Annotated in this window: 45 protein-coding genes, 1 tRNA gene and 1 pseudogene (1 of these 47 only partly in view); 26 read left to right on the forward strand and 21 right to left on the reverse strand. The window is 59.0% G+C overall.

Going from position 1 to position 45,286, the window contains the following annotated elements; translation table 11 throughout:
• The 12 genes from AC1DIG_RS21555 to AC1DIG_RS21610 form a co-directional block, all read left to right on the forward strand.
• Nucleotides 1-535: the 3' portion of an ABC transporter permease gene (locus tag AC1DIG_RS21555; protein ID WP_477768924.1), read on the forward strand. 317 nt of this gene lie to the left of the window's left edge; 535 of the gene's 852 nt are visible here — the last part of the coding sequence; its start codon lies off the left edge, out of view; the stop codon is at nt 533-535.
• A 12-nt stretch (nt 536-547) separates the two neighbouring features.
• A complete protein-coding gene (locus AC1DIG_RS21560; protein ID WP_477768925.1) occupies nt 548-1,546 on the forward strand; it encodes a 4-hydroxyproline epimerase in 999 nt (332 codons plus the stop codon).
• Nucleotides 1,547-1,652: 106 nt separating this feature from the next.
• Entirely contained in the window at nt 1,653-2,666 is a 1,014-nt protein-coding gene (locus AC1DIG_RS21565; protein WP_477768926.1) for a GlxA family transcriptional regulator, read from the forward strand.
• A gap of 165 nt (nt 2,667-2,831) precedes the next feature.
• Nucleotides 2,832-3,485: a peroxiredoxin gene (locus AC1DIG_RS21570; protein ID WP_103317300.1), complete on the forward strand. Its 654-nt coding sequence runs from the start codon at nt 2,832-2,834 to the stop codon at nt 3,483-3,485.
• Between the two features lie 191 nt (nt 3,486-3,676).
• Nucleotides 3,677-3,751 (forward strand) — tRNA-Gln (locus tag AC1DIG_RS21575).
• 56 nt (nt 3,752-3,807) lie between these two features.
• Entirely contained in the window at nt 3,808-3,993 is a 186-nt protein-coding gene (locus AC1DIG_RS21580; RefSeq protein ID WP_477768962.1) for a hypothetical protein, read from the forward strand.
• Between the two features lie 255 nt (nt 3,994-4,248).
• Nucleotides 4,249-6,252, forward strand: coding sequence for an aminotransferase class I/II-fold pyridoxal phosphate-dependent enzyme (locus AC1DIG_RS21585; protein WP_477768927.1), 2,004 nt, complete (start codon nt 4,249-4,251; stop codon nt 6,250-6,252).
• 26 nt (nt 6,253-6,278) lie between these two features.
• Nucleotides 6,279-7,061, forward strand: a complete 783-nt coding sequence (locus AC1DIG_RS21590; RefSeq protein WP_477768928.1) for a transporter substrate-binding domain-containing protein — start codon at nt 6,279-6,281, stop codon at nt 7,059-7,061.
• A 148-nt stretch (nt 7,062-7,209) separates the two neighbouring features.
• Nucleotides 7,210-7,923, forward strand: a complete 714-nt coding sequence (locus tag AC1DIG_RS21595; RefSeq protein ID WP_019689753.1) for an ABC transporter permease — start codon at nt 7,210-7,212, stop codon at nt 7,921-7,923.
• Nucleotides 7,924-7,928: 5 nt separating this feature from the next.
• On the forward strand, nt 7,929-8,627 hold the full coding sequence (locus tag AC1DIG_RS21600) for an ABC transporter permease (protein WP_477768958.1): 699 nt from the start codon (nt 7,929-7,931) through the stop codon (nt 8,625-8,627).
• Nucleotides 8,627-9,634 (forward strand): DMT family transporter, encoded by a 1,008-nt coding sequence (locus AC1DIG_RS21605; protein ID WP_477768929.1) that lies wholly within the window; start codon nt 8,627-8,629, stop codon nt 9,632-9,634. Before AC1DIG_RS21600 ends, AC1DIG_RS21605 begins: the two co-directional genes overlap by 1 nt.
• Nucleotides 9,635-9,655: 21 nt before the next feature.
• Nucleotides 9,656-10,672: a M14 family metallopeptidase gene (locus AC1DIG_RS21610; protein ID WP_477768930.1), complete on the forward strand. Its 1,017-nt coding sequence runs from the start codon at nt 9,656-9,658 to the stop codon at nt 10,670-10,672.
• A gap of 225 nt (nt 10,673-10,897) precedes the next feature.
• On the opposite strand, the gene AC1DIG_RS21615 is transcribed toward AC1DIG_RS21610, so the two are convergent.
• The 3 genes from AC1DIG_RS21615 to AC1DIG_RS21625 form a co-directional block, all read right to left on the reverse strand.
• Nucleotides 10,898-11,812 carry a LysR family transcriptional regulator gene (locus tag AC1DIG_RS21615; RefSeq protein WP_477768931.1) on the reverse strand — a complete coding sequence of 305 codons (915 nt, stop codon included), beginning with the start codon at nt 11,810-11,812 and terminating at the stop codon, nt 10,898-10,900.
• A gap of 91 nt (nt 11,813-11,903) precedes the next feature.
• Nucleotides 11,904-12,428: a G/U mismatch-specific DNA glycosylase gene (mug, locus tag AC1DIG_RS21620; RefSeq protein ID WP_477768932.1), complete on the reverse strand. Its 525-nt coding sequence runs from the start codon at nt 12,426-12,428 to the stop codon at nt 11,904-11,906.
• A 1-nt stretch (nt 12,429) separates the two neighbouring features.
• The gene (locus AC1DIG_RS21625) at nt 12,430-13,062 is read right to left on the reverse strand and encodes a TetR/AcrR family transcriptional regulator (protein ID WP_477768933.1); all 633 of its coding nucleotides are present in this window, start codon (nt 13,060-13,062) and stop codon (nt 12,430-12,432) included.
• Between the two features lie 258 nt (nt 13,063-13,320).
• On the opposite strand from AC1DIG_RS21625, the gene AC1DIG_RS21630 reads away from it, so the two are divergent.
• The 5 genes from AC1DIG_RS21630 (at nt 13,321) to AC1DIG_RS21650 (ending at nt 19,551) form a co-directional block, all read left to right on the forward strand.
• Nucleotides 13,321-14,460, forward strand: coding sequence for an HlyD family secretion protein (locus AC1DIG_RS21630; RefSeq protein ID WP_477768959.1), 1,140 nt, complete (start codon nt 13,321-13,323; stop codon nt 14,458-14,460).
• Nucleotides 14,457-15,956: a DHA2 family efflux MFS transporter permease subunit gene (locus AC1DIG_RS21635; RefSeq protein WP_477768934.1), complete on the forward strand. Its 1,500-nt coding sequence runs from the start codon at nt 14,457-14,459 to the stop codon at nt 15,954-15,956. The genes AC1DIG_RS21630 and AC1DIG_RS21635 overlap by 4 nt, the downstream gene beginning before the upstream one ends.
• Nucleotides 15,957-15,975: 19 nt before the next feature.
• Nucleotides 15,976-17,466, forward strand: a complete 1,491-nt coding sequence (locus tag AC1DIG_RS21640; RefSeq protein ID WP_477768960.1) for an efflux transporter outer membrane subunit — start codon at nt 15,976-15,978, stop codon at nt 17,464-17,466.
• Between the two features lie 65 nt (nt 17,467-17,531).
• Nucleotides 17,532-18,482, forward strand: coding sequence for an aldo/keto reductase (locus AC1DIG_RS21645; protein WP_477768935.1), 951 nt, complete (start codon nt 17,532-17,534; stop codon nt 18,480-18,482).
• Nucleotides 18,483-18,594: 112 nt separating this feature from the next.
• Nucleotides 18,595-19,551: a LysR family transcriptional regulator gene (locus tag AC1DIG_RS21650; protein ID WP_477768936.1), complete on the forward strand. Its 957-nt coding sequence runs from the start codon at nt 18,595-18,597 to the stop codon at nt 19,549-19,551.
• 44 nt (nt 19,552-19,595) lie between these two features.
• On the opposite strand, the gene AC1DIG_RS21655 is transcribed toward AC1DIG_RS21650, so the two are convergent.
• Nucleotides 19,596-19,868: a DUF2790 domain-containing protein gene (locus AC1DIG_RS21655; RefSeq protein WP_477768937.1), complete on the reverse strand. Its 273-nt coding sequence runs from the start codon at nt 19,866-19,868 to the stop codon at nt 19,596-19,598.
• 199 nt (nt 19,869-20,067) lie between these two features.
• The gene (locus AC1DIG_RS21660) at nt 20,068-20,826 is read right to left on the reverse strand and encodes a sulfite exporter TauE/SafE family protein (RefSeq protein ID WP_477768938.1); all 759 of its coding nucleotides are present in this window, start codon (nt 20,824-20,826) and stop codon (nt 20,068-20,070) included.
• A 124-nt stretch (nt 20,827-20,950) separates the two neighbouring features.
• Between AC1DIG_RS21660 and AC1DIG_RS21665 the strand changes: the two genes are divergently transcribed.
• Both AC1DIG_RS21665 and AC1DIG_RS21670 read left to right on the forward strand, forming a co-directional pair.
• Entirely contained in the window at nt 20,951-21,907 is a 957-nt protein-coding gene (locus AC1DIG_RS21665; protein WP_477768939.1) for a LysR family transcriptional regulator, read from the forward strand.
• Between the two features lie 278 nt (nt 21,908-22,185).
• Nucleotides 22,186-23,046, forward strand: a complete 861-nt coding sequence (locus tag AC1DIG_RS21670) for a CAP domain-containing protein (RefSeq protein ID WP_477768940.1) — start codon at nt 22,186-22,188, stop codon at nt 23,044-23,046.
• A 471-nt stretch (nt 23,047-23,517) separates the two neighbouring features.
• On the opposite strand, the gene AC1DIG_RS21675 is transcribed toward AC1DIG_RS21670, so the two are convergent.
• Both AC1DIG_RS21675 and AC1DIG_RS21680 read right to left on the reverse strand, forming a co-directional pair.
• Nucleotides 23,518-23,826, reverse strand: a complete 309-nt coding sequence (locus AC1DIG_RS21675; RefSeq protein WP_477768941.1) for a hypothetical protein — start codon at nt 23,824-23,826, stop codon at nt 23,518-23,520.
• Nucleotides 23,827-24,086: 260 nt separating this feature from the next.
• Nucleotides 24,087-24,230 (reverse strand): annotated as a pseudogene (locus tag AC1DIG_RS21680) (IS5/IS1182 family transposase); the annotation flags it as partial.
• An 84-nt stretch (nt 24,231-24,314) separates the two neighbouring features.
• On the opposite strand from AC1DIG_RS21680, the gene AC1DIG_RS21685 reads away from it, so the two are divergent.
• Nucleotides 24,315-24,605 carry a hypothetical protein gene (locus tag AC1DIG_RS21685; RefSeq protein WP_477768961.1) on the forward strand — a complete coding sequence of 97 codons (291 nt, stop codon included), beginning with the start codon at nt 24,315-24,317 and terminating at the stop codon, nt 24,603-24,605.
• Nucleotides 24,606-24,897: 292 nt separating this feature from the next.
• Here the strand turns inward: AC1DIG_RS21685 and ahr are convergent, their stop codons facing one another.
• Both ahr and AC1DIG_RS21695 read right to left on the reverse strand, forming a co-directional pair.
• Nucleotides 24,898-25,929: an NADPH-dependent aldehyde reductase Ahr gene (ahr, locus tag AC1DIG_RS21690; RefSeq protein ID WP_477768942.1), complete on the reverse strand. Its 1,032-nt coding sequence runs from the start codon at nt 25,927-25,929 to the stop codon at nt 24,898-24,900.
• 149 nt (nt 25,930-26,078) lie between these two features.
• Nucleotides 26,079-26,771 (reverse strand): hypothetical protein, encoded by a 693-nt coding sequence (locus AC1DIG_RS21695; protein ID WP_477768943.1) that lies wholly within the window; start codon nt 26,769-26,771, stop codon nt 26,079-26,081.
• Between the two features lie 358 nt (nt 26,772-27,129).
• Here AC1DIG_RS21695 and katG point away from each other — a divergent pair, with 358 nt between their 5' ends.
• Nucleotides 27,130-29,364: a catalase/peroxidase HPI gene (gene katG / locus AC1DIG_RS21700; RefSeq protein ID WP_477768944.1), complete on the forward strand. Its 2,235-nt coding sequence runs from the start codon at nt 27,130-27,132 to the stop codon at nt 29,362-29,364.
• Nucleotides 29,365-29,452: 88 nt separating this feature from the next.
• Here the strand turns inward: katG and AC1DIG_RS21705 are convergent, their stop codons facing one another.
• Together AC1DIG_RS21705 and pcsA are read right to left on the reverse strand one after the other, a co-directional pair.
• Nucleotides 29,453-29,854, reverse strand: a complete 402-nt coding sequence (locus tag AC1DIG_RS21705) for a DUF488 domain-containing protein (protein WP_477768945.1) — start codon at nt 29,852-29,854, stop codon at nt 29,453-29,455.
• Nucleotides 29,855-29,865: 11 nt separating this feature from the next.
• Nucleotides 29,866-30,567, reverse strand: a complete 702-nt coding sequence (gene pcsA, locus AC1DIG_RS21710; RefSeq protein WP_477768946.1) for a phosphatidylcholine synthase — start codon at nt 30,565-30,567, stop codon at nt 29,866-29,868.
• Nucleotides 30,568-30,886: 319 nt separating this feature from the next.
• Here pcsA and AC1DIG_RS21715 point away from each other — a divergent pair, with 319 nt between their 5' ends.
• Both AC1DIG_RS21715 and AC1DIG_RS21720 read left to right on the forward strand, forming a co-directional pair.
• Nucleotides 30,887-31,585 (forward strand): AzlC family ABC transporter permease, encoded by a 699-nt coding sequence (locus tag AC1DIG_RS21715; protein WP_103317265.1) that lies wholly within the window; start codon nt 30,887-30,889, stop codon nt 31,583-31,585.
• A complete protein-coding gene (locus AC1DIG_RS21720; RefSeq protein WP_162491294.1) occupies nt 31,585-31,896 on the forward strand; it encodes an AzlD domain-containing protein in 312 nt (103 codons plus the stop codon). Before AC1DIG_RS21715 ends, AC1DIG_RS21720 begins: the two co-directional genes overlap by 1 nt.
• 9 nt (nt 31,897-31,905) lie before the next feature.
• Here the strand turns inward: AC1DIG_RS21720 and AC1DIG_RS21725 are convergent, their stop codons facing one another.
• The 6 genes from AC1DIG_RS21725 to AC1DIG_RS21750 all read right to left on the reverse strand — a co-directional run bounded on the left by AC1DIG_RS21725 (nt 31,906) and on the right by AC1DIG_RS21750 (nt 37,190).
• Nucleotides 31,906-32,814, reverse strand: coding sequence for a MurR/RpiR family transcriptional regulator (locus AC1DIG_RS21725; RefSeq protein WP_019689776.1), 909 nt, complete (start codon nt 32,812-32,814; stop codon nt 31,906-31,908).
• A 120-nt stretch (nt 32,815-32,934) separates the two neighbouring features.
• The gene (locus AC1DIG_RS21730) at nt 32,935-33,699 is read right to left on the reverse strand and encodes an ABC transporter ATP-binding protein (protein WP_123583652.1); all 765 of its coding nucleotides are present in this window, start codon (nt 33,697-33,699) and stop codon (nt 32,935-32,937) included.
• Between the two features lie 18 nt (nt 33,700-33,717).
• A complete protein-coding gene (locus tag AC1DIG_RS21735; RefSeq protein WP_477768947.1) occupies nt 33,718-34,830 on the reverse strand; it encodes a succinylglutamate desuccinylase/aspartoacylase family protein in 1,113 nt (370 codons plus the stop codon).
• A gap of 9 nt (nt 34,831-34,839) precedes the next feature.
• Nucleotides 34,840-35,535 (reverse strand): ABC transporter permease, encoded by a 696-nt coding sequence (locus AC1DIG_RS21740; protein ID WP_054597892.1) that lies wholly within the window; start codon nt 35,533-35,535, stop codon nt 34,840-34,842.
• Nucleotides 35,536-35,552: 17 nt separating this feature from the next.
• Nucleotides 35,553-36,242 (reverse strand): ABC transporter permease, encoded by a 690-nt coding sequence (locus tag AC1DIG_RS21745; RefSeq protein ID WP_477768948.1) that lies wholly within the window; start codon nt 36,240-36,242, stop codon nt 35,553-35,555.
• A gap of 171 nt (nt 36,243-36,413) precedes the next feature.
• On the reverse strand, nt 36,414-37,190 hold the full coding sequence (locus AC1DIG_RS21750; protein WP_477768949.1) for an ABC transporter substrate-binding protein: 777 nt from the start codon (nt 37,188-37,190) through the stop codon (nt 36,414-36,416).
• Nucleotides 37,191-37,526: 336 nt separating this feature from the next.
• Between AC1DIG_RS21750 and AC1DIG_RS21755 the strand changes: the two genes are divergently transcribed.
• The gene (locus AC1DIG_RS21755) at nt 37,527-38,312 is read left to right on the forward strand and encodes a sulfite exporter TauE/SafE family protein (RefSeq protein ID WP_103317255.1); all 786 of its coding nucleotides are present in this window, start codon (nt 37,527-37,529) and stop codon (nt 38,310-38,312) included.
• Nucleotides 38,313-38,366: 54 nt separating this feature from the next.
• Here the strand turns inward: AC1DIG_RS21755 and AC1DIG_RS21760 are convergent, their stop codons facing one another.
• Nucleotides 38,367-39,413 carry a class I SAM-dependent methyltransferase gene (locus AC1DIG_RS21760; RefSeq protein ID WP_477768950.1) on the reverse strand — a complete coding sequence of 349 codons (1,047 nt, stop codon included), beginning with the start codon at nt 39,411-39,413 and terminating at the stop codon, nt 38,367-38,369.
• A 543-nt stretch (nt 39,414-39,956) separates the two neighbouring features.
• On the opposite strand from AC1DIG_RS21760, the gene AC1DIG_RS21765 reads away from it, so the two are divergent.
• Entirely contained in the window at nt 39,957-40,493 is a 537-nt protein-coding gene (locus AC1DIG_RS21765) for a DUF4174 domain-containing protein (RefSeq protein WP_477768951.1), read from the forward strand.
• A gap of 422 nt (nt 40,494-40,915) precedes the next feature.
• On the opposite strand, the gene AC1DIG_RS21770 is transcribed toward AC1DIG_RS21765, so the two are convergent.
• Genes AC1DIG_RS21770 through AC1DIG_RS21780 form a run of 3 tightly spaced genes read right to left on the reverse strand, consistent with a single transcriptional unit; the run spans nt 40,916 to nt 43,515 of the window.
• Nucleotides 40,916-42,097, reverse strand: coding sequence for an acetyl-CoA C-acetyltransferase (locus AC1DIG_RS21770; protein WP_477768952.1), 1,182 nt, complete (start codon nt 42,095-42,097; stop codon nt 40,916-40,918).
• 23 nt (nt 42,098-42,120) lie between these two features.
• Nucleotides 42,121-42,780, reverse strand: coding sequence for a CoA transferase subunit B (locus AC1DIG_RS21775; protein WP_019689786.1), 660 nt, complete (start codon nt 42,778-42,780; stop codon nt 42,121-42,123).
• Nucleotides 42,781-42,816: 36 nt separating this feature from the next.
• Nucleotides 42,817-43,515 carry a CoA transferase subunit A gene (locus tag AC1DIG_RS21780; protein ID WP_054597884.1) on the reverse strand — a complete coding sequence of 233 codons (699 nt, stop codon included), beginning with the start codon at nt 43,513-43,515 and terminating at the stop codon, nt 42,817-42,819.
• Nucleotides 43,516-43,663: 148 nt separating this feature from the next.
• On the opposite strand from AC1DIG_RS21780, the gene AC1DIG_RS21785 reads away from it, so the two are divergent.
• Complete coding sequence (locus AC1DIG_RS21785; protein ID WP_477768953.1) at nt 43,664-44,545, forward strand: LysR family transcriptional regulator; 882 nt, start codon at nt 43,664-43,666, stop codon at nt 44,543-44,545.
• The last annotated feature ends 741 nt before the right edge of the window (nt 44,546-45,286 follow it).

Consider the following 45,286-nt stretch of genomic DNA (forward strand, 5'->3'; position numbering starts at 1 on the left):
AGCCATAGCGTTTCCTCTGGGTGTCCTGGCAGCCCGTGTGAAGCGGGTGGATGAAGCGTTCCTGCCGATCCTCAACATCATGCAGACAGTGCCGCCATGGGTTTACCTGATTCCCGCGGTAATTCTGTTCAGCCTGGGGCGGGTGCCAGCCATTATCGCAACCATCGTTTACGGCATTCCGCCGATGCTCAGGCTGACTACCTTGGCGTTCAAACAGTTGCCAAAAGAGTTTCTTGAACTGGGGCAGGCATCCGGTGCTTCGCCAAAGGATATTTTGTTCAAGATCGAACTGCCGACGGCCGCGCCAACGCTGTTGGTAGGGCTGAACCAATGCATCCTCATGTCGCTGGCGATGGTGGTGTTGGCAGGCCTGGTCGGCGCTGGCGGTCTTGGAGCCGAGGTGACCCGAGGCCTCTCAAGGATGGAGATGGGACTGGGGCTTCGTGCCGGCCTGGCGATTGTTGCTGTGGCACTGCTGCTGGATCGACTGTCACGTGGCGCCTTGCAGCGTCATTCACCCAGCAGCCACCTTTGAAAGGGTTCCGGTATGAGACGCAGTTTTTTTTGCATTGACTCACATGCGTGCGGTAACCCGGTTCGGGTGGTGGCAGGTGGCGGGCCGCTGTTGCCGTCGGTGTCGATGGCCGAGCGTCGAGATATTTTCGTTCGCGATCATGACTGGGTGCGAACCGCGTTGATGTTCGAGCCCAGAGGGCACGACATCATGTCTGGCGTCATCATCTATCCGTCCTCTCGTGAGGATTGCGACTTTGGGGCCTTGTTTATCGAAGTCAGTGGCTGCCTGCCGATGTGCGGCGCGGGCACCATCGGCCTGTCGACCGTCGTTATCGAGGAAGGCCTGATCACCCCTCGAGAACCTGGCACGCTGGCCATCGAGACACCTGCCGGGCGAGTCGATGTCGACTACACCGTGAGCGGTGAATATGTTGACTCTATTCGCCTGTTCAACGTGGCCAGTTATCTGCATAGCGCCGATGTGGTGGTTGATGTGCCTGGCGTCGGTGAGTTGGTTGTGGACATCGCTTACGGCGGTAATTTCTATGCGGTAGTCGAGCCGCAGGAAAATTGGGCCGGCCTGCAAGGGTTGACCACGGCAGACATCGTCAACCTGAGCCAGAAACTGCGCTCAGCGCTGGCAGAAGTCAGTAACCCGGTGCATCCCGAGAACGGCAGAATCAGCGGCGTTCACCATGTCATCTGGTGCGACGACGAACACAGTGCAGCCGCCGATGGACGCGGTGCGGTGTTTTATGGCGATAAGGCCATTGATCGCTCACCCGGTGGCACCGGTACTTCTGCGCGGATGGCTCAACTGTTTGGCAAGGGACGCTTGAAAGTAGGGGATACGTTTCGCAATGAAAGCTTGATAGGGACGATCTTCGAAGGGAAAGTCGAGTCGGCCGTCAAAGTCGGAACGTTCGACGGTATCAGGCCAAGTATCTGTGGCTGGGCGCAGATAACCGGACACAACACCATTTTTGTCGATGATAAAGACCCGCTTCGCCACGGCTTTCAGCTTGCCTGATCAGTTGCATAATGGTGCTGGTGGTGTTGAAACTTCTGCGGTTAGCATTGCGCCTTACCGACGCACCAAATGACAGGTGGGTTAACGCAACCGAGTAGGTCGAACATTGATCGAACGACGCCAATTTAGCGGAGGCATGAAGGGGAAAAACCTTCGCTATCTGAATGAAAATCCCAGTGAGACTGCTCAAATGACTCGGGCAGGATTTCTGCTGCTCGAGCATTTCTCGCTGCCCGCGTTCACCCAGGCGCTGGATACGATTGTCACCGCGAATCTGCTACGCCCCGGATTGTTCGCTTCCCGAACGTTCGGCTTGAATGACGGAGAGGTCATCAGTGATCTCGGCCTGGTGATTCGTCCGGATGCGCGTTTCGATTCTTCAGCCATTCAAAACCTGGACCTGTTGGTCATTTGTGGCGGCTACCGGACAGAACTGAAGGCGACGGATGAGTTGATCAACCTGTTGCGAGCAGCGGCAGACCGGGGCGTGAGTCTGGCCGGGTTGTGGAATGGCGCCTGGTTCCTCGGCAGCGCTGGCCTGCTGGATGGATATCGATGCGCCATTCACCCGGAACATCGCCCCGCACTCGCGGAAATCTCCAAGGCGACGCATGTCACCAGCGAAGCCTATGTCATCGATCGAGACCGGCTCACCGCTTCCAGTCCTGCGGGGGCATTCCATATGGCGCTGGACTGGATCAAGGAGCTACACGATAAAGCACTGGTCGAGGGTATCGAGGACATTCTGGCTTTCGAAGAGTCTCGTTATCGGCGCATCAAACCGGCGGAAAACATCTGTGTGAGCGCGCCATTGCGCGAGGTGGTCAAGCTGATGGATGCCAACCTCGAAGAGCCGCTGGAGCTGGAGCAACTGGCGGTTTATGCCGGCCGTTCTCGTCGACAGCTCGAACGGTTGTTCAAGGAGCAACTGGGCACGACGCCGCAGCGGTATTACATGGAACTGCGTATCACCGAGGCGCGGCGACTGCTGCAACACACCGAGCTTTCCCAGGTCGATGTGCTGGTGGCCTGCGGTTTTGTTTCACCCAGCCATTTCAGCAAATGTTATAGCTCGTACTTTGGATACAGACCTTCCAAGGAAACGCGACTGGTCAAATGAAAACGACGCCACTGCGAGGCCGGGCCAAGCGATTGTCACGGCTGTCTTGATACGTCTCCTATACTGATTCGCGTTGCCAGGCTCAGCGCTCTGGCACCCAACGCCGTCGGGCCCGCCGACAGGGTTTTGACAGCTTCCCTATCAGTCACTGTAAGGAGAATGAACATGGCAATTCGCATTGGCGATGAAGCACCGGACTTTACTGCCGAAAGTACTGAAGGCCCGATCCACTTCCACGAGTGGATTGGCGACAAGTGGGCGATCCTGTTCTCGCATCCGAAGGACTTCACGCCTGTCTGTACCACTGAACTCGGTTATATGGCCGGACTCAAGCCCGAGTTCGACAAGCGCAACACCAAGATAGTCGGGCTCAGCGTCGACCCGGTCAGTGACCACCGGGCCTGGCTCGGTGACATCGCAGAAACCCAGGGGCATGCGGTCAACTATCCGATGATCGGCGACGAGAACCTGGTCGTGGCCAAGCTCTACGACATGATTCACCCGAATGCCAGCGGCGGCTCACGCACCGCCGCGGACAACGCCACGGTGCGCTCCGTGTTCATCGTCGGCCCGGACAAGAAAGTCAAGGCGATGCTGATCTACCCAATGAGTGCCGGACGCAACTTCGATGAAGTGTTGCGCCTGCTCGACTCGCTGCAATTAAACGCCAAGCACACGGTCGCCACCCCGGTGAACTGGCGTCCGGGTGAGGACGTGATCATTCCCACGTCGGTGTCCGACGAAGAAGCCAGGAAGAAGTACCCGCAGGGCTTCAAGACGTTGAAACCCTATTTGCGCACCGTGGCGCAACCGAAGTAATTCACTCGGCGTCCCTCCCTTGCAACGATTGCCTCAGGCTCGGGCAGGGGAGGGTTGTTTAATTCGATCAAAAGCAAGTGGCTGTTTTAAAACCAATTTATGTGCTTTGGGGGCTTCCCAGACGAAACAAAAGTTGATAAATTTCCGCGCGTTTTTGCAGAGGCCCTCACGGGGCTTTCAGCAACCGCTACAGGGGCGTCGCCAAGCGGTAAGGCAGCAGGTTTTGATCCTGCCATGCGTTGGTTCAAATCCAGCCGCCCCTGCCATTTTCCCATGTTCATCCAGGTGTTCCCTCAACCGGCAGGTTTTGCGCGAATTCAGGATGATCGTCTATATCGACAACCGCACTCTCTTTCTTGGCTTTTCCGGCGTGTCGAATGCCGGTGGCTGCGCAGTCGTGAGCTTGCGCGGCGAAGGCCTCAGCGGTCGCCTGATCGAAACCCGACTGTTACCAGCGAAAACCCAACGGTTTATCGAGTTTCCGCGTGAGCATCTCGAGAGCGCCTGACGCCGCTCCTTGGGAAAGGGGCCAAGCTATCGCGGCATTGCCCAACGCACCAGCAGCGCCATCGCAAACCTCATTCCTACCTGTCCTTCGAATACTGGAAAGTGCCTCGACTGTCGTAAAAACGACCTGTTTACGCTGAACGCGAACCCCCATGAGTTTTCTGTTGAACGAGTGTTCAGCTTGGACTATGTTCGTCCCACCTTCTCCCCGGCTGGTTGCGGGCTTGCGTTTCTTCTTCCCGAACGAGGCACTGGCATGCGGTTTTCACCCTTTGTTGAGCGGATCTCGGGCCAGGGCGTTGCCGCCTGGGATATTCACCATGCGGCGTTTGACGCCCAGCGTCGTGGCGAGGATGTCATCATCCTCAGCGTCGGAGACCCGGATTTCCCCACTCCAGACTTCATTACCGATGCCGCGGTTGATGCGCTGCGTGAGGGCGACACTCACTACACCGAAATCGCCGGTCGCCTGGCCTTGCGCGAAGCCATCGCCGCGCGATACAGCCAACTGTTCGACCGTGAGCTGCAAGCGTCAAACATCATCAATGTGGCGGGGGCGCAGAACGCACTGTTCATCACCTCGCTGTGCCTGCTGTCTGCCGGCGACGAAGTGCTTGCCCTGGACCCGATGTACGTGACCTACGAGGCGACGCTCAAGGCCTCCGGTGCGACGCTGGTGCGGGTGCCTTGCGCGGCGGATTCCGGTTTCCGGCTCGATGCCGCGGTGCTGGCCAAGGCCATCACTCCGCGCACCCGGGCGATTTTCCTCTCCAATCCGAACAACCCCACCGGCGTGGTGCTCAATCGCGAAGAGCTGCAAGCCATCGCCGACCTCGCCATCACCCATGACCTGTGGGTCGTGGTGGACGAGGTCTATGAGAGCTTGGCGTTCGAACGCGAACACCTCAGTCTGGCGGCTTTGCCGGGCATGGCCGAGCGTTGCGTGGTCATCGGCAGCCTGTCGAAATCCCATGCCATGACCGGCTGGCGGATCGGCTGGATCGTCGCCGATGAAACCCTGGTGGCGCATGCCGAAACCCTGATGCTGAGCATGCTCTACGGCTTGCCGGGGTTTGTCATGGAGGCCGCGCTCAAGGCTGTGCAGGCCCATGAGGAGGTGACCCACGGCATGCGCGAAATCTATCGCCGTCGTCGCGATCTGGTGGTGAAAGGCTTGTCCGATTGCCCGGGAATTTCAGTGCTCACGCCCGATGCCGGCATGTTCGTGCTGGTGGACGTGCGGGGCACTGGCCTGAGTTCTCTGGAGTTCGCCTGGCGTCTGTTGCGCGAGGCGCGGGTATCGGTCCTCGATGCGGCTGCTTTCGGCGAACCGGCACAAGGCTTTGTGCGGCTCTCGTTCACGCTGGGTGAAGAACGGCTGGCCCAGGCCTGCCAGCGTATTCGCGATTTTGTCCGGGTGTTGAAAGGCGAAGCGCCGCGACCGGTGGTCACCGGTGTGACCAGCCAAGAGACCGCTGAGCCGGTCGCGGCCAAGACCATGATCGAGGTCGATGGCCTGCACAAACGCTTCGGCAATATCGAGGTCCTCAAAGGCGTCTCCCTGACGGCCCGCGAAGGCGATGTGATCTCCCTGATCGGCGCCAGCGGCTCGGGCAAAAGCACCTTGCTGCGCTGCATCAACATGCTCGAAGTGCCGGACCAGGGGCGCATTCTGGTGGACGGCGAAAGCATTCACCTGAACTTCGACCGTCCCGGCGCGCCGCTGGTGTCCGACGCCAAACAGCTGGTGCGGATCCGTTCGAGCCTGGGCATGGTGTTCCAGAACTTCAACCTCTGGCCCCATCGCACGGTGCTGGAAAACCTCATCGAAGCGCCGACTCAGGTCCTGCGTGAAAGTCGTGCGGAGGCCACTGAACGGGCCGAAGCCTTGCTTGAACGCGTCGGGCTTGCGGCCAAGCGCAACGAGTACCCGGCGTTTCTCTCCGGGGGACAGCAACAACGGGTGGCCATCGCCCGGGCCCTGGCCATGCGGCCCAAGGTCATGCTGTTCGATGAACCCACCTCGGCACTCGACCCGGAACTGGTCGGCGAAGTGCTGCGGGTGATCCGCTCTCTCGCCGAAGAAGGCCGGACCATGATCCTGGTGACCCATGAGATGGCCTTCGCACGCGATGTTTCTTCCAAAGTCGCCTACTTGCATCAAGGGTTGATCGAGGAATCCGGTTCGCCGGACGAAGTGTTCGTACACCCACGCAGCGAACGTTGCCGACAATTCGTCAACGCTCATCAGACTCGCTAATAACATAAAAAAAACGGGGAACAATCATGGGAAATCGACGTTTGGCAAACTGGTTGACCGGCGTGGCCTGCGTAATGCTGGCCGGCATGAGCGCGGCACAGGCGCAGCCGATCAGGTTCGCGGTCGCCGCCGAACCGTATCCGCCGTACACCGAGAAGCAGGCCAACGGTGAATGGAAAGGCTTTGAAGTCGACCTGATCCACAAGCTGTGCAGCGAAATGAAAGCCGAGTGCGAGATCAAGGAAGTGGCGTGGGACGGGATCATCCCGTCGCTGCTGGCGAAGAAGATCGACGTGATTTTCTCGTCCATGTCGGTGACCGAAGAGCGCGAAAAACAGATCGCGTTCAGCAAGGCCTACTACGACTCGGCGATCGCGGTTGTCGGACCCAAGGGCACTGCGGTGAACAAGTACCCGGATGATCTCAAGGGCAAGATCATCGCGGTGCAGAACTCGACGGTGAGCGCCAGCTACCTGAAGGCTTACTACGAGAAAATTGCTGATGTGAAGTATTACGACACCCAGGACTCGGCCAACGCCGACCTGATTGCCGGTCGTGTCGACCTGATGATGGCGGACGGCACGGCCATGGCAGCATTCGTCAAGACGCCGGATGCCAAGGACCTAGCCTACCTGGGCACGGTACCTTATGACCCGATCTTCGGCAAAGGCGTGGGCGCCGGTCTGCGCAAGGATGACACCGAGCTCAAGGCCAATCTCGACAAGGCGATCAAGACCCTGCTGGCGAGCAAGGACTATGACGACCTCTCCCAAAGCTACTTCGGGACCAGCGTGAAGCCTGCTTTCTGATCTGAACACAGATCCTGTGGGAGCGGGCTTGCTCGCGAATGCGGTCGACCATTCAGCAATGATGTCGACTGACACACCGCTTTCGCGAGCAAGCCCGCTCCCACAGGGGATGTGGGGTGTTTTCAAGGCCCGTAACCGGAGAGTAGAAATGCCAGCAATGTTCGAGTTGATCGATTTCAGCGAGCAAGGATGGGGCAGTGCGCTGTTGAAGGGGCTCTGGATGACCCTGCAGATATCGGCCGGGGCCTTTGTGGTCGGGCTGTTCATTGGCCTGGTGGTGGCCTGTCTCAAGTTGAGCGCGCCCAAACCGATTGCGGCACTGATGCGTGGCTACACCACATTGTTCCGGGCGGTTCCGGAGTTGTTGCTGATCCTGTTGCTGTACTACGTCGGCTCGATGCTCCTCAATTCGCTGATGGCCCGGATGGGTTACGGCGCGATGGATGTCAGCGGTCCTCTGGCGGCAATCCTGGTACTGGGGTTGGTGCAGGGCGCCTACGCTTCGGAGATTTTTCGGGCAGCGATCCAGGCGATTCCCTTTGGTCAGATCGAAGCGGCGAGGGCGTTCGGCCAGAGCGGGTTCGGGTTGTTCCGACGCGTCACGCTGCCGATCATGGCGCCTTATGCGATGGCCGGGATGGCCAACCTGTGGATCAACCTGATCAAGGACAGTGCATTGATCAGCGTGGTCGGCACCAACGAGCTGTTGTACACCGCCAAGCAAGGGGCGGGTTCGACGCGTCATTACCTGTTGTTCTACCTCACGGCCGCGGCGATGTACTACGTGGTGACGTTGGTGTCCAACTACCTGTCGGGACGGCTTGAGCGACGCACTCGTCGCTGGATGCCCTTGGCTGAGTGAATGAAATGATTCCAGCGTGGATAGTTGAATACGCGGCGCTGTTGGGCCGAGGGCTGCAAACGAGCATTACCCTTCTGATGTTTGCCAGTGCGTTCGGTTTTGTGCTCGCGGTGCTGGTGGCGCTGGCCCGGATCTCGAAGAATAAAGTCATCGCCAAGGCCAGCCTGTTCTACACCAGCGTGTTTCGCGGGACACCGTTGCTGATCCAGATCTACATCTTCTATTACGGGCTTGGCAGTCTGTTTGCGCAGTTTCCGCTGATTCGCAGCAGTTTTCTCTGGCCTTATCTGCGTGACGGCTACTGGTACATCGTGTTCGCCCTGGTGCTGTCGGTGGGGGCCTATGTGGGCGAAGTGATTCGCGGCGGCCTGCTGGCGGTGCCAAAAGGTGAAATGGAAGCTGCCTCGGCGTTTGGCATGACCCCGCGCCAGTCGCTGCTGCGGGTGCGCTTGCCGCGGGCCATGCGGTTGCTGTTGCCGACATTGGCCGGGGAGACCGTGATGTTGCTGAAGTCCACGGCGCTGGCCTCGACCATCGCGGTCATCGATCTGCTGGGCGCCGCCAACGTGGTCCGTGCCCAGACCCTGCAAGTCTATCAACCGTTGCTTCTGGTGGCCGGGGTGTATGTCTGCCTGACGTTCCTGATCGAGGCGCTGTTCGCTTTTGCCGAACGGCGCGGGACGCCGCTGCGCAGGGCGGTGTAATGAGCGCGCCACGGGTTGACCGGTCGTTGCAGGGCATTGGCCTGTGCACCTTGGGTTACGCATTCCTGGCCTTGCAGGACGCGAGTATCAAGTGGCTGGTGGCCGACTATTCGGTGGTCAGCATCCTGTTCTGGCGCAGCCTCGTGGTGGTGCTCGCCTGTCTGCTGGCCGGACGCCTGCAGCTGGTTCAACGGGCCTGGCGCTCACCGAGCCGGCGCTTGCTGGTGGTGCGCGGGTTGCTGTCGCTTGTTGCCTGGCTGCTGTATTACACGGCAGCCCGGGACCTGACTCTGGCAGAGATGACCACGCTGTATTTTTCGGCACCGATCATGGTCACGGTGCTGGCGGTCGTCATCCTCAAGGAACGTGCCAGCGGCTGGCAGTGGTTCACCCTGATCATCGGCTTTGTCGGCGTGATCATTGCCTGTCGCCCCAGCGATATGGCCGAGCCCTTGCCGATCGTGCTGACGTTGTTGGCGGCGATGTGCTGGGCCTTCACCTACATCCAGTTGCGGCAGGTGGATGACCAGACCTCAGTGCTGGAGCAGATGCTGATCACCAATGGGGTGTTTGTCATTTGCATGCTGCTGGCGTTGCCTTGGACCCACACCCCATCGCCGACCCCGGCCTGGTTGGGGATGCTGGGTGCCGGGCTGGTGGGTGGTATCGGGCAGTTCCTGCTGTTCGCCAGTTTTCAGCGGGCCACGGCGATTTTGCTGGCGCCGTTCGAGTACACCGGGTTGGTCTGGGCGTTCCTGCTGTCGAACCTGGTCTGGGGCACGCTGATGGATGAGTCGCTGATGATCGGTGCCGGATTGATCGCGGTCAGCGGCACCCTGGCCATGATTGTTGGCCGTCACCCGTCACAGGACATCGTCGGCGCTGAATGCTCCGTGACGCAACCCCTTTATCCCGCAACAACCGACAGCGAGCTCGTTGGCGGAGCTGAAGGTTTCGGGGCTCAGGCATCCCTCGATCCAGAGTCCGTCGAGCGTCGGGGTCAATAGTCGTGATGAGAGGACACGCTTATGGCGCAGGACATTTCGTTCGCTGTTCGGAACAATAACGGCGACGCGGTACGGGTCGGCGTGTGGCGATTCGAAGGCAATGGCGGCGGGCCGAAGGTGCACTTGCAGGCGGGGGTGCACGCCGATGAAATCGCCGGGATGCTGGTCCTGCATCTGTTGATGCAGCGACTCCAGGTTGTCGAAGCCGAGGGCCGCCTCAAGGGCAGTGTGACAGTGGTGCCGCAGGCCAATCCCCTGGGCATCGGGCAGTTTCGTCAAGGACGAATACTCGGTCGGTTTCACGACGCCACGGGCCATAATTTCAACCGTTCATTCGACCAGTCGACAGCGATGGCCCGACCTTCGACTCCTGTCCAGGCCTGGCAAAAAAGCCTGGTACAACTGGCGGCTACGGCGGACTTAATGCTCGATCTGCACACCGATGACGAGGCAATGCCGTACCTCTATGTTCACCGCAGTTTCTGGCCACGTGGCCGTGAACTGGCGGCGGCGATGAAGATGGCGGTGGCGATCATCTGGGATGACGGTGGCGATGGCTCCTTCGAGGAAACCATCATTGCGCCCTGGCTGCGCGATGGCGTCACCGATCAGCATCTGGCGGCGACCCTGGAATTGCGCGGGCAGGGCGATGTCAGCGACCGCTTTGCCGAGCAGGATGCTGCGGGGCTGTACGCCTGGCTTTGCGCGTGCGGGGTGATCGATGAGCCGCTGTCGCCAGGCGATTGGCCTGTCGAGGCGATAGAGATGAGCCACATGGAGACCATTCTTGCGCCGCAGCCCGGGGTGCTGATCTTTGAAAAGGAGCTGGGCGATTTCGTCGAAGAAGGGCAGCGGTTTGCGCGGATTCTGGGGCGCCCGGGTGATCCATCTTCCGAAGTGCTGCTGTTTGCCGAGCAAGCGGGGCGGATGGTGACACGTTATCGGGATCGGCTTGTGCAACAGGGCATGGTGGTGGCGAAGTTCACCGGAGCCCGGGTGTCGCGCAACTGGAGTGGAGGATTGCTGGACCCGAACTAGAAGGGGTAAGCGGCTAATGCCTGTCAGTTAAGGCGCAAACCTGTGGGAGCGAGCCTGCTCGCGATGACGGCATAACATTCAACATCAATGTTGACTGACCCACCGCTATCGCGAGCAGGCTCGCTCCCACATGGATTGCGCTTAACTGACAGGCATTGGGGTAAGCGGCAGCCTTTCGAATCGGCATGTATTCAACCCCCAGAGAAGGCGCATCTGACCTGGCAATCAATGAACTGACTCAGGGTCCGTCAAGAAATCAATCAGCGCTCTGACTTTCATCGGCAGATAGCGGGCATGGGGATACAGCAGCATGAAGGGGCGGGTGGCGCCACCAAACTCCCCGAGTACCTCGACCAGTTCACCGCTTTCGATTTGCGCCTGAACGGTAAACCGGTACGCCTGCACGATCCCGGCGCCGTGTCTGGCCATCGTGATCGTTGCCAGATAATCCTCAAGGCAGGTGGTATTTCCAGAGGTGTTCACGCTCACCGACCGCTGATCGACGATGAAGGTCCACGGCACATTCCTTCCGCTGCTGGGCAGTTCAAACTGAATGCAATCGTGTAATTCCAGGTCCGACAGTGCCTGTGGAACGCCATGTTGCCGAAGGTACTCGGGAGAGGCTACGACCACCAGCTCCGCATTCTCGAGTGTGCGCGCAATCAGCGCCGAGTCATCGGGCGCTCGACCGCGGATAGCCAGATCGTAACCTTCCTCAGCGAAATCGATGTTCCGGTTACTGACGTGCACGACTACCTTGACCAGTGGATAGCGTCGACGAAACTCGGCAAGGCGTGGTAACAGTCGAAAATGCGCATAGGGCGTCGGTGCGCTGATTCGCAACTCCCCTGAGGGCGCCTGCTGCTGGCCCGTCACTTTACGCTCCGCGTCAACCAGTTGAGTCAGCGCTTGCCGGCATTGCTCGTAATAGACCCGACCTGCCTCGGTCAGGCGTATCTGCCGGGTGGTGCGGACAAACAAGCGCACCGCCAAACGCTCTTCCAGGCGTGACACCGACCGGCTCACGGCGGCAGGCGTCACTCCGGCGGCCTGTGCAGCGGCAGTGAAACTTTCAAACTCGACTGCCAAACAGAACAGTTCAATACTGCCGAGTTGCACATCGTCAAAATGCCGGGGCATCGTATCTCTCGATTGATTACATCAGGTATCAAGTCGGTGGTGTAACACGCTATCTATCCCGGCCGGACGAAAAAGTAAAGTGATCCCCTGATCAATCGGAAAACCGATCCGAACCTGCAGCCAAGCGGAGTTGGCGGTACGCACCGACCAGTTGATCCTGCGTGAACGCGCGATTTCGCCCACTGGGATTGGGCAGGACCCAGACCGAGGCATTGCCAAAGGTCTTTGACTGAAGCCCCCATGCAATTTCTCGTTGACCGGATAACGCGCTGTACGCCGCTTTGCCGAGAAACGCCACAAAGAGGGGTGCATAGCGTGCGATCTTTTGTTCAAAGTCCGCAGCGGCAGCGATGAACTCATGTGTAGACAGCTGATCCGCCCGAGCCGTTGGCCGTTCGACCACGGCGGTTAATCCACACTGATACTGCAAGAGTGTCCGATCGTGTTCCGGGCGTACTTCCTCCGGCGTAAAACCGGCGAGATGGAGGGTGCGCCAGAAGCGATTGCCCCGACCCGCAAAATGATGCCCCTGGGCGGCGGCCGTGATGCCCGGATTGATGCCACAGAAAATCACGGCAAGCTGCTCGGCCAGAATATCTTCGAGTCTTTCACCCACCCTAAAGCCTCTCACCGCAGATCACGCTGACCGCATTACGTGCAAGTTCCGTCAACTCTTCGCGGGACTTACCCGCCCGAGCACGTATCGAAATGCTGTGCAGCAAGGATGACGCGAGTACGGCAAGGGCCGCGGGGTCGGCGTCGCTTTTCAGTTCGCCGGAATCGATTGCAGCTCGCAGACGCGTTTCGAGTTCGGCATCGAGCCTGCTCAGCCGATCCGAAAGCACCTCTCGTATTTCAGCATCCTCGACGGCCTCGGTCGTCGCCGTACCAATCGCAAAACAGCCACGCGGTTGGCCTTCGCCCGAGAAGTAGATCGACAACTGCCCCTCATAGAAACGCATCAACGCCTGCTCGAGTGTCAGCGTGTTGTCCGTCAGCGCCTCATGCATGGCCGCCGCGGCAAATTCCCAATACTGCTCAAGCGCTTTGATATAGAGCGCGTGCTTGTCGCCGAATGCCGCATAGAGGCTTGGGCGATTCATGCCGGCCGCCGTTGCGATGCTATCCAGAGAGGCGCCGGAATATCCGGTGCTCCAGAAAACCCCAAGTGCCTGCTGCAGCGCTGTCTGCGGGTCATACGCGCGAGGGCGGCCGCGGCCTTTGCCCTCCGCAATTTTATTTTGTGCCATGTCGTACAAATTCCTTGAATGAAGGTGGGTCACGGCATATTCTTACACCATCGCACAAAATTAAGGAACCAGAAGTTCCTGAATTTCAGGTTTGTTGCAGCGGAGCTCGAACTGGGTATTGCGGCGATGAAACAGGTGCGGCAGAGCGATCCTCCTGACGCACACGAGCTTGATTCCTCACAGCAATTATTGACATCAGGGTCGCAGGCGATCGTTGCCGGTGTTAGCCCGATTTCCCGGTTAAAGGTGTATTCGATCATGACCAGACAGTTCGACATTCCAGCTTCGCAAACCTTCGAGCACCCAGGGCCGAACCAGGCTGACAGGCCCATCAAGAAACCGTTTAAAGAGAAGTTGCGACCACTCCTTATGGTGGGCGTTCCTGCGCTCGTCGCTGCGGTTGGGTATTCACACTATGTGACGGGCGAGCCCTACGTTTCGACCGATAACGCCTATGCCCGAGTAGCGAAGGCATCGATCAACGCCCGCGTTTCCGGACAAGTTGTCGAAATCGCGGTCGAGGACAATCAGCCTGTTCGCAAGGGCCAGGTGCTGTTTCGGATCAATCCGGAGCCGTTCCAGATCGCGATTAACCGTGCAGAAGCGCAGTTGAGCGTTGCGCGGCTTCGCATCGATGGGCTCAAGGCAAGCTACCGCCAGCAGCAGGCGGAACTGCAGTCGGCCAAAGAGTCGGCGGATTTCGACCAGCGGGAATTTGCCCGCAAGAAAGCGCTGGTCGCCACCGAGTTCGTCTCGCGCGCCATTTACGAGCGCGCAGACACCGACCTTAAAGTTGCCCGGCAACGAATAGCGTCGATCGAACAGCAGGTCGCCAGTACGGTCGTTGCCTTGAACGGCAATCCGGACATCGAAGCCGATAAACACCCGATGGTTCGCGAGGCCAAGGCTCAGCTCGACGAAGCGCAGCTTTATCTCTCGTACGCGACGGTGTATGCGCCGGAGGATGGCATCGTGGCCAAGGTCGACGATTTGCAGGTTGGCAACTACGTCAACAGCGGCGCGCCAGCCTTTGCCTTGCTGTCCGATCGCCAGATCTGGGTTGAGGCCAACTTCCGCGAAACGGAAGTGACCCATATGCGTCGGGGTCAGGAAGCAACCATCAGTGTCGATACGTACCCCGATCACGTATTCAAAGCCCACGTGACCAGTATGAGCCCGGGTGCCGGGTCGGACTTCGCATTGCTGCCACCCGAAAATGCGACCGGCAACTGGGTCAAGGTTGTGCAGCGGGTACCGGTCCGACTCGAACTCGATGAAGTGGATCCTGCTCTGCCGCTTTTCTCGGGTACCAGCGCCACGGTCAAAGTCGACACCGGCTATCGCACGCCCTGGTGGCACCCACTCAAGGCTCTGTTGACCGCAGGTACCGACCGATGAACGCCACTCTTGCTGGAAACCCGGCGGGAGAGGGCTCGCGCACGCTCAGGTTCGCCGCATTGCTCGCGACCTATATGCAGTCGGCGAACCTGCCTCTGCCGAATGCGGCACTGAGGTTTATTCAGGGCGCTTTGTCGATGACGGATGACGAGGCTGGCTGGGTATTCACTTCATACCTGGCGGCGAGCGCCATTACCCTGCCGATTGCGCAGTGGCTCGCCGGACGCTACGGCCTGAAGGTTGTGTATCAAGCCGCGATAGCCTTGTTCGTTCTTGGCTTGTTGCTCGCCATGCAGGCAACGACCCCGCTGGAGTTCGTCGGTGCGCGCATCATTCAAGGCGCCGCGAGTGGCTTGCTGGCACCGCTTTCGATGGCCATTGCAATGGAGACACTGTCACCTGCGCGGCGCGCAAAATTTGCTTCGATGTTCACGGCCATTGTGCTCTTGGGCATCGTCAGCGGCCCGAGTATCGGTGGCTGGGTTTGCGAACATTACGATTGGCGCTCGATTTTCTCCATCAGCCTTCCGCTAACGGCGTTTATCTTCGTGGTGGTGACGTTGCTGCTGGCCGAGAAAAAGGCCGAGAAAAGTCCGCCTTTTGACTTCTTCGGCGTCGGCACCTTCACGCTGGGAATGATCGGGTTGCAGATGCTGCTGGACCGCGGTGAGCGTCTGGACTGGTTTGCTTCGCCCGAGATCTGGCTGGAGGCGGTGGCAGGTGCACTGGGGCTCTACCTGTTCGTTGTTCATGTGCTGACTGCGAAGGTGCACTTCCTCAACAAGAATTTGTTCAAAGACCGCAATTTCGTGCTGTCGACGATCATCTTTTTCGCACTCGGTTTTGTGCTGTTGCCGACGATGGCCCTGACATCCCCGATGCTGGATGAAATTCTCGGATACCCACCTGACACGACCGGCTACCTGACGATACCGCGAGGTGTCGGGCTTGTCGGTGCATTTCTGCTGATGGGCCGGGTTCCTGCTCGTATCGACTCGCGACTCTTTGTTGCCGCGGGCGTGGCGCTGGTGGCTTATGCCAACTGGCTGATGCTCGGCTATTCGCCATTGATGGACTGGTGGCCCGTGGCGGTCGCCGGTGCACTCCAGGGAATCGGCCTCGGTGTCTTGATGCCGGCGATCAGTAAGGTGGCTTTCAGCACACTCGATCCCAGGTTCCGCCCGGAAGGTACCGGTTTTTTCAATCTGGCCCGTGTCTACGGAAGCACCCTCGGCGTTGCCATCGTGCAAGTGTTCTTCTTCAACAACACGCAAACGATGCATGTGGCGCTGGCAAGTCATCTGACGCCTTATTGCGCCGCGGCACATTCCATGACGGCGTCGACATCCTTGCAAGCACTCGGGGGACTCAACGAAATGATCACCGGCCAGGCGGCTTTTATCGCGGTTATCGGCCAGTTCAAGATTTTGATGCTGGCGATGCTGGTGGTGAGCCCGCTGGTTGTCTTTCTTCGCAAACCCGTTCCGACCAACTAGTTTTCGTGGAGTCTGCCCAATGAAATCCAATACGTTCGTACTCAACAGACAGCAGTTCCAAACGACGGTCGGTGCGGTGTCGGCGTTGATGTTCCTGTCCGCCTGTACCGTCGGTCCTGACTATAAAGAGCCCGCGCAGAGCTTGTCGCAGCACTATGATCAACAGGCCGAGCAGCGTCTTGGCGAGGGCGGCAACAAGGTGGCTGAACAGCACATTGAGCTTGGCAAGAAGGTCAGCGGTGACTGGTGGTCTGCCTTTCATTCGCCAAAGCTCGACAAGGTTGTACGTCGGGCAATCGACGGCAATCTTGAGCTCGTGGCGGCGGATGCAACGATTCGGCAAGCGGCATCCTCCGTTGCCGCGGCGGAGGGAGCTCTTTATCCGCAGGTCGATTTTGGCGCTCAGGCTGGCCGCCAACGGACCCACAACGGGCCCGAGCCAACCGTCTCCAATTTCTACTCAATTGGGCCACGGGTTGGCTTCGACCTTGACGCTTTCGGCGGTACCAAGCGGCTGGTCGAACAGAAGGAAGCCTTTACGAGTCTGCAGAAACATCGCTACGAAGCGGCGTACCTGACCCTGACAGGCGATGTTGCGAGCCAGGCGTTGTTGGTTGCTTCGGCAAACGCGCAGATGGAAGCCGTCGAGAAATTGCTCGCCAACGACGCGAAGAACCTCGAGCTCGTGCGCATGGCGCACACCACTGGCACCACCACGCAGATCGACGTTTCGCTGGCCGAGACGCGCCTCGCTCAGGACCGCACGCTGTTGCCGCCCCTCGCTCAACAGCGTGATTCGGCACGGCATGCACTGTCGGTTCTGACGGGAAAAGGCCCAGGAGACTGGACCGCTCCCGACTTCAACCTCGCCGAGTTTGCCTTGCCATCAAGCGTGCCAGTCAGCTTGCCCTCGGAAATGGCCCACGACCGGCCGGATGTACTGCAAGCCGAAGCTGAATTGCACATGGCCAGCGCCGCTGTCGGGGTCGCGACAGCCAATCTCTATCCTCATGTAACGCTGTCCGCGTCTCTTGCCCAGGCCGCTTCGGGCAATGGTGGCGCTGCACTCTGGAGTCTTGCTGCGGGACTGGCGGGGCCGATCTTCGATGGCGGCACGCTCAAGGCTGAACGTCAGGCAGCCGTCGACGGCTACAAGGCGACGCTCGCCGGTTACCAGCAGACGGTTATTCAGTCATTTGGCCAAGTCGCAGACACGTTGCAGGCAATCAACCATGACTCGGAACAAAACCTGGCGCAGGAGGATGCATTACGCGCGGCCGAAACCAGTTTTCGCTTGAACCAGCAAGCCTACGCGCAAGGCGAGAACAGCATTCTCCAGGTGCTGGAGGCGGAACGGGCCTATGAGCAGGCGTTACTGGGTCGAATCAGAGTGAAGACGGCGCAGTATCTCGACACGGTGCGGTTGTATGTGGCACTCGGCGGTAATTCGGTGGGTGCGTCCGAACAGCGCGTTGCCAGCCGCGAAGCGCCGAAAACTGTTTATCAATAGCAGCTGCGTTTACCAGAGACCACTACCGCCATTGCGGCTGTGGCCCCAGACATCGGAGTAAAGACATGTCATACGAAGCGTTTCACGATGAACTTCGCGATACAAAGTTCCCGATTGTCCACGGATCGGGTGCGATGCCGGCCGTTGGATTTGGCACGCTGTTCCGGGACCTGAGCGTGACAACACAAGCCGTCAAGCACGCGCTGGAAACAGGCTTTCGCCATTTCGATTGTGCAGAGCGCTATCGAAACGAAGACAAGGTCGGAGTGGCCATAAAGGAATTCCTGGAGGCCGGTAAGGTCCGGCGCGAAGACCTGTTTATTACTACAAAGCTGTGGAACACCAACCATCGCCCCGAGCGGGTTCTGCCGGCTTTTGAAGCCAGCTGCCGACGACTTCAAGTGGATTACATCGATTGCTACCTCATCCACACACCCTTTGCCTTTCAACCGGGCGAAGACCAGGAGCCAAGAGACGAGCAAGGACAAATCATCTACGACTCCGGTGTGACATTAATAGAGACTTGGCGAGCACTTGAGCGTCTGGTGGATGAAGGCCGGTGCAAGTCCATCGGGTTATCCGACATAACACTTCAAGCATTGCAAGAGATTGTGGCAGTGGCTCGGATAAAACCTGCCGTCGTGCAGGTTGAATCTCACCCTTATCTGCCTGAATGGGAGCTGCTCGAGTTTTGTCGGCAGCATGGAATTATCGTCCTTGCGTTTGCACCATTGGGGCATGGCATGCAGCCGAACGTACTGGAAGATGCGGTGATCACAGGCGTCGCCCGGCGCTTGCAACAGACCCCGGCTCAAGTTGCATTGGCCTGGTCTGTACAACGTGGCGTCGCGTTCCTGACCACGTCTGCAACGTTGAGCCATATCCAGGAAAACTTTGCGATTTCTACCCTGCCTCACAGGGCCATGCTTGAAATCAAGAACGATATTACGACCCGGGTGCGATTCAACTCGGTGGTGGAAACCGGTGTACCCGGATTTATTCCGGGCAAGAAGTAACGTGCGACAAGGGGGCGGTCTTCTGCAAGGCAGCCTCTTTTGAATAGTTCTTCACGCGAGACATGCCTGGAGAGCATGCTGATTTTTTTACTTATCTGTGGAGGTGGTGACGATGGACGTTTTCCAGACCATGCGTTTTTTCGTTGCTGTCACTCAGAGCGGCAGCTTTACGGCGGCGGCTGAGCTGTTGGACACCACCACAACTAACGTTTCCAAAGCGGTCTCCAGTCTGGAGGCCAGGCTTCAAACACGGCTGATTAACCGCACGACCCGACGCCTGGCGTTGACCGAGGCGGGTGCACGCTATTTGCAGCGATGCGAGAAAATTCTTGAGGAGGTACGTGAGGCTGAAGAGGAGGCGGGTACCGCGCAGGTCATGCCCGTTGGCAGGCTCAAGATCCACGCGATGGGAGCCGTCGGTAATCATTACGTGATCAAGGCCATTGCCAAGTATAGGGAGACTTATCCCTTGGTAATGTTTGATTTGACACTGACCAATCGGGTACCTGACTTGCTGGAGGAAGGCTATGACATCTCGATTGTTTTAGCGCGGGATCTACCCGATTCAGGGTTTGTCGCTCAGCGGCTCGGTATCACTTACAGCATTCTCTGCGCCTCGCCAGCGTACCTGAAGAAACGCGGGATTCCCGATTCGACGAGATCGCTTGGCGAACATGATTGTTTGAGAATTGTGAATACGGTAATGCCGGTTGAAAACTGGGTATTTGAGGGGCCCGAAGGCGTGGAGACCGTCAACGTTCCATTGTCGCCGTTTCACGTCAACACGGCTGACGCCATGACTGTTGCCATAACGAATGGGATGGGGATTGGTATTCAGCCGATTGCATCTGCAGTCGATGGACTCAGGGCGGGTACGTTAGTGCGCGTACTGCCGGAGTATCATTTTGAAGAGTTCAACTTGTTTGCCATTTATCCATCACGAAAGTTCGTGGATGCAAAAATAAAGACATGGGTGGAGTTTCTTAAAGATTACATTCCGGTCTTGTTGGCATCTGATGAAGCGATCGTAGGCTCAGCCAGAAAAGATAACAGCTTTCGAGCTCGCTAGCGCGGCAGGCATGGAGTGTCGACCCTCCATCGTTCGCACCGTACTTAACCGTTTGTACAGCCCGTTCCCATGACTTGATACTGAAGGACATGCTGTTGACCGTGAGAGTCTTCATAGGTCATTTGAACAGGAACCGGTCCGCACTGGTCCGCAGTGTCTGTCATTGCAATGACTTTTTTAATGTCGAGCCTGGTTGCGTAAGTATAACTCTCAACCGGTGACTGACTGGTTGCGGCGGTTGAATGGCTGTCGTCTGCAAATGCCTGTGCGCCTAAACTGGAAAGTGCAAGGAAGATCGCAACTTTTGAAATGTTCATCATATTCACCGTATGGTTCAAGGTTTGGTCTGCGTCGTTTTACCTTGTGAGCTCGTTGATGTTTATTCAATTTGCTCACTTGGTAGAAACGATGCTAGATGTTTAACCCTTTTCCAGACAGCGTCCTATCGGACAAACACTGTTGTCGGATTTCGCATGAATAGAATGCTACGGGGACAGTCAGAACCACGGCTCAGGTTCACACGAACAGGTCGTAAGACAGCTTGCTGATCAGGATCACCAGCAACACCAGGAACAGGCCCCGGACAAAGGGCACGCCTTTACGAACCGCCAGCCAGGTGCCGGTCAGCGCGCCGAGGATGTTGAATGCGGCCATGGGGAGGGCGATCAGGTAGAGCACGTTACCCGTGGGAATGAAGAAAATCAGCGCCGCGACGTTGGTCGCGATGTTCACCAGTTTGGCCGACGCCGAGGCATGCAGGAAGTCGAAGGCGAAGCAGCGGATAAACAGGAAGATCAGGAAGCTGCCGGTGCCGGGACCGAACAGTCCGTCGTAGAAGCCAATGGCACCGCCGATGATGATCGCCAGCAGTTTCTCCCGGGTGCCGATGTGCATGGGTTTGTGCAGGGCGCCGAAGTCCTTTTTCCAGAAGGTGTAGATCGCCATCAGCACGATCAACACCAGCACCGCCGGCCGGATCACCGACTGCGGGACGGACGACACTGTGGCCGCGCCGAAGAAGGACATGACAAAAGCCGCACAGGCCGCGGGGATCACCAGGCCCCAGTCGATCACCACTTTACGCACGAAAGACCGGGCCGCGAATGCAGTGCCGCAGGCTGCCGCGACCTTGTTGGTACCCAGCAGTGCCGCGGGTTGCGCCGTGGGCAGCACGTTGAACAGCGCGGGTATCTGGATCAGTCCGCCACCGCCCACCGCCGCATCGATCAGGCCGGCGGCAAAGGCGAACACGCAAAGGATGACAATATCGATCATGAATTCAGGCTCTGGCGATGAAGGAGTGGTGAAGGTCCAGCGGTGTGGATTGAGCGGGAAGGTTAACGGAACGGCTTTTTTTGTGTTGCAATGCCACGTTGTGAAAAGTGCAATGAGGTGGTGAATGGCACTGGATATGTTGGGGGAACTTGAAGCCTTTGCGACGGTGGCTCGCAAGCGCAGTTTTGTCGCGGCGGCACGCTCGCTGGGGCGTTCCCCGAGTTCGCTGACCCGCGCCGTTCAAGCCCTGGAGGAAAGTGTCGGGGTCAAGTTGTTCAATCGCTCCTCCAATGCCGTGAGCTTGACCGAGGCGGGTGAGCGCTTGTTGCCCCACGCCTACAAAATGCTGGATCTGCAACGTGAGGCGGATGAAGACCTGGCCGGAATCAGCGGCCAGGCCTACGGCTGGGTCCGCTTTTCCGCCCCCGAGTTTCTCGGCCATGGGGTATTGCCCCGGCTGATCGCGCAGTACGGTGAGCGTTATCCAGACGTGAACGTCGATGGGATTTTCACCGATGAAACCATCGACCCGGCCAAGAGCAAACTGGACTTCTCGATTCGTGGCGGGTATCCGCAATCCAGTGACCTGATCGGCTTTCCGCTCTGGAGTTATTCACGATACCTGTACGCCAGCCCCGGGTACCTGGAGCGGCGCGGGACGCCCGACTCCATCGAAGCGCTGGAGGCGCACTCGCTGATCCTGCACACGGCGCCGCGGATTCTAAAAGACTGGAATTTTCGCAGTGAGACGCAGGCCATCAGCTTTCGGGCCGATCCCAAGTTTCGCTTCGACTCCGGTTCGGCGGTGTTCCAGGCGGCCCTGGCGGGCCTCGGCATTGCCCGTCTGGCGGACTGGGTCGCAGAGCCCGAAGTGGAAGCGGGGCGCCTGCTTCGGGTCTGTCCCGAGTACAAGCTCACCTCCAGCAGCGGCGAAAACCCGCAGATGCACGCGGTGTATCCGGCCGGAAATCTGCCGCTGCGGGTGAAGTCGTTGTTGGGGATGATCCGTGGCTTTGGCGAAAGCCTGGAACGAAAACCTGCTTTACCGCTGATCAAAACTGGATTGCAGGGGATGGGCTGACCCTGCAAATCGACACCTAAACCCTACTCGATGGTGATCCATTACCAACGGCAACAACTGATCCAAAGCTGCCCTTTGCGAAAGGCAGAAATCGGCCAGGAGCGGGCGCACGACTCCAACAATAAATTCCCACTTTGCTCGTGAAACTTGTGTTGAGGCCCACAGTCTTAGCCCAGCCTTGGAATCCATCTGCGAGCCAATACAGCGAAACGCTCCGCAGTCATTCCTCAGCCCACTATCGCCATTACCGTCGTCATCCCATCAGAGCTGCCCGCCTCATGCGCCAGACCGTTCGCTCCTCCTGCGTTTTCTCGCTCTGCCTTATTCCTTTACTCCCCCTGTTCGCCAGTCCCGCCCATGCCGGCGGGGAAAGGCAACTGGTGGAGGACATCAACGACTACCGCGCCCAACCGCAGCGCTGCGCGGGGCGCACGGTCCAAGCCTTGAGGCCGCTGGCTCTGAAGTCGAACCTGGCCTTGCCGATCGGCTATGGAGGCGTTACGCGGGAGACGTTGAAGGATTCCGGCTATCAGGCGGTGTCTGTGCGGACTATCCGTCTGGTCGACGCTGAAGATGCCGAGGAGGCCTTTGACATGCTCCAGAGCCGCTACTGTGGGGCCCTGCTCGATACCCAGTTCGCCGATATTGGCGTGTATCGCGACGAGAGTGAATGGCAGGTGGTGCTGACGCGGCCTTTGCTCGATGGGCATCTGGACGACCCGCGAGCGGCGGGCAAGACGTTGCTGGCACAAGTCAACGCGGCACGGGCGAAACCGCGCCTGTGTGGTCGTCAGCGCTTCGCCGCTGCACCGCCACTGACCTGGAATGCCGCCTTGGGGACAGCGGCGCAGGGGCACAGTCGGGCGATGGCCAACGACAATTACTTCGCGCACCAGGACCCCAACGGTGATATGCCGTGGGACCGAGCGAAGGCCGCCGGCTACGGTGGCCGGCAGATCGGAGAGAACATCGCCGCCGGGCAGCGTTCGCCGGACAAGGCTATGGAAGGCTGGCTGGCCAGCCCCGGGCATTGCGCCATCCTGATGAACCCGATGTTTACCCAGGTTGGCGCGGCCTATTCCGCGAACTCGCGTAGCGACAACGGCATCTATTGGACGATGCTGTTCGGCGCGAAATGAGTGTGAAAAGGGGACAGAATTATTTATCTGCCATCAGCCGCGACACAGTGAAAATAAATCTGTCCCATTTTTTTCATCCGGTTTTACTTTTGATCTAAGTCATCGATCTTCTTGTAAGCGCGGAACAAGATAATGACTAAGCTAACTTCGACTATTAAGAAAAACCCCCATATAGCCAGTTTTGTTAAGGGTGCTAGTTGCTCGGCAGATGCGAATTTCAACGAGGCTATAATGACTAAGATAGTCAGTAAGCACATGGCTAGCGATGACTGGATAATGTATGAGCGCTTTTGTCTATTCATGTTGAGTTTCCTTAATGCTATTTTTGGAAAAGGGGGCTGGAAAAGAGGAGAGATTTATTTATCTGCCATCAGCCTCGACGCAGTGAAAAATAAATCTGTCCCTTTTTCCGGTCCCTTTTTCCGCACCGAAAATTGGTTGTTGCATACAGCGAACAGCGCAGTGACGCCCTTACGCACCACCACCAAAAAAAGTAAAAACCGTAAAAATAGCAATGAATTGAATCGGTATAAAAACAATCAACAGCCAGTTCGGCAGTTTTTTTGAGAAGGTCAGCATCAAAACGCTAATAAGAACTGATGCAGCTGGAAGTAATACATAAAGCTTAAGTTGGCCGGGGTTGGGATAGCCAACGGCTTTTTGTGGTGCAATTCCAGAATACAACTCAATGCCAATAAAAAAAATAATACATGTCAATAACAAGACAATAGTTAATGCAATACGGACTCCTACTTTGCTCCTTTTTTCTAGTTGACTCATGGTCCAGCTCCTACACTAGGATTAAGGTTGATATAGCCAGCAACACCCAGCGCACTGAAAATTACCGGCCCAGTGTACTGGTTTAGAGTAGCATTTGGCCCATTGCAGGCACCTACAAACTGGGCACCCACGACGCCATTCTGGTTGGAGTGAAAAGGGGGCGAGTGAAAAGGGGGCAGATTTATTTATCTGTCATCAGCCTAGACACAATGAAAAATAAATCTGTCCTCTTTTACCCTCTTTTACCCTCTTTTACCCTTGTCTAAACCCAGATTGACCAGGTCGAGCTCGTCGACAAAGACGTCAACTACGCGCACCGGATTGGTATCGCTGACGTAGTCGTCGAGGCTCTCGGGAAGTAAGGTGCCTTGGCCTCGATGTTCAGCTTGAATAAAGCGCTTCACGAGGCGATCCTCCTATGGAACCCGAATTCGGGATTGCAACTGACTTACTGCTAGTGAAATTTAACGGATGCTACTTTGAAGATAGTGAAATCTACTCGCTTTGATGATGTCGACCACGATTTAGGATATGAGTACCGTGGTTATAACTACGACATACAGTACGAAGAGGCTGTGTTTCTGATCAGGATTTACGATGACGAACCCGGCCTGGCAACGGTGGTACGTCCGACTACGATGTCTGCAAACGCTAGCCTCAAAAAGCTTGTTGAGTTCTTACAGTCCGAGCTAGGAGTGTCCAGAATCTCTCTCTACAAGGGCGATTTGGGGAGCTACGCTGAGATCGATCTTGATAGCTTGGCATTCTGCCCCGTCTGAAATCGGCGGCGAGAGAGTGGCAGGCGTTTTTACACACTTTGGGCCGATTGCCGCCAGCCGCGAGGGATCATAACCAACCCAAAGCAGACATCTCTCGTGAGACAAAAGGCGTCTTAAACCACAACTTCCACCCCTTTGGTTTTCTGCTCCCCCCGAAGTTTCTCGATGATCGCAAACCATCCATTGATGAACTGTGCAAGGCAAACGGAGAAGTCGGTGCCTTCTCCGTTTGAGCCAGTGAAGGGGGTGTTAACGCAGGGCGCGTGCGGGCGTTACCCGACGCGCCAGTCGGTCATTTACTGGCGTCCAGTACGATGCGGTAGCGTGCCTTGCCACTGCGCAGGTGGTCGATGGCTTCGTTGACCCGGCTCATGGGGAAGTGCTCGACTTGCGGCAGGATCTGATGGCGTACGCAGAATTCCAGCATGGTCGCTGTGGTGCTGGGCGAGCCGACGGGCGAGGCGGATACGCTTTTTTGTTGGGGAAGCAGATTGAACACGTGCACTGGAATCGCGCCAGGCACAGCCCCAACAAAATGCAGGCGGCCCTTGCCGCGCAGGGTTCCGAGCATGGCTGGCCAGTCGAGGTCGGCGTTGGCGGTGACCAGCAGAAAATCCAGAGTGCCGGCAATGGACTTCAGCGCGTTACTGTCGGTCGAGGCGACTACGTTGTGCGCGCCCAGGCGTCTGGCTTCGTCCTGCTTGCTCAACGACGAGGTAAAGGCCGTGACTTCGCAGCCCCAGGCGTTGAGGAAGCGCAGTGCCAGATGACCGAGGCCGCCGATGCCCACCACACCGACTCGGTCAGTGGGCTTGACGTCGAATTCCACCAGCGGGTTGAACACCGTCGAGCCGGCGCAGAACAGCGGGCCGGCCATGGCCGGGTCGAGTCCGCTCGGTATTGGAAGGGCCCAGGCCCAGTGCGAACGCAGGCGGTTGGCGAAGCCGCCGTTGCTGCCGACTATGGTGGGTTGGACGGTGCCGCACAGATGGTGGGAGCCTCCGATACACGAGGAGCAATGCATGCAACTGCCCTTGTACCAACCAATGCCCACCCGTTGCCCCACCTCGAGACCACGTACCTGTGCGCCGACTCGCACGATACTGCCGACGACCTCGTGGCCGGGAATAAAAGGGTAGTGGCTAATGCCCCATTCGTTATCGATCAGCGACTGGTCGGAGTGGCAGACGCCGCAATACTCCACGGCGACTTCTACTTCCTCTTCCCCCAATGGACCGGGATCGTAGCTATAACGCTCCAGTGGCGCGCCGGCCGCCGTTGCGGCCCAGCCGGTGAAAGTCGTGAGTTCGGTACTGTCGCTCATTGGATACCTCCAGATCAGGAGACAGGGTTTTGGCACCTCAGGTGCCGCAGTGGAGCCAAGGAAGTGTAGCGTCTCGCTCGCCGATATCCTGGGGGCAACACATCAGCGTCAAGCGATCACTCCATTTGAGCTGGTTATCAGCACTACTTTCAGGATTGAGCGGATGGACCGTCACTGTCAGTCCGGTCAGACGACTGCCCAGCCTTGCTGAAAAGCAGCTTCGAGTGGGGGACAGTCCAGCGCCGATTGCGTCGCGCATCGAGGGTGGCCAGGTCATTAGTGAGCCGCGTAGGTGACTCCCCGGTGACTTCGCACAGCAGCGCGGTTATAGCTTCTCCGTTAACCGTGCCGTGCTCTTGTAGAAGATCCGCGACAGCGATGACCGCGAGCCAGTAACGACGTACCAGACAGCAGGAGCGGGCGATTGCCCGGGATTCGGCGTCGAGTAGCTTTCGTGCAGGCAGCAAACTTATCAACTCGTAACCCCGGCAGCGGTCGCCCCTGCCGCTGGCCCAGGTGAATTTGTCCGATTTGGTGCGCCTGTAGACCGCTTCGGCCACGGGGCCGGCGAAGCAGTCGAGAAGGTCGCGCTCAATAGAATCGACCATAGAGGGCAGGTATTCAGCAATCCCGGGCGCATCGAAGGAGGGGTGCGGGACCAGGTAATCGGCCTCAACCAACCCCTCTACGTTTTGCGGGTTGCCGCGCAGATCAATCATTGGGCCGGTGCAGGCTTCTGTCCTGGTGCGCACGGTGATGCGCTCGATGTGCTGACCATTCCACCAAAAAGCCAGGGCGTGGCCAGCTTCGTGGACGGCCGTGCAGCGCCGGCACTTGTTCATGGTCTGGTCCTCTCCCGTACAGGCGTACGTCGCGTAACAGGTCTATTCCATCCTTGGGTGTCAGGTAAAAGACTAGGCCTATCAGGACCGAATACGCCACCTATTAGCTGACCGCTTTATAGGGGGCTAACCTTAACGGAGCGCTGGTGAAAACTGGCCGGTTGAGACCTGATAAGAGATACGAATAAGTCAGAAGCGTACTAGGCTTGCCGTGGGCCACCGTGCTGGTAACTCGATTGCCGCTATCCGGATTGCCCGTGTGACCACGACGATCAATGGATCGGATTGTTGGCCCTGCAGCTTATGTCATTGATTTCGCTCGTCGCTATTGCGCGCCCACGCGGGGCCGGATAGCCGGATGAACACGACCAAAGGTAGCTCACACATGGCAACTGAATCGAAATGCCCGTTCAATCACGCCGCCGCGGGCGGTGGCCCGTCGAACCGCGACTGGTGGCCGAACCAACTCAATCTGAGGATCCTGCACCAGCACTCGTCCCTGTCCGACCCCATGGACGAGGGCTTCAACTACGCCGAAGCGTTCAAAAAACTGGACTTTGCGGCGCTCAAGAAAGACCTGCATGCGCTGATGACCGATTCGCAAGACTGGTGGCCTGCGGACTTCGGTCACTATGGGCCGTTCTTTATTCGCATGGCCTGGCACGCTGCAGGCACCTACCGCACCGGTGACGGGCGTGGCGGTGCGGGCTCCGGTCAGCAACGCTTCGCGCCGCTCAACAGTTGGCCGGATAACGTCAGCCTCGACAAGGCGCGTCGACTGCTTTGGCCGATCAAGCAAAAGTATGGTCGTAACATCTCCTGGGCCGACCTGATCGTCCTCACCGGTAACGTCGCGCTGGAGTCCATGGGCTTCAAGACCTTTGGTTTTTCCGGAGGCCGTCCGGACGTCTGGGGACCGGATGAGGACGTCTACTGGGGTTCGGAAAAAACCTGGCTGGGGGGCGACGTGCGCTATGGCAAAGATGAGAACCCTACTGTCCAGGAGCGCAACCTGGAGAAACCGCTCGCCGCAGTGCAAATGGGCCTGATCTACGTGAACCCGGAAGGCCCGGAGGGCAACTCGGACCCGGTCGCTGCTGCAGTGGATATCCGCGAAACCTTCGCTCGCATGGCGATGAATGACGAAGAAACAGTGGCGCTGATCGCCGGCGGCCACGCCTTCGGCAAGACCCACGGCGCCGGGCCCGCAACCCATGTGGGCGCCGACCCCGAAGCCGCTGGCCTCGAACAGCAGGGCCTGGGCTGGAAGAGCAGCTTTGGCACCGGCAAAGGTGGCGACACCATCGCCAGCGGCCTGGAAGTGACCTGGACCACTACGCCCACGAAGTGGAGCAACAACTATCTGGAGAACCTGTTCGGTTTCGAGTGGGAACTGACCAAGAGCCCGGCCGGTGCGAACCAGTGGACGGCGAAAAACGGCGCTGGCGCGGGCATCATTCCCGATGCTCACGACCCGTCCAAGCGGCGTAATCCGACCATGCTGACCACGGACCTGTCCCTGCGATTCGACCCGATCTATGAACCGATTTCACGGCGTTTCCTAGCAAATCCCGATCAGTTGGCCGACGCGTTCGCCCGCGCCTGGTTCAAGCTGATCCACCGCGACATGGGGCCGCTTTCGCGCTACCTCGGCCCGGAAATGCCGAGCGAAGTACTCCTGTGGCAAGACCCCATCCCGGCGGTTGACCATGCCCTGGTCAACGACAGCGACATCGCCTCACTCAAGAGCAAGCTTCTGTCCTGTGGCCTGACAGTCTCGCAGCTTGTATCAACTGCTTGGGCGGCGGCGTCCACTTTCCGTGGCTCCGACAAACGTGGTGGCGCCAACGGTGGGCGTCTGCGCCTGGCCCCGCAGAAGGACTGGCCGGCCAACCAGCCTGCGAAACTGGCGAACGTGCTGGCGACCCTCGAGAAAATCCAGAGTGAGTTCAACAGCGCGCAGACTGGCGGCAAGAAGATCTCGCTGGCGGACCTGATCGTGCTGGCCGGTAGTGCTGGTGTCGAACAGGCGGCGAAAAATGCCGGCCACACCGTCACTGTGCCTTTCAGTCCGGGGCGGATGGACGCGAGCCAAGAGCAGACGGATGTGGAATCTTTCGGGTTTCTCGAACCCATCGCCGATGGCTTCCGCAATTACCTCAAGACCCGATACCAGGTACCGGCCGAGAAGTTACTGATCGACAAGGCGCAACTGCTGACACTCACCGCACCAGAAATGACGGTGCTCATTGGCGGCCTGCGCGTGTTGAACGCCAACGTCGGACAAACCCCGCATGGGGTCTTCACCCAGCGACCTGAAGCGTTGACCAACGACTTCTTCACCAACCTGCTCGACATGGGCGTGGAATGGAAGCCGGTCTCGGACGCCAATGAAGAGTTTGAAGGACGCGATCGCAAAACCGGCAACCTCAAATGGACAGGCACTCGTGTCGATCTCGTCTTCGGCTCGAATTCGCAGCTGCGGGCCTTGGCCGAAGTCTATGCCAGCAGCGATGCGCAGGAGAAGTTCGTGAAAGACTTCGTGGCAGCCTGGACCAAGGTGATGAACCTTGACCGCTTCGACCTCAGGTAACGCGAGCGTTGGACCCTGGAGCCACCTCGACCTGATCGTTCAGGTCAGGGGGTTCCAGGGAGGTTGCCTGGAATAGATACGTCATGGTTCACACCTCTTGAGACGCCACAACCTGTGCCCCGCGAGCGATCAACAGCTCTCGCAACACCGAGCGATGGCAGTGGCGTTCTTCCTTGCAGTAGCAACCGATGGCCAGCGAGGTTTGATGGGACAGGGCGGCCAACAGATCCAGCAGTTGGCTGGGGGCAGGGTGGTTCATTTCGGCCTTGAACCTCCGTCGAAAGGTTTCCCAGTCTTTTTCGTCTTCCGCGGCTTTCGCTTCTGCTACCAGCTCTGCGCTGGGGGACAGGACGGGGACCCAGGTGTCGTAGAAGTCGCGGCTGGCGAACTCGGTTTTCGGAACGCCGCGCGGTGGGCGGCGGACGGTGCCCAGGCGCAGGCCTTCATGGGGGATTCGGGGTGTGCCCAGTTGCACGATATGGATAGGCATTCATGCCTCCATTAATGGTGAGTGCGCTCAAGCCAGTCAGCGGCCGAGCGGCAGATGCAGATCCCCAGGAAGTAAGCCGACATCGCCAGCCACAGCCCCATGACCCAAGGGTTGACGGTCGGGTGGTTGAGGACCAGTGACAGGCTGCAGAGCAACCAGATGGACGTCACGGCAATGTTGATCGGCATGAACCGCCGCACGCGAAACGGGTGCAGGAACTTCATCCGGGTCACCGTCAACAGCGCCAGGCCAATGATAGTGAGCAACGTCAGCCAGGGTGTCGGCGCAATGATGTAGAGGCACAGGGTGACAACGTTCCATGCGGCCGGGAAGCCCTGGAAGTAATTGTCCTTGCTCTTCATGTTGACGTTGCAGAAGCAATAGAGCGACGAGACCAGGATCACCGAGGTGGTCAGCAGCGGGGTGTAGGCCGGCAAGTCGATGTAACGGTAGATGAACAGGGCCGGGATGAACACGTAGGTCAGGTAGTCGATGACCAGATCCAGTATGGACCCGTCGAGATGCGGCAGTACCGTTTGGACATTCACTTTGCGCGCCAGCGAGCCGTCCACACCGTCGACGATCAGCGCCACGCCCAGCCACAGCAGGCAGGCCCTGGGCTGGTTATCGAACAGGGCGAGGGTAGCCAGGAAAGCGGTCACCACGCCGGTTGCGGTAAAACCGTGCGCGCCCCAGGCTTTCAGCGTGGCCATGCGTCGGGTCGTTATCAAGGGGGCGTTCTCCAGCAAATGAAACGGGCCAGTTGCTACCACCGACGGGCTCACCGGCAAACCTGGCTAGGCTGCACCTATCGACCGGGTATCCGGCGATAAGGTTCACCTGCGCTCAAAGACCCGAAGTCGGCACTCATTAAAAATAGACCATCTCCGGTCACTGACTTGTCTATCGATCAGTACTTTTTACCCGTCCGCGCTCAACCACCCGCCTGGATGTGCAATTACGCAAGATTGTTCAAGACAGGGGGCTGATCGGCTGACACAGTTAGCAACCTTTCCTTCGTTGTAGAGCGCTATGTCTGACAATCTATTGCCGCGCAGTGCTTTCTTGCGCGGTGCCGCTGCCGTCATGCCCTTGTCCCTGGCGACTGCGCCATGGGGGCTGTTGGCGGGTTCGATGGCCATTGAGGCCAACCTCACTCCACTGCAAGGCCAGGGCCTGTCGAGCATTGTCTTTGCGGGTGCTGCGCAGTTGGTCGCGATCGGGATGCTCAAGGGTGGTGCCGGGATTTTCTCGATTCTGCTGACCACCTTGCTACTGACCTCGCAACACCTGCTGTACGGCATGAGCATGCGTCCGGTGGTTTCGCCGTTGCCGGGTCGCTGGCGGGTAGGGCTGGGCTTTTTGCTCACCGATGAACTGTTCGCGCTGACCAGCCAATTTGACCAACGGCAGTTCAACCGCTGGTACGCCCTCGGGGTGGGCCTGACCTTTTATGTGGCGTGGAATCTCTTCACCCTGGCCGGGATTGTGCTGGGCAGCAGCATTCCGGGCCTTGAACACCTGGGCCTGGATTTTTCTATCGCAGCCACGTTTATCGCGTTGATCACCCCCGTGGTGCGCAACGTTCCGACGGTTGTCTGCGTGGCGGTTTCGCTGTTCTGCTCGGTGCTCTTCAATTATTGGCACTGGGGCTCGGCGCTGGTGCTGGCCGGCTTGCTGGGGATGAGTGCCGGGTTTGTCTGCAACAAGTTTTATGGAGCGCGCACATGATGGTCTGGGCGGTTATTTTCGGAATGGGCATGCTGGTTTTCCTCAACCGCTATGTGTTCCTTGAACCACGGTTGCCCGTGCGCCTGAGCAGCAATGCGCGGCAATTTCTCGGATTTGCGGTGCCGGGCATGCTCACGGCAATCTGCGGGCCGATCGTGTTCATGCCCGACCATCAACTCAATCTGCAGTACGACAATCCGTACCTGATCAGTTCGCTGGTCGCCATCGGCCTGGTGCTCTACACCCGCAGTACCCTGATCAGCATGCTGCTGAGCATGGGCTTCTTTTTCTTGCTGCGCTGGTGGCTGTGACCCGCTGCCTTACTTTTTCGGGGTTTTGCTGCTGCCGGGAATGTGCAGGTAATTCATCACGCTTTCGGTGAGTTCGGTTGCCAGCTTCACCGCCTCTTTGTTACGCGCCATCACGCCGGCAACCAGGCCTTCGATCAGCGCCAGTACCGCGATGTTGGAACTGGTCAGCACCGGGTGGTCGGCCGGCGCAAACAGCACGTGCTGGGCAATGTGGGTCAAGGGCGAGGCGGGCGAGTCGGTGATCGCCAGCACCGTCGCGCCACGCTCATGGGCAAAGCGCGACAGTTGCAGGGTGTCGAGGGAATAGCGCGGCAGCGAGATCGCCAGCAGCACGTCCTGATCGGTAATTGCAGCCAGTCGATAGGCGGCGTTTTCGTTGCCGCCTTCCATGCTGATCGCTGTCGCGTCGGCGCAGAACGGCATCAGTGTCGAGGCTGCGAGCCCGGCCATGTAGACACTGTTGCCAAACCCGAGGATGTAGATCTTGCGCGCCTCGATCAGGCAGGTGACCACGGCTTCGAAGGTGTCGGGGTGATTGTTGGTGCCAGCGGTGCCGAGGTTGCTGGTGGCGCTCTGGATCTGCTCATGCAGACCGAACGCACCACCGGGGCGGTGCGCCAGTTCGTTACGTAGTTTGTCCACCGGGGAGACCATCTGCTGCAAGGTCGCGACCAGCTCGGCTTTCATGCCGCTGTAACCGCCCAGGTCCAACGCCTTGGCCAGACGGTTGACCGCCGCCGGGGAGGTGGCGGTTTCCAGGGCCATCTCTTCAATGGTCAGTGTCGCGGCCTTCAGCGGATGACGCAGAATGAAGTCCGCCACCTTGCGCAGCGACGGCTGCAAGTCGGCAAGAATTTCTGCCAGTTTGCGCATGACTGGCGCGGCGTAGACCGTGGTGTTTTTCGAAGGAGTAGGCATAACCGGCTCAACATCCGCAGGAGGTTGGAAGGGACCCTATCTGGCCCCTGACATGAGTGCGCGCCAGTGTATCCGAAGCCGACCGTTGGCGTGCAGCAGCCAAAACGGTCGGCGAGCGGCTTACTTCAGGCTGCCGGCCAGAAACTGCTGGAGGCGTTCAGACTGCGGGTTCACCAGCACTTCACGCGGGTTGCCACGCTCTTCGACCTGACCTTTGTGCAAGAACACCAGCTGGTTCGAGACTTCGCGGGCAAAGCCCATTTCGTGGGTCACCACCACCATGGTCCGTCCTTCCAGGGCCAGGTCCTGCATGACCTTAAGCACTTCGCCAACCAGCTCCGGGTCGAGGGCCGAGGTCGGTTCATCGAACAGCATCACTTCCGGCTCCATCGCCAGTGCGCGAGCAATCGCCACGCGCTGCTGTTCGCCGCCCGACATGTGCGCCGGATAAGCGCCCATGCGATGGGCCACGCCGACCTTGTTCAGGTAGTGCTCGGCTTTTTCCCGGGCGAGTTTCTTGTCCAGGCCCAGCACATGCACTGGCGCTTCCATGACGTTTTCAAGGGCGCTCATGTGCGACCAGAGGTTGAAGTGCTGAAACACCATCGCCAGCCGTGAGCGCATGCGTTGCAGCTGTTTCGGCTCGGCGGCCTTGAGCCCGCCGATTTTGTTGGCGACCAGTTTCAGTTGCTCGCCATTGAGCAGGATGTTGCCCGAGTTGGGTTGCTCCAGCAGGTTGATGCAGCGCAGGAAGGTGCTTTTACCCGAGCCACTGGAGCCGATGATGCTGATCACGTCGCCGGCTTTGGCTTCCAGGGACACGCCCTTGAGCACTTCGTGGGTGCCGTAGCGTTTGTGCAGGTCCTGAATTTCAAGTGTGTTCATGGTGTCGGTTCTCTTGAGTCAGTCGCTGAGCAAGCGACCCTGGCGAATGGGGGTAGAGCCTGCGACCTTGGCCAGCCACAACCCGGGTTGGGCAAAGCGCAGGCGCTCGCGGGCGTAAAGAATGCCGTCGGTGCTGGCCTTCACCACGCTGTGGCGATCGGTCAACGGGTCGAGCACTTCGAACAGCGGGTCGCCGACCGAGACCCGGGCACCCAGCGGTTGCAGGAAACTCACTACGCCTGGATGTGGCGCATAGGCGTATTGCGCACCGGCGAAAGGTGTCGCATCGCAGCAGGTGGCTGGCGCGTCTGGCCAGTCGCCGCTGATCAGACCTTGTTCGGCCAGATAGCCGAGGATCTGTTCGGCACTGGCCATGCACGGTTCGCGTTCGGTGTCGGCCATGCCGCGCAGTTCGATGGTGGTCGCCACGCAGGCCAGTGGAATGTTCGCCAGCGGGAACAATTCGGCCAGGCGCAACCAGGGGATCGCGCAAGCTTCATCGAAGGCATTGCCGCCGGCGTCCTCGGCCAACAGCACGGCACCGGCGTCCAGGCGTGCAGCCAGTGAACGCAGGCGCGGCCAGTTTTGCGGCAGGGCATACAGCAACATGATCGACTCGAAATCGCAGTGCAGGTCCAGCACCACATCGGCATCGCAGGCGTGCTGCAACAGCAGGCGACGCAAGCCGTCGAGTTCCGATTCGGCCAGCGGCATGTCGGCAATGACCTCGATCATGGCGCGACGGATCAGCGCCACGTTGGCCTCGGCATCTTCGCCCAGTTGGCCTTTCAGGTGCACGGCCACGGCTTCGGCCAGCTCCGGGAAGTCACGGTTGAAGTTCTTGCCGCTGTTGAATTCGAAGCGTCCCTGATGGGTGGCCTGGAACATTTGCCCGATACCGATCGGATTGGCCATCGGCACCAGTTCGATCACGCCGGTCAGGCGGCCTTGTAATTCCAGCTCGCGCAGACGGCGCTTGAGTTCGACGGCGACGCGCATGCCGGGCAGTTCGTCGGCATGCAAGGACGCCTGGATGTAAGCCTTGCGTGAGCCGCTGCCAAATCGAAACAGCGACAGCGTGCGTTCAGTGCCGCAGGCGCTCCAGGGTAGAACGTAGTGAATGTGCTCCATGGGATTTCCTTAGTGCTTGCGTGGGGCCAGGTACGCCAGCCAGTGGCGTTCGGCGAGCTTGAACAGACGCACGAGAATGAAGGTCAGGGCCAGGTAGATCAGGCCGGCGGTGATGAACGCTTCGAACGGCAGGTAGAACCGCGAGCTGACCGTGCGCGCCGCACCGGTGATGTCGACCAGCGTAACGATCGACGCCAGGCTGGTGGTCTGCAGCATCATCAGCACTTCATTGCTGTACTGCGGCAACGCCCGGCGCAGGGCCGACGGCAGCAGAATGCGGCGGTACAGGGTCAGGCGTGACATGCCCATCGCCTTGGCGGCTTCGATCTCGCCGTTGGGGGTGGACTTCAGACTGCCGGCCAGCAGCTCTGCGCTGTAGGCACTGGTGTTGATCGCAAAGGCCAGGCAGGCGCAAAAGGTCGCGCTGGACAGGTACGGCCAGAGCACGCTTTGGCGTACCGCTTCAAACTGCGCCAGGCCGTAATAGATCAAAAACAGCTGCACCAGCATCGGCGTGCCACGAATGGCGTAGGTGTAGAGCCACGCCGGGAAGTTGATCAGCGGCGAGCGGGAAACGCGCATCAACGCCAGTGGAATGGCCAGCATCAGGCCAAAGGCCAGGGAAATCAGCAGTACTTTGAGGGTCAATAACGCGCCACTGAAATACAGCGGCAGGTTTTCCCAGATCAGGTTGTAGTCGAGCATGGTCGATTCGCTCCCACTCACAGAACGGCGGCTTTGATGCCGACCGAGTAGTGTTTTTCCAGGGCGCGCAGCACCAGCAACGAGACACTGGTCATCACCAGGTACAGCGCCGCCACCGCGAGGAAAAACGTAAAGGGTTCGTGGGTCGCGTCGGCAGCGTTCTTGGCCTTGAACATCATGTCCTGCAGGCCGATCACCGATATCAACGCCGTGGATTTGGTCAGCACCAGCCAGTTGTTGGTGAAGCCGGGAATCGCGAAGCGAATCATCTGCGGCACCAGGATCCGCCAGAACACCTGGGCGCTGCTCATGCCATAGGCCGCACCGGCTTCAGCCTGACCTTGCGGGATCGCCATGAAGGCGCCGCGAAAGGTTTCCGAGAGGTAGGCACCGAAAATGAAACCCATGGTGCAGACACCCGCCACAAACGGGTTGATGTCGATGTAGTGGGTGTAACCGAGCCCGAGGGCGATGCGATTCACCAGGTCCTGGCCGCCGTAGAAAATCAGCAGAATCAGTACCAGGTCGGGGATACCGCGAATCACCGTGGTGTAGCCTTCGCCCAGCGTCGACAACCATTTGAGCGGCGAGAGGCGAAACGCCGCGCCGATCAGGCCCAGGGTAATGGCCAGTGCCATGGAGCTCAGAGCCAGATTGATCGACAGCCAGGCGCCATCGAGAATGCTCGATCCGTAGCCGTGAAGCATGATGAAGTTCCTCTCCCGAAGCGCCGGCAGGCGCGCGGGACCATACGGGTTAATTGCTATCAATCAAGATACAAACCTGTGGGAGCGAGCTTGCTCGCGATAGCGGAATTTCAGTCAACATTGATGTTGAATTTGCCGCCGTCATCGCGAGCAAGCTCGCTCCCACATGGCTTATTCGCCGTAGATATCGAACGCGAAGTACTTGGCCATGACCTGCTGGTACTTGCCATTGGCACGGATCGCGTCAATCGCCGTGTTCAGGCGTGCCGCGTTCGCGGTATCGCCTTTGCGCAGCGCAATCCCGGCGCCCCGACCGAAGTATTTCGGGTCATTGATGTCCGGTCCCACCAAGGCGAAGCCGTTACCGGCCGGAGTCTTGATGAAGCTCTCGTTGGTGTTGACGATGTCGGCGAGGGTGGCGTCCAGTCGGCCCGAGGCCAGGTCCAGGAAGGCTTCATTTTGCGAGGAGTAACGCACGATCTCGACGCCGGCGGGCGCGAGTTGCTCGGTCGCGTAACGGTCGTAGGTGGAGGAGCGTTGCACACCGAGTTTCTTGCCTTTGAGATCGACCTTCGGGTCATTGATCGCCTGGCCGGCCTTCGCCGCGAACTTGCCGGGGGTGTGGTAGTACTTTTCGCTGAAGTCGACTGACTTCAGGCGGTCGTCGGTAATCGACATCGACGACAGCACTGCATCGATCTTGCGCACTTTCAACGAGGGGATCATCCCGTCGAATTCCTGGATGACCCACTGGCATTTGATCTTCATTTCTTCGCACAGGGCGTTGCCGATGTCGTAGTCGAACCCGCTGATGTTGCCTTCCGGGGTCTTGAAGGAGAACGGTGGGTAGGCGGCTTCGATACCGATGCGCAGGCTGTCTTCGTCGGCGTGGGCCAGGGTGCTGACGGCGCAAAATGCCAGAGCAGCCAGAAGTCCGGTCTTGTTCATATTGTTGACTCCGTGGATAGGGTGTTTGGGGGTGAATGCCTTCCGGTCTGGCGAGGGTGTGCAGCGGGGTGCGTGTCCATGGAGCGTATAAATGACACGTTTTATTTCATAAATCAAATGCGTGAAAATAAAAATATCAAACAGGCTGCTGTTTCAGCCAGACGGTCATGGCGCAACAAGGAGACAGTGCCCTGACGGCACAAGGAGGTTTGGCGGCTACGGCTGATGGCGGGAAGTTATAAAGTCAGATCATATTGGTATAAGTGGTTATAAGAAAAATCGCTATGCTGACTGCCAGATTTTTAAGTCGTCGCGCTGGTTTTGTAAGGTATGGCAATGGACTTCGGTAATTTGGGTTTTGTAGTCGCAGGCTTGGTTGTCGGGTTCGTTGTCGGAATGACCGGTGTAGGGGGTGGCTCGTTGATGACGCCGATCCTTCTATGGTTCGGCATCAACCCGGCCACGGCCGTCGGGACGGATTTGCTGTACGCCGCGATCACCAAGTCCGGTGGTGTGCTGGTTCATCAAAAGCACCGGAACATCGACTGGAAAATTACCGGCTGGCTGACGTTGGGCAGTGTGCCTGCCGTTGTCATGACCTTATTGTTCCTGAAATACCTCAACACGGATCCGCACGCGACCAATGCCGTTATCAAGCAGGCGTTGGGCTTTGTATTGCTGCTGACGGCGCTGGCAATTTTCTTCAAGCGCCAGCTCTTGGCGTTTGCCCAAAAACATGCGGGCGACCATTACCACCTCAGTAACCGGAACCTGAACCTGCTGACCATCGTCACGGGCGCGATACTTGGTGCGATGGTCGCTTTGACCTCCATCGGTGCCGGCGCACTGGGGACGGTGGCGCTGTTCATCCTGTACCCGTTCCTGGCAACCAAGCGCCTGGTCGGTACAGAAATCGCCCACGCCGTACCGCTGACCCTGGTTGCAGGACTGGGGCATGCGAGCATGGGCAATATGGATTGGCACCTGCTGGGCTTTCTGCTGATGGGGTCGTTGCCGGGGATCTATATCGGCAGTCACCTGACCGGAAAAATTTCCGACGGTGTGTTGCGTCCTTGTCTGGCGGTCATGCTGGTGTTTATCGGCTACAAATTAGTGTTTTGATCCCCGGCATGGCGCTGCTCCTCTCAGCGCCACGCCCGAGGCATGCCCCCGCGATTATTTACGCGCCTCCAGAATCAGGTTGAACGGCGTCTCTGCTGCCCGGCGGAAATGCGTGAATCCGGCCTGGGTGAATACATCCCGCAGCCGTGCTTCTCCCGCTTGGGCCCCGAGCCCCAGGCCGACTTCCTGAGACAACGAGTTAGGCGTGCAGATGAACGTCGACGCGGCGTAGAACAGCCGTCCTACCGGGGTCGCGTTTTCGTCGAGATGGTCATTGGCAAATGGCTCCACCAACAGCACCGTTCCGTCGGGCTTGAGTGACTGATAGGCGTGTTTGGCAGCGCCCACCGGATCGCCCATGTCGTGGAGGCAATCGAAGTAGCAGATCAAGTCGTAGTCATTGCCGGGAAAGTTCTTGGCGGTACTCTGAACGAAGCGTGCGCGATCGGCCACGCCACCTTCTTCGGCACGTTGGGTAGCCGTGGTGATGGACGGCGCGTGATAGTCGAAGCCGACAAAATTGGAGGCCGGGAACGCTTTGGCCATGACCACCGTTGAAGCGCCGTGGCCGCAACCGACATCCGCGACCTTGGCCCCGGCTTGCAGTTTGCCCACCACGCCTTCAAGTGCAGGTAACCACTCGCCAACCAGGTGTGCGCGGTAGCCGGGTCTGAAGAAGCGCTCGGTGCCTTTGAACATGCAAGTGTGGTGATCGCCCCAGGCGAGGGCCCCATTGCCGCGCATGGCGGCGATCAGTTTGTCTTTGTCATGGTAAAACGAAGCAATCACTGCGGCGCCGCCCGGGACATAAACCGGTGAGTCCTCGATCGCCAGCGCCAGGGCCTGTTCTTCCGGCAGGCGGAATTTCCCGTCGACGTGTTCCATGTAGCCAGAGGCTGCGTGGGCGCTGAGCCATTCGCGCAGCAGTCGCGCATTGCAGCCAGTCTTGCTGGCCAGCGCTTCAGGGGTGACAGGTTGGCTGTCGGCCATGGCCCGGTACAAACCGAGTTCATCGCCCAGGATCATGTTCGCGAGCATCGCTGCACCGCCCATGTCGGAAACCACCTTGCCCATGAAGTCATTGAGTTTGGCTTCGTCCATATCTGCTCCTCCTGAAAAAAGACCATCGCTGAAGGAAGGCGTGTGCAGAGGCAGCAACCTTTCAGGCGGTAGTCGGATGGATGATCAGGGCGACACTGCAGGCGCGTTGTGAAGCCAAATCGTCTGCAACGCGAATGCCCGGACACACGACATGTCCGGGCGGGTGGGACGCGAAAACGTCGTCCTGCAAGATGTCACTGTGGGGCCGTGCCCCACAGGACGATTGCGATAGGCCATTGGCTCCAGCGTCGTGAGCGGGTTTCATCGACAGACTCGCTGCTTACGGACCCGGATTTGGCAACGTCCCCCCTACGGGGGACAAAATAAGTGTAGCTCGCGATCGAGCACCTTGCTGCGCGTCGAGGGGCTCGCGGTGCGAGCCTGGACAAACTAAATGACCTAAACCCGTGTCGCGAAATTCGGTTGCGGATTAAGCCTGCTCGCCTAAGCTTCGCAGCATGGCGATAGAAATTTCAGGCGACGGAACTGGATCTTTCGCTTTGATGCGCAATCATAAAGTGTGGAAATCAAAAGGAGATGCGCATGCTCATTCGGTCACTGACCCTTGCAACTCTACTCGCTGTCGCCGGCCCTCTATTCGCTGCCGACAACGACACCCCCCTGGCACAGGAACGCGGCAGGACCCGGCCGCTGATCGTCATCGCTCCCAGCAGCATCGACCCGACACTGGTCAGCCTGAAAAAGTCCCTGGCCGAACCTGCCAACAGCCAGGCCTTCAAAGAACGCAATATGGTGCTGTACACCGTGGTCAACCTCATGGGCCAACGTGACGGCAAAGACCTCGATGCACAAACCACCATGGCGCTGATTCGCGAGTTGAAACTGGGCGTCAGCGGCGAGACCAAGGTCATTCTGGTGGGCAAGGACGGCGAGAAAAAACTCGACCACCTCGGCCCGATCGAGGCCAAGGATCTGTTCGCCACCGTTGACCAGCTTCCAGCCGCCGAGAAAGAAGCAGCGCCACCTGCGCCGCCGGTAGAGGCTGCGCCGGTCAAGGGCGGTAAAGGGAAGGGCAAAGCTGCAAAACCGGCTGCGCCACCGACACCCTTGGACGATTGATCTCTTTGTACGGCGTGCGGTGATGAACCAATAAGAAGGACGTCGAAGCGCTAAATGCCAGTCAGTAAAAAAATCAGCGTCTGGATGTTCTGTTCTGATCCAAAATCCACCCCTCACCCCAACCCTCTCCCCACGGGGGAGAGGGGAAAGGGAGCAGATCTCCAAGCCTTTCAAACCTGAGTTCGACTCGGACTTTCTGGTCGATGTAACTCGAAAGAACACCTCGGTCAGTTCCCTCTCCCTCTGGGAGAGGGCTAGGGTGAGGGGTGGTTCTTGAGCCTGGCAAATAACCCAGAACATTCCTCGCAAAAAATGATGCTAAGCAAAAAAAGACCCGGCGCCACCGAAGTCGCGCCGGGTGTGTTGCCAGTCAGCGAGCGGATATCGTGGGTCCGCACGCTGACTGTTGAACGCCTGCGGGTTTAGGCCCGCTCGATCGCCAGGGCCACGCCCTGACCACCGCCGATGCACAGGGTGGCGAGGCCTTTCTTGGCGTCACGCTTGATCATTTCGTGCAACAGCGACACCAGCACTCGGCAACCGGACGCACCAATCGGGTGACCCAGCGCAATGGCGCCACCGTTGACGTTGACCTTGCTTGCATCCCATTCCAGCTCTTTGCCGACCGCCAGTGACTGCGCGGCGAAGGCTTCGTTGGCTTCGATCAGGTCCAGCTGATCGAGGTTCCAGCCGGCCTTGTCGAGGCAGCGGCGGGTCGCCGATACCGGAGCAATGCCCATGATCGCGGGGTCGACGCCGGCATTGGCGTAGGCGGCGATTTTCGCCAGCACCGGCAAGCCCAATTTCCTGGCCTTGTCGGCGCTCATCAGCAACACCGCGGCGGCGCCGTCGTTGAGCGAAGAGGCATTGCCGGCGGTGACGCTGCCGTCTTTCTTGAAGGCCGGTTTGAGCTTGGCCAACGACGCAGCAGTGGTCTCGGCGCGAGGTTGTTCGTCGACCGCGAAGGACAACGGCTCACCTTTGCGCTGCGGGATCAGGATCGGCGTGATTTCATCGGTAAAACGCCCGGCTGCGATAGCCGCCGTGGCTTTCTGCTGCGAAGCGGCGGCGAAGGCGTCCTGTTCCTCACGGGTCAGGTGGTACTTGTCTACCAGGTTCTCGGCGGTGATGCCCATGTGGTAGTCGTTGAACGCATCCCACAGGCCATCGCTGATCATGCTGTCGATCATTTTCGCGTGGCCCATGCGCAGACCGGTGCGAGCAGCCGGCAACACGTACGGCGCCAGGCTCATGTTTTCCATGCCGCCGGCGATGATCACCTCGGCATCGCCGCAACGAATCGCCTGAGCGCCCAAGTGCAAGGCCTTGAGGCCAGAGCCGCAGACCTTGTTCAGGGTCATCGCCGGTACCGCGTGCGGCAGGCCGGCGAGGATCGACGCTTGACGCGCCGGGTTCTGGCCGGAGCCTGCGGTCAGCACCTGACCGAGGATCACTTCATCGACCTGATCCGCCGCCAGACCGGTTTGCGCGAGCAATTGACGAATCACCGCGGCACCGAGTTCCGGTGCCGGGATGCTGGCCAGCGAACCCTGAAAACTGCCAATGGCGGTACGGGTGGCGGCAACAATCACAACGTCTTGCATCGAATTTCTCCTCAGGGTGCGGTTCAGGCGAACTGCATTTCCGGAACATGGTCGGGAACGATCAGTTTACCAGCAGTCTTGCTGACGATTTCCTCGACGCTCACACCGGGTGCACGCTCCTTGAGGATGAATGCGCCGTTCTCGATTTCCAGGTAGGCCAGATCGGTCAACACGCGTTTGATGCAATTGGCACCGGTCAGCGGCAGGCTGCAATACGGCAGCAGTTTCGACTCGCCGTCCTTGGAGGCGTGGGTCATGGTCACGATGATGTTGTCTGCGCCGGCCACCAGGTCCATCGCGCCGCCCATGCCCTTGACCAGTTTGCCGGGGATCATCCACGAGGCGATGTTGCCGTGTACGTCGACTTCAAAAGCGCCGAGCACGGTGAGGTCGATGTGGCCGCCGCGGATCATCGCGAAGGATTCGGCGGACGAAAAAATCGAGGCGCCGATACGGGCGGTGACGGTCTGCTTGCCGGCGTTGATCATGTCCGCGTCGACTTTATCGTCGGTCGGAAAGGCGCCCATGCCGAGCAGGCCGTTTTCCGATTGCAGCATGACTTCCATGCCTTCGGGGATGTAGTTGGCGACCAGGGTCGGAATGCCGATGCCGAGGTTCACGTAGTAGCCGTCTTTCATTTCGCGGGCGACGCGCTGAGCCATTTGTTCGCGGGTAAGAGCCATTTTTTTATTCTCCACTGTTCGGGCTGGGGGCGAGGATCACTTGCGCACGGTGCGTTGTTCGATACGTTTTTCGAACGTGCCGCAGATGACCCGGTCGACGTAGATGCCTGGGGTGTGGATCTGGGTGGGGTCCAGCTCGCCGGGTTCGACGATCTCTTCGACTTCGACCACGGTGATCTTGCCGGCGGTGGCGGCCAGCGGGTTGAAGTTCTGCGCGGTGTGGCGGTAGATCACGTTGCCGAAGTGGTCGGCTTTCCAGCCTTTGACGATGGCGAAGTCGCCGGTGATGGACTCTTCCATCAGGTACGGACGGCCCTTGAATTCACGGATTTCCTTGCCCTCGGCCACTGGAGTGCCGACGCCGGTGGCGGTGAAGAACGCCGGAATGCCAGCGCCGCCAGCGCGCATTTTTTCCGCCAGGGTGCCTTGCGGGGTCAGCACGACTTCAATCTCGCCGCTCAGCAGTTGCTTTTCGAACAGGGCGTTTTCGCCGACATAGGAGGCGACCACTTTGCGGATCTGCCGGTCTTCCAGCAGTACGCCGAGGCCAAAACCGTCGACGCCGCAGTTGTTGGAAACCACAGTCAGGTCGCGGGTCCCTTTGCGCTTGATCTCGGCGATCAGGTTTTCTGGAATACCACACAGTCCGAAGCCGCCAGAGATCACGGTCATACCGTCTTCGAGGCCTGCCAGAGCCTCCTCATAGGAACTCACGCGCTTGTCGAAACCTGCCATATGCACCTCTTTTATTCTTTGTGGGCGGCTGGCTAGCCGTATGGAGTGGAGTGTTGCTCTATCAGATTGATTTGATAAGTTGATTTTTAAGGTTGATTGATAGATAAAACTCAGCAATCGATTGTAGTCAGCATGGTGAGGAACGGTGATGACAGTCAAGCAGATCAGGGCGTTTTTGGCAGTGGCGCAGAGTTTGAGCTTTGCGGTGGCCTGTGAGCGGCTGCATCTGTCGCAGTCGGCGTTGAGTTTGACCATCAAGGCGCTGGAGGACGGACTCGGTGGGCGCTTGTTCAGCCGCACCACACGTAACGTCGCGCTGACCCCGGAAGGTGAGTCCCTGCTGCCGCTGGCCCGGCGGTTGATCGCTGACTGGGACAACGCCGAGGATGAGATGCGCCAGCGTTTCACACTGCAGCGAGGGCGGGTGACGCTGGCGGCGATGCCCTCATTTGCCGGCAACTTGCTGCCGCCGATCCTCAAGACCTTTCGTGCGCTCTACCCGAAGGTCAACGTCACGGTGAACGACGTGATCAACGAGCAGGTGCTGGAAATGGTCCGTGACCGTCATGTGGAGCTTGGCGTGGCTTTCGAGCCGACGCAGAGTTCTTCGCTGGAATTCACCCCGTTGTACATGGATCGCTTTGTCGCGGTAGTGCCGAGTGATTCGCCGCTGGCCGAGCGTGCCGAGATTGACTGGAAAACCCTGCTGGAGCAGCCGTTTATCACGTTGCAGCGGCCGTCGACGGTGCGGGTGATGCTTGAGGAGCACTTGCAGGCGCGGCAGATGAAGTTGCCGGTGGAGTTTGAGAGTCATCAGTTGGCGACCGTCGGGCGGATGGTTGCCAGTGGGCTGGGTGTGAGTGCGGTACCGGCGTTGTGTGTTGAGCAGATGCGTGAGCTTGGGGCGTGTTGCATTACCTTGAGTGATCCGGTGATTGAGCGGGCCATTGGGGTGTTGACCAAGCCGGGTCATGAGCTGTCGGCGGCAGCGCAGGCGTTGTTCGACATTCTCAAGGACGAAGTTCGTTAACCTGTGGGAGCGGGCTTGCTCGCGAAAGCGGCCTGACAGCCGGCCTGTCTTTCGCAGATGTACACCAATCAAACCTGTGGGAGCTGGCTTGCCTGCGATGGCGGCCTGACAGCCGGTCTATCTCTTGCGGATGTCCCCCAATCAAACCTGTGGGGGCTTGCCTGCGAAGGCGGCCGGACAGCCGGCCTATCTCCCGCAGATGTACCCAGTTCACCTGTGGGAGCTGGCTTGCCTGCGAAGGCGGCCTGACAGCCGGCCTATCTCTTGCGGATGTCCCCCAATCAAACCTGTGGGGCTTGCCTGCGATGGCGGCCTGACAGCCGACCTATCTCTTGCGGATGTCCCCCAATCAAACCTGTGGGAGCTGGCTTGCCTGCGATGGCGGCCTGACAGCCGGCCTATCTCTTGCGGATGTCCCCCAATCAAACCTGTGGGAGCTGGCTTGCCTGCGATGGCGGCCTGATAGCCGACCAATCTCCCGCTGGTGTACATATCCATTTCTGCGGTAACGGCCGCTTAGGGTTTCGCCCTTACGGCGAGGCACTTTTGGCAAACGCCCCAAAAGTACCCAAAAGGTCTCGCCCCAAGCGTCCGGCACCTCGCCTAGGCTCGGCGTTCCCTCGCTCCGGTGTCCATCAGGGGGCATCGCCTACGGTCTGCTTCGCGACGACCTCCTCTCGATGTGTCCGGCTGCGCCGTACGGCGCTGCGCGCCCACCCCCTGATGAACACCTCCACTCGG

This window comes from Pseudomonas sp. 05N431, assembly GCF_056397005.1.

Excerpts from the sequence above, each read along its gene's own strand:
- AC1DIG_RS21560 (WP_477768925.1), top strand. The coding sequence starts at position 548 with ATGAGACGCAGTTTTTTTTGCATTGACTCACATGCGTGCGGTAACCCG.
- AC1DIG_RS21570 (WP_103317300.1), top strand. The coding sequence starts at position 2,832 with ATGGCAATTCGCATTGGCGATGAAGCACCGGACTTTACTGCCGAAAGT.
- AC1DIG_RS21580 (WP_477768962.1), top strand. The coding sequence starts at position 3,808 with ATGATCGTCTATATCGACAACCGCACTCTCTTTCTTGGCTTTTCCGGC.
- AC1DIG_RS21585 (WP_477768927.1), top strand. The coding sequence starts at position 4,249 with ATGCGGTTTTCACCCTTTGTTGAGCGGATCTCGGGCCAGGGCGTTGCC.
- AC1DIG_RS21590 (WP_477768928.1), top strand. The coding sequence starts at position 6,279 with ATGGGAAATCGACGTTTGGCAAACTGGTTGACCGGCGTGGCCTGCGTA.
- AC1DIG_RS21595 (WP_019689753.1), top strand. The coding sequence starts at position 7,210 with ATGCCAGCAATGTTCGAGTTGATCGATTTCAGCGAGCAAGGATGGGGC.
- AC1DIG_RS21600 (WP_477768958.1), top strand. The coding sequence starts at position 7,929 with ATGATTCCAGCGTGGATAGTTGAATACGCGGCGCTGTTGGGCCGAGGG.
- AC1DIG_RS21605 (WP_477768929.1), top strand. The coding sequence starts at position 8,627 with ATGAGCGCGCCACGGGTTGACCGGTCGTTGCAGGGCATTGGCCTGTGC.
- AC1DIG_RS21610 (WP_477768930.1), top strand. The coding sequence starts at position 9,656 with ATGGCGCAGGACATTTCGTTCGCTGTTCGGAACAATAACGGCGACGCG.
- AC1DIG_RS21615 (WP_477768931.1), bottom strand. The coding sequence starts at position 11,812 with ATGCCCCGGCATTTTGACGATGTGCAACTCGGCAGTATTGAACTGTTC.
- AC1DIG_RS21625 (WP_477768933.1), bottom strand. The coding sequence starts at position 13,062 with ATGGCACAAAATAAAATTGCGGAGGGCAAAGGCCGCGGCCGCCCTCGC.
- AC1DIG_RS21630 (WP_477768959.1), top strand. The coding sequence starts at position 13,321 with ATGACCAGACAGTTCGACATTCCAGCTTCGCAAACCTTCGAGCACCCA.
- AC1DIG_RS21635 (WP_477768934.1), top strand. The coding sequence starts at position 14,457 with ATGAACGCCACTCTTGCTGGAAACCCGGCGGGAGAGGGCTCGCGCACG.
- AC1DIG_RS21640 (WP_477768960.1), top strand. The coding sequence starts at position 15,976 with ATGAAATCCAATACGTTCGTACTCAACAGACAGCAGTTCCAAACGACG.
- AC1DIG_RS21645 (WP_477768935.1), top strand. The coding sequence starts at position 17,532 with ATGTCATACGAAGCGTTTCACGATGAACTTCGCGATACAAAGTTCCCG.
- AC1DIG_RS21650 (WP_477768936.1), top strand. The coding sequence starts at position 18,595 with ATGGACGTTTTCCAGACCATGCGTTTTTTCGTTGCTGTCACTCAGAGC.
- AC1DIG_RS21655 (WP_477768937.1), bottom strand. The coding sequence starts at position 19,868 with ATGAACATTTCAAAAGTTGCGATCTTCCTTGCACTTTCCAGTTTAGGC.
- AC1DIG_RS21660 (WP_477768938.1), bottom strand. The coding sequence starts at position 20,826 with ATGATCGATATTGTCATCCTTTGCGTGTTCGCCTTTGCCGCCGGCCTG.
- AC1DIG_RS21665 (WP_477768939.1), top strand. The coding sequence starts at position 20,951 with ATGGCACTGGATATGTTGGGGGAACTTGAAGCCTTTGCGACGGTGGCT.
- AC1DIG_RS21670 (WP_477768940.1), top strand. The coding sequence starts at position 22,186 with ATGCGCCAGACCGTTCGCTCCTCCTGCGTTTTCTCGCTCTGCCTTATT.
- AC1DIG_RS21675 (WP_477768941.1), bottom strand. The coding sequence starts at position 23,826 with ATGAGTCAACTAGAAAAAAGGAGCAAAGTAGGAGTCCGTATTGCATTA.
- ahr (WP_477768942.1), bottom strand. The coding sequence starts at position 25,929 with ATGAGCGACAGTACCGAACTCACGACTTTCACCGGCTGGGCCGCAACG.
- AC1DIG_RS21695 (WP_477768943.1), bottom strand. The coding sequence starts at position 26,771 with ATGAACAAGTGCCGGCGCTGCACGGCCGTCCACGAAGCTGGCCACGCC.
- katG (WP_477768944.1), top strand. The coding sequence starts at position 27,130 with ATGAACACGACCAAAGGTAGCTCACACATGGCAACTGAATCGAAATGC.
- AC1DIG_RS21705 (WP_477768945.1), bottom strand. The coding sequence starts at position 29,854 with ATGCCTATCCATATCGTGCAACTGGGCACACCCCGAATCCCCCATGAA.
- pcsA (WP_477768946.1), bottom strand. The coding sequence starts at position 30,567 with ATGGCCACGCTGAAAGCCTGGGGCGCGCACGGTTTTACCGCAACCGGC.
- AC1DIG_RS21715 (WP_103317265.1), top strand. The coding sequence starts at position 30,887 with ATGTCTGACAATCTATTGCCGCGCAGTGCTTTCTTGCGCGGTGCCGCT.
- AC1DIG_RS21720 (WP_162491294.1), top strand. The coding sequence starts at position 31,585 with ATGGTCTGGGCGGTTATTTTCGGAATGGGCATGCTGGTTTTCCTCAAC.
- AC1DIG_RS21725 (WP_019689776.1), bottom strand. The coding sequence starts at position 32,814 with ATGCCTACTCCTTCGAAAAACACCACGGTCTACGCCGCGCCAGTCATG.
- AC1DIG_RS21730 (WP_123583652.1), bottom strand. The coding sequence starts at position 33,699 with ATGAACACACTTGAAATTCAGGACCTGCACAAACGCTACGGCACCCAC.
- AC1DIG_RS21735 (WP_477768947.1), bottom strand. The coding sequence starts at position 34,830 with ATGGAGCACATTCACTACGTTCTACCCTGGAGCGCCTGCGGCACTGAA.
- AC1DIG_RS21740 (WP_054597892.1), bottom strand. The coding sequence starts at position 35,535 with ATGCTCGACTACAACCTGATCTGGGAAAACCTGCCGCTGTATTTCAGT.
- AC1DIG_RS21745 (WP_477768948.1), bottom strand. The coding sequence starts at position 36,242 with ATGCTTCACGGCTACGGATCGAGCATTCTCGATGGCGCCTGGCTGTCG.
- AC1DIG_RS21750 (WP_477768949.1), bottom strand. The coding sequence starts at position 37,190 with ATGAACAAGACCGGACTTCTGGCTGCTCTGGCATTTTGCGCCGTCAGC.
- AC1DIG_RS21755 (WP_103317255.1), top strand. The coding sequence starts at position 37,527 with ATGGACTTCGGTAATTTGGGTTTTGTAGTCGCAGGCTTGGTTGTCGGG.
- AC1DIG_RS21760 (WP_477768950.1), bottom strand. The coding sequence starts at position 39,413 with ATGGACGAAGCCAAACTCAATGACTTCATGGGCAAGGTGGTTTCCGAC.
- AC1DIG_RS21765 (WP_477768951.1), top strand. The coding sequence starts at position 39,957 with ATGCTCATTCGGTCACTGACCCTTGCAACTCTACTCGCTGTCGCCGGC.
- AC1DIG_RS21770 (WP_477768952.1), bottom strand. The coding sequence starts at position 42,097 with ATGCAAGACGTTGTGATTGTTGCCGCCACCCGTACCGCCATTGGCAGT.
- AC1DIG_RS21775 (WP_019689786.1), bottom strand. The coding sequence starts at position 42,780 with ATGGCTCTTACCCGCGAACAAATGGCTCAGCGCGTCGCCCGCGAAATG.
- AC1DIG_RS21780 (WP_054597884.1), bottom strand. The coding sequence starts at position 43,515 with ATGGCAGGTTTCGACAAGCGCGTGAGTTCCTATGAGGAGGCTCTGGCA.
- AC1DIG_RS21785 (WP_477768953.1), top strand. The coding sequence starts at position 43,664 with ATGACAGTCAAGCAGATCAGGGCGTTTTTGGCAGTGGCGCAGAGTTTG.